This is a genomic window from Treponema sp. OMZ 840 (assembly GCF_050937815.1).
Lineage (GTDB): Bacteria > Spirochaetota > Spirochaetia > Treponematales > Treponemataceae > Treponema_C.
The window spans coordinates 1-57016 of record NZ_JACDIJ010000003.1; the positions used below are offsets into that span (position 1 = coordinate 1).

A 57016-nucleotide genomic window follows, 5' to 3' on the forward strand; every position below is an offset into this window, starting at 1 on the left:
GCGAAGCTTTTCCAACACGTTTTGCGCAAATTCGGCTTCTTCTCCGGAAGAAAAATCAGCCCTTTTCCCTTGAGCGCACGAAGCGCACAACAACAATACCGCACAGAAAATTTGTATAAAGCGCCGTGTATGCATGTAACAACCTCCTTACCGGCTTAATTCAGCATCCGTTTATACCGGGGCAAAAAAAGCCTTTTTAACCATTGCCTCCAATTCTTCCACACTATTTGAAATTCTCACAATAATACATTTTCCCGTTTTTTCGGTCAATTAACACGTCTTTACCTTCACATATGCCTTCAACAAAATAATAAGCAGGATTGGCATCTTCGAGTATAAAATCGGTAATAAAGGTACCGTCATTTTTCATAAGTGCATATTTATCATTTTTATTACAAACTATACTTACACCCTTATAAAACGGCGATATATATGCTGCTTCAATGCCGCTTTTTATTATCTTACCTTCCGTATTTATTAGACACCAGTTTTTTGATACATAACGTTGATGGTAAAATACAGCGTATAAACTTCCGTCTATGAGTAAAGCCGGTGCAATACCATCTTCAAAGTGATAATTATCGTAGTCCTTTGTGCCGGGTAATACTTTTAGGGGTATTTTTAATTCACCGTAGGTATCAAAAAATCCCAAAGCCTTATCTTTTTGCCTCAAACCGAAAGAAAGGCCGCTGTAAAAAGAAGTTAAACTGTCAAAAATATAATTTTCCCTTATTTCGCCGTCTTTAGTTAATATTCGAAAATCTCCTCTCCACTTTTCGGAAGATATATAGGTCGCTTCTTCATTTTCATTAAAATAACCGCAAACGGAACGATATATATTCGGAAATGACGGTTCTCCTTTTATATTCACATAGGTTTTCCGAAACAGGTGCGGGCTGTTAGGATCCGTAATAACCGCATTGATAAAATCAATCGTACTTGAGGTAAAAAGCTGTACATACCGTAAAAGTTTTTTTTCATCACTGTACAAATGGTATACCATAGTCCCGCCTTTAGGTATTCTCAAATTTAAGATAGGATTACTGCAGGAACTTTGACTGGCATGGATATAATACAGATCATTCGGCAAAAACCCGAAATCGTAAAATATATCGATTTGGCGACACTTACCGTGTGAATCTATAAGAAATTTCCCCCATGTATTCTTTTTTTCTTTTTGAACCAAAGCAAATTCTCCCGAAAGCTCTAGCAAGCGGCTAAATTCCGCAGGGTAAACCAATTTCATATGTTGATCTATAAAACCGACTTTTTCATTCAAGGTAAAGGGAATAAGCAAACGCCTTTCCGTTTGAGCACAAGCATTAAAAAAAACTAATGCAAAAAGTACAATAGATATAATTTTTCTCATACGGTAGTCTCCTTACTTTAGTTTATCCTAATATAATAAAAATCTTTATAATTGTAGTCTGCTTGGAATGCTTGCAAATTCGAATATATTTGTGTTATAACTCCGCCTGTAGTCATTGTCCCGTCTGTTTGCTTCCATGTGTTATTTCCGCAATTGTCTCTGAATTCACTTTGGCCACCTTCTTGAAAAAGCAATCCCGCATGAGCATTGAATCCTTTTTCAGAATTATTCATAAATACTATATAAACTCCATCCGTAAGATCAGCAGGATTTTGCCGCTCGGATTGTATGGCGATTCCTTTTTCTTTTGCATTTAAGATATGCTCTTCGACATTCTTTTCTGTAGCAGCTCCTGCAAAATATTTTAAAGGATCGCGGCCGCTGTCTTTAACGACAGCTTCCACATAGTTATCACAACGGAATTCATTTTTTCCTACTATATAGCGCTTATGATTGTAATGTTCGGCATATTTTCTGATTTTACTGTTTGAAAGTTTTACCCCGACTTGATTGGAAATTGCGGCAACATCCATTGCATAAACAGCACCGCCTACAATCCCTTGTCCTATGCTGTCCAGCTTCCGTTTTCCCCAATCCTTTAATCCCGTAAAAAGACCTTTTTTTTCTTCCGGCTCCGCCGCTGCGGGCATTTGAGGAACGGGATTTTGTGCACTTGCCGCCTGTTGTGTAATGCCCGATTCGTTTTGTGCGGGAGGAACGGATGCAACTCCGCCCGTACCCGGCAAAGACGGACCTTGTACAGGCGCCGAATTTTCGTTTCCCGACTGTCCTACAGTGTCAGCTGTTCCGGAAACGCTTCCTGCCTGTGTGCCGCCCGGCGAAAGACCGATGTTAGCGCCTCCCTGTTGAACAGGCGGCGTTCCTGCACCGCCTTCTGCTGCGGGCTTTTCAAAAAAAATAAGCTGTCCGACTTCTATACGATCGATATCGCTTATGCCGTTGTATTCGGCAAGTTCATATATTTTTTGTACTCGTTCTTCCGCGCTTGCGTCGGGATACCGGCGGCGAACAATATCGCTCAATGTATCTTTTTCTTGTACCGTATAAGACGAACCGGTAATAACAGACGAACCGCCCGTACTGCCGGAACCGTGCGAATCGCCGCTGTCCGACGAGCTTTCATCCGACGACGAACTTGAACCGCCCGGAGAATGGCCGCCGTTGGCTATAGTATCCGAAACATTATCCGTTCTCGGATCGTCTATAACGTGACGTCCCCCGTTTACCGCAAGCAATTCTTCAAAGCTTAATGCACGGATTCCCCAATCCTTGAGTTCTTCGTTCGACGGCACGGCCTGTGCCGTGTGAATCTGTTTTTTTCTTGACATACTGTCCTCCCGTGAGAGCGGGAAAAATTGCCGATTGACGGTGGATTTAATCGGCGTTCCCGTAATACTCTCTACAGGTATTATTCGTTTTGTTTTTAAAAAAAACAGACTTTTTAAGAAAAAAAATGCATTTTTTTTCTTAAAAATGGTGTACCGTATTATCATAAGCCCTGAATTCGGTTTTTGTAAAGAGGAAAAATCGAATTTTACACCTATTTTAAAGTTATTTTTTTATAACTGCTTTCCGCACCTGTTTACGGCTTTCGGTCGAGTATTTTTTTACCCTTGGCAATACGGTAAAAGCCGTTGACACACACTGCCGTTTTGGTATAAAATGGTCGCACTGTATGGAGCGGTGTCCGAGTGGTTTAAGGAGGCGGTCTTGAAAACCGTTGTGCCGCAAGGTACCGGGGGTTCGAATCCCCCCTGCTCCGCTCTTGCAGATGTGTTTGGAGCGGTGACCGAGAGGCCGAAGGTGGCTCCCTGCTAAGGAGTTATACCCCTAAAGGGTATCGGGGGTTCGAATCCCCCCTGCTCCGTATCCGGACAAAACCGTACGGTTTTTTTCGGCGGATTATTAAATGAGACTATAGCTCAGCTGGATAGAGCGTCAGATTGCGGATCTGAAGGCCGGAGGTTCGAACCCTCTTAGTCTCGTAACAAAACGTACCTATGGAGAGATGCGAGAGCGGTCGAATCGGGCGGTCTCGAAAACCGTTGTACCGCAAGGTACCGGGGGTTCGAATCCCCCTCTCTCCGCTCTTTTGTAAACGGAGTAATGGAAAATGCGGGTTGTCAAAAAAGCGGTCGGCTTTTGCGGCAACCCTTTTATGTGTACGGATTTGTTTTGGAGAGATGTCCGAGCGGTCGATGGTGCAGTCTTGGAAAGGCTGTGTACTGAAAGGTACCGGGGGTTCGAATCCCCCTCTCTCCGTTCTTTTATAAAAGCCTGAAGGCTCTTTCAGTGAGTCCGGGTCCTATGCAAGAAATGTTTTCTAACCCCGTCAGATCCGGAAGGAAGCAGCGGTAAGAAACCCCTTTCTGTGCCGTAGCAAACCCGGACTCTTTGGAAGAGCTTTTTGTTTATTACACTTTGCCGCTATAAACGCAAACGGTTTTAATCGTCGGCCGGTTTTAGTTTTCAGCCGCCTAAAAATGCCGTTTTAACCCTTGCGCGATTCGTAAATAACCGAGCCGCCGATAAAATATTTGGACAAGGTAAAAAAGATAACAAACATCGGAATACTTGCAATAACGGCGGCAGCCATCATTGCCCCCTCATCGGTACTGCGCTCCGCTGTAAACGATGTAATGTACTGCGGTATGGTTTTCATTTTGTCCGTCTGTGAAATCAACAAGGGCCACAAAAGATTATCCCACTGCGTTCTAAACGAAAGAATACCGAGCGTTGCAATAACCGGAGCGCAGTTCGGAAGCACAATGTGGGTATAAATCGCAACTTCACTCATACCGTCCACACGCGCAGCATCCAAAAACTCGTTCGGAAAGGTAATCAAATACTGCCTCATCATAAAAATTCCGAACGCACTGACCATAAAGGGTAAAATCAAACCGATATAGGTATTTTGAATACGCAGCTTTGTCGCAATCATATAAAGCGGAATCATAATCGCTTCAAAAGGAATCATCATCGTCGCCATAATCATCATAAAGATAAGCGTACGGCCTTTAAAACGGAATTTTGCCAAACCGTAACCGGTAATCGAGGCCAGCAAAACCGTCGTAAGCGCAACGGAAGCCGCTACGATAAACGAGTTTATAATATTGCGCACATAAATATAGTTGTTATCGTTTCCCCGTATTGCGGTTATAAAATTCTCATAATGGAAAGAATCGGGAATCCACTTATAGGGCATTTGCAGAATTTCTTTTCCCGTCATAAGCGATGCGGTAAGCATAAAAACCAAAGGCATAACGGTAAAACAAAACAAAAGCAGCAATAAAATTACCTTTATCAGCGTACTTGCATCCACCAACGTTTTTTTCGATGTATTCACCCTATTCTCCTCAATAGCTGGTTTCATCCGCTTTTGAACCGCGGAATTGCAGCCATGTTAAAAAAAGCATAATTAAAAACAACACAATACTCATGGCGCTTGCCCGTCCTATGCGCTGTAATTTAATACCCGTTTGATAAATATTCAGCGTTACGACATTGATGGGCGCTAAAGATGCCCCGTTTTGGGTAAACAAATACTGTGTGCTGAATGTTTTTAAACATTGGAGCATGGACATAATCGAAACCAATACAACCGTCGGCTTCAACAGGGGCAGGGTAATGCGCCAAAATATTTGAAAGCGGTTTGCGCCGTCGATAAGGGCGGCTTCATATACGACAGGGGGAATACTTAAAAGTCCGGTAATAAACAAAATAATAAAATAGCCTATATACTTCCAAAAATACACAATCATTGTTGAGATTTGCGTCATCGTACTGTCCATAAGCCACTTATAATCGACGCCCGGAGTTCTCAACAGCGTATTAAGCCAATAATTTCCCAAACCGCGCGGATCGAATATTAAAAGCCAAATAGCCGCCGCAACTACCGAGGATAAAACGGCAGGCGTATAAAACGCAATTTGAAAAATCTTTTTATAAACGGCTTTACGCAGCGATGTTACCAAAACCGCAAAAAGCAAACTGCATACCAAAAGCGGAATAAATGTTCCGAGGGTAAATACAAAGGTTGCCCGAAGCGAATTTAAAAACGACATAGGATTGCCGTAACGGCTTACATCGAAAATATATGTATAATTTTGAAAACCGACGAATTTCGGCGGCGCATTGCTGAGCACACGTTTGTCGAAAAAACTTTCGATTAAAGCATTTATAATAGGATAAAAACTGAACACCGAAAAAAATAAAACCGCCGGCGTAACGAATATAAGTCCCCAGCGCGATTGTTTTTTTTCAATACCCGCGCTTTTTTTACGCTTTTCCATAAATGATACCGATTCCTTCTAAGAAAAAATTCGGCGCATTTCGAGCGCGCTCCGCCCCCTAAAGCGCCGAATTAAATCATACAAAGGGGGCCGGTTTTATTTCAAAACGGCTTTGAATCCTCTGCCGGCTCCCTACTTGCTCAAACCTTTTCAGTTGTTTTCTTCGTCAAGAATTTCCTGTGCCGTTGTTTTTAAAGTCGCCAATGCTTTTTCGGGGCTTACACCCGAAAGCATAACGGATTCAACGGCCGAGCGGATTGCCGTTTGCAATTCGGCACTGTTTGCTCCGTAATATACCATATGAGCCTTATTCATATCGTTGATAAACACATCGGAATACGGCATATCTTTTAAAGTTTTGGATTCCAACAAAGCTTTTGTAGGCTGAATGATGTTTCCGCCTTCGCGAAGATAATCTTCACCGTGTTTAAGCAAAAATCCGATAAGTTTCCATGCGGCTTCCTGCTTTTCTTTGGAAATATCGTTGTTTACCATTAAAAAATGTCCATAGTAACAGGCTGCTACATCTTTTACCGCTGCTTCAAATTTGGGGAAGGGAACGACCATCCATTCGTTGCTTTCAAAAAATTCCGGATTGTCTTTTCTGATACGGCCCTGCTGATATAAACCCGTCGTCGCCATAGCGACATCGTTATTGTCTTTATTAAAGAGGTTGCGGGCGTTTTTATAAGTCGGAGAACCCAGATTTTTTCCCGCAGGCCCCCACTGCTGCATAAAGGTTAAAAACTGTATCCATGCTTCATCGCCGATAATGGCGGTTTTGCCGTCGTCGCTGATAAGTTTTCCGCCCAGCTGTTCGACCATCGGAACAAAAGCAACCAGATAATACGGATAGCGGAAGTCAAAACCGCGGCGCACCAAAATATCGCCTTCGCGGATAACCAGTTTTTCGGACACGCGCACCATATCTTCCCATGTTTTAGGATAATCTTTTTCCGGATCCAACCCGGCACTGCGGAATATTTTTTTATTTATATAAATACACCAGTTGGTGATTTCAAGCGGAAGTCCGTATACCTTTCCGTCTTTTGTAACCGCATTTAAGATTTCGGGCAAATAACTGTTGTAAATACTTTGTTCGTCCTTATAGCCTGCCGCCTTTGCATTAACCGGGGCAACACGGCCGTTTGCAATATATGAATATTCGTCTTCGATTGACAAATTAAAAATATCCGGCCCCTGATTTGCGGCAAACGCCGTTTGCACCAATTCAATCAGTTTGGCAGCTCCCTGTGTTGTGCGTACGACTTTAATGTTCGGATTTTCTTTTTCGAACTCGGCAATCAGCTTTGTTTCGAGTTCCGTGCGCGCAGGATCTTCATGCGTCCAATAATTGAGCGTAATAGGTCCTTTTTCTTTCGGCTGCGTACATCCGATAAAAAAAGCCGCAATGCATACGGATACTGCAATAAAAACAAACTTTTTCATATAAACCTCCTGCGAAAAAAATCGCTCTTCTTCATAGTATATATTGTCGCACAGTATAGGGCTGCGGTCAACAATAATTTACGGTTATTTGCATATTTATACGATTTATAGAGTATTTGCGTGCGGTATCGGCAAGCAAATACCCATTGACCGCCGTCCCGCTTGCAAGTAGAATGGAAGAATGGATCCGACAAATATTATTATCACCGTTTCGGGAACCGACCAAACGGGCATTATCGCAAAAGTCAGTTCGGCGCTTTTTTCATACAATATAAATATTGCCGACATAAGCCAAACGGTTTTATCCGGTAATTTTATTATGATGATGGTAGCGGATGTGTCTTCTTCTTCCATTCAAATAGCCGAGTTACGCGAAAAAATGAACATATTGGGCGAAGATTTGGGCGTTGACATACATATTATGCATGAACGGGTTTTCAACGCAATGCACCGCATTTAAAATCCGTATAAAAACGCTTTTTTGCAGCCTGCATTTTTTACTTTAAAAACCGTGTACGACCGGAGGAACTATGCTGTTTTCAAAATCGGAAATTCAAGAAACTGTAAATATGTTTATGCGTTACAAGCTTGATGTACGCGCAATCACTATGGGAGTATCGCTGCGCGATTGCTGCAGCACATCGGGAAAAGAAAGCCGCCGGCGCATTTATGACAAACTGATGAAATACTGCGGCCGTTTGGCGCGTGTAGGCGAAGATATAGAAACCGAATTCGGCGTTCCGATTATCAATAAGCGCATTGCGGTAACCCCGATTGCCCTTGTAGCCGAAACTTCCGACGAAGAAGACTATACCGAATGGGCAAAAACCCTCGACAAGGCGGCAAAAGAGTTGAATATCGACTTTATAGGCGGTTTTTCGGCGCTGGTACACAAGGGCTTTACCAAAGGCGACCGCAATTTACTGCGCTCGATTCCCGAAGCCCTCGCTACTACCGACAGGGTATGCTCTTCCGTCAATTTGGGAACCACCAAAAGCGGCATCAATATGGACGCCGTAAAAGAAATGGGCGAAATTATCCTCAAAACCGCCTCTCTCAGCGCCGATAAAAGCGGTTTGGGCTGCGCAAAACTTGTGGTTTTTTGCAACGCCCCCGAAGACAACCCCTTTATGGCCGGCGCCTTCCACGGGCCGGGAGAAGGAGAAGCGGTTTTGTCCGTAGGCGTTTCGGGTCCCGGTGCCGTCGATGCGGCTTGTAAAGAATACGAAGGCAAGCCGCTGGACGAATTGGCCGACGGCATAAAAAAAACCGCCTTTAAAATAACCCGTATGGGGCAGCTTGTGGGTACGGAAGCGGCAAAACGGCTCGGCGTACAATTCGGCATTCTGGACCTCTCCCTTGCCCCGACTCCCGCCGTAGGAGATTCGGTTGCCCGCATTTTGGAGCATATGGGCTTGGAAGCTGCAGGTGCTCCCGGCACCACCGCGGCGCTTGCAATGCTTACCGATATGGTAAAAAAAGGCGGCGTTATGGCAAGCACAAACGTGGGCGGCCTTTCGGGCGCCTTTATACCCGTTTCCGAAGACGAGGGCATGATAGCCGCCGTAAAAAACGGAGCGATGAGCTTGGAAAAACTTGAAGCTATGACCTGCGTATGCTCGGTCGGTTTGGATATGATTGCCGTTCCCGGCGATACAAGCGCTTCGACTTTAAGCGGCATTATAGCCGACGAAATGGCTATCGGAATGGTAAACAATAAAACAACGGCCGTGCGCATTATTCCCGTTCCCGGTAAAAAGGTCGGCGACCGGGTAGAGTTCGGCGGCCTTTTGGGAGAAGCCCCCGTTATGGCGGTCAATACCTTTTCCTGTGCCGGCTTTATAAACCGCGGCGGCCGTATTCCCGCACCGATACACAGCTTTAGAAATTAAACGGTAACTTTCTCACAGTCGCTTTTTATCGGCCGTGATATATTATATAACAAAGATATCTTATAAAGATACCGATTTATATGCTCAGGAGGATAATTATGTCAGCAATTACATTAACGAAAGATAATTTTGAAAAAGAAGTTTTACAGTCCGATAAGCCCGTGTTGGTGGATTTTTGGGCCTCATGGTGCGGCCCCTGCCGTATGGTTTCTCCCATTGTCGATGAAGTCGCTGATGAAATAAGTCATGCAAAAGTCGGCAAAGTAAACGTTGACGAGCAAAGCGAATTGGCCGCGCAGTACGGCGTTATGAGCATTCCCACCCTGATTGTTTTTAAAGACGGAAAAATTGCACAGCAAGCGGTGGGTGCGCGCGATAAAAGCGGCATCTTGGCTATGCTTTCATAATAACCGAACACACCCGGTTATAACCGCCGTTACTTGATTTGCGGCGGTTTTTTTTCTTTAAAGCGGTTTTCCAAAAGATTTTTATTTGTTATACGGATACAGCCCCTGTTTAATTCAACGGCCCCTTCGTTTTGCAAGTATTGCAACAGCCGTGTAATTACTTCGCGGGCACTTCCCAAATGGCGGGCAATTTGTTCATGCGTTATGTGCAAATTGTCCGTGTTTTCCAAATCGCTTTCGTTCAACAAAAACGCGGCAAGCCGTTCGTCCATGCTTTTAAAAATTATCTGCTCCATAAGCCACATAACTTCGGTAAAATGCGAAGCCATGAGGCTGTTGGTGTAATTCGCCAAACCGACGGACATTTTCATAACGCTGCGGTATATTTCAGCGGGAATAAGCCATAAAACCGTATCTTTTTCCGCTTCAACGGTTATTTCAAATTGAATATCCGCAAGCATACAAGATGCCGATAACAAACACATATCGCGTTTAAATAAGCGGAAAAGAGATACTTCTTTGCCTTCGGCCGATGTCATATAAGCGCGCAGCTGTCCTTCAAAAATCAATAAGACGCCTATGCAATCCGCATTACCGTTATGCAGAATTCTTTTTTTGGGAACACCTATAAGCACCGCCGCTTCTTTTAATTGCTGCCTGTGTTCATCGGCAAGCTCTTTCCAAGGAGGAAAAAAATCTTCAAATCGGGGATGATCCATAGATTTATTATAACGGCAAAAAAAAATTTCGGCAATCTAAATAAACGGAATTTGACTTAGAAGATTGAAAATGCTACACTGGGCGGAAATAAAACAAGGTTTCCGAATTATCAACGATATTCCGGAAACCTTATGTCCGTATCAGCGGACATCGGAGAGAGTTTATCAGCTTATTTGCAAGCCTGTTTAAATGATAACACGGGTTTTTTCGGCTGTCAAGTTTTTTCGGCCGTCAAGCCGCTGCGGAACCGGGCTTCAAAGCAGTGTCGAAAACAAACTGTATAAAAGGCGGAAAAAAGTGCGAAAAATGACATTAAAACCGATCGACTATATTATAGGCTTTCTTTTTTTATGCACGGCGGTTTTTTCGTTTATCTATGCCGTCCGTCATAAAGGCGGAAAACCGCGGCTCATCGTTACGGTAAACGAAAAAGAATGGGTGTATCCCTTGGATGTCGATAGGGAAATAGAAGCGCATGGAGCTTTGGGAATCAGCCGAATCAAAATTGAAAACGGACAAGCGCGGTTTCTTGACTCGCCCTGTTCAAACCGTACCTGCGTGCAAAGTTTTCCGCTGCGCACAGAAGGAGATTGGTCGGCATGTTTGCCGAATCAAGTCTTTATTCATGTGGAAGGGCATACGAGCGAACAAAGCGAATTGGATGCGGTGGGATTTTAAACGATTTCCGTTTATTTTTCTATTTATCTTTTCGTCTTTATAAGATATACTTAATTATAGAGTTTTGGAATGTATACACGAAACATAGAAAAGGCTCCCCGCTCCGTCGTTTGTTCCGGCAAACCGACATTCGGCGATTTTAGGGGCATTCCGGATTATTTTGATATACGCAAGCTCAAGCAGCCGTTCAGTTTGATGAAACTGCCGTCTTTTATTACCGATTCGCGTATCCGCACAAACCTTTCTTTCAGTTTTTTAACCGATGACTATTTGGGCGTTGCCGAAATTATAGACGCACATTATTTCGGTTTTGCGGAAATTACAATATGGGAAAAAGAATCGGCGCGGAAGTTGTCGTACCGCTCTTTTATTGTATTCCGAAAGCGTTTGATTCCGTACAAACTGAAAAGCGGTATGTGTAAGTCTTTACGGACAAAGCGGCGCTTTACAATACGCTGGAATTATGACACCGGTAATTTTTCCGCAGTATGCCGCTTAAAAGGCGACAGCGTCCGCCCGAATACGTATTTTTCTTTTTCGGCCGACCTGCACGACAAAACATGCGCAGTTCATACATCGGTGATTCCGGCTCCGCTTATGCGCCGCTGTGCAGCCGTCCATCATTGCGCCCCCGTTTTAAAAGGAACTTTAACCGGTAATTTTTTTGTAAAAAACGGAAAAGAACTCGCGGCAAATGTACATTCATTGGGGTTTTTTACCATCCGCCGTTCTTATTACCGGCTTAGACTGCATTCGTATGCACTAACCGTGTTGGGAACCGCAGACAATAAAAATATTCGCTTTAATTTATATACGTCAAATCAGGATCCGGTAGATTCCGACTTATATAATGAAAACGTACTTTTTACGGACGGCGAAAGTACACCGCTGCCGCCGGTAACGATAACGCACCCTTACGGTCTTTTAGACCGATGGATAATTCAAGACACGGAAAATATGATAGATCTTTCTTTTACACCGCTGTCGGATACTGTCCGTAAAGAAAGTATATTGATTTTAAGAACGGAGTATCATACAATCTACGGCAAGTGTGAGGGCAGTATACGAGATAAAAACGGTGAATTGTTTACCGTAAAGGACCTTTGCGCTATCGCAAAGAAGAAATATTTACGATTATAATAGTATGGATATAACTTTTAAAAAACCGCAAGCAAAATATGAACCCGGCGAACTCCAAAAAACCCGTAAAAATATCGGCGATATAGAAAAAGAAGAAGCCGAAGTTATGATAAAGCGCTTGGGCGGAGAAATCGGTGTCGAAAAGGCGGATATTATCGATGATGAGGTTTTAAAAAAAGTTCGATCCGTGCGGGCGCGAAACATGTCGCAAAAGGACGGCAAAAAAAAACGGGAAAACATGCGTACGCGCACAAAGCGCGGCAGCGAATCCGTTTTTTCCGATTCGGCCGGTGCCGCAAAATCTTCCGCCGTTATATCGGGTTTGCCGAGTAAAAAATACCGATTACCCGTACTTAATAACCGACAAAGGCAATTATTCGACAAACTTATGATTTCCCAAGAATACCGTATTCGGCCGGCACCGGGCTTTTTTGCCATGTTGTTTTCGTTCGGACGCGGCGGTCCGGAGCGCGTATCGGATTCTTTTATAAAAAACGATTTAACCGCCCATCTTCAGCATATCGACTCTTTTATTGAAAGTATTCAAAGCTTGGTTTTGGCACTGCCGAACACATATAAAAACAAAATCAATAAGGACGACGACTTTATATTTAGGGCTTTGCGCATCATTTACAACTGGGATACCCTGCCCGTAAAGCAGGAATTGTCCGCCGTAAAGAAAAAAACATCATGGATTCTTATAGAAGATATGGTTCCCTTTGTCAAAGAGTTGTACCGGCCCCTTATACAATTGTATTTTCTCGGTGAAATGCAAATGACACGTATTATAAAAAAACTGTACGGCTGGACACTGGAAACACAAAGCGCAAAAAATGAAAACATCCAACATTTAAATGCCGCACGACAAGCGGCTTCCGAGTGGCTGTATATTTTCGGACAAATAATAAAAGGCGTATATCCTTTACTTATGCGCATGTGTGTAAACGAATTTGAATCCTATCCCGAATTTTACACAAAACGGATTTCGGAAATTATGCGTTTTTTGGAAATAACAAAATACGATATTATTTTGCCGAAAAAAGATACGGATTCGAAAAAAGAGCGCCGCTCGGAAACCGATGAAAAAAAAGAGGAACAAACAAAAGATACCGTGCATAAAGAACATGCACAAGAAGGAAAACAAAGTTTAATACTGCAAAGTTTGGGCGTATTGGAAAAGCTTTTTCCCGAAGCAGGATGGCTGCACTTGGCCGACTATCCGGATATGTATCCGTATTTTCAGCCTCTGTACTCGTTTCCCGACGGCTTTAATTTACTTGCACCGACAAATCCGCTTCAAGTTACGATAGTATTGCTCAGAATTATAGAAGATTTTTTTCAAGGATGCCGCAACATTCCTTTGGGACAGGCGGATGTGGGCGACAATCCCTTTGAGCAGGATAATTTGCAAAAAGTTTTTGCGGACTGGACACAGTACCGTGAAGTTTTGTTCGACAAAATAATGGTTCCCAACCTCAAAGAATATGTAAATCAAGCGTACACACAGGGTGATTTTCATACGTCAAGATACGGCAAACGGGAATTGTCAAACTGGCTGTGGCAAACAAAATATTATTTTCATCCTCACTTGGTTTTTGAAATTTCATTTATAGAACGGCCGCGCATAGACAATACTTATATTCCGCTTCCCGAACGCATACGGGCGCTCGTACATCTTTTTTCGGACATGATTCGTCAAGCGGACGCAGCCGAAATTTCATTGCCTTTAAATTTGAGCGCAGCCTATAGTTTTGATGTGGAAAACAGTATTTCGTATCGTCTTAATTTACTTCTCGGCGGAAGCAAGTCGAAGGAACGCACAAATCTGAATCTTATGAAATATACGCTTTGCGCTTTACGGGTTTTGGATTGGTGGATAAATGACCGGGAAAGTTTAGCATATGCGCGGGAAATATCGATTCCGTACAGAACCTCCGACGGAAGTACGCAGCCGCTCTTATCCGTTCCGCTCAGAACCGATCAGCGCGATGTTTTTTTGCGCAACTTACGGCTTATGCAAGCCGCACAAAAAACAGACGCCCTTAATGCCGTTCCGAAAGAAAAAGAACTGCCGGGCGAAAATCAAATCAACAACGCTGCACAAGAACAATCGTAAAAATCGTAAGGGGCAAATGCATAAAAAACGCAAGCCGGCGCACATAAAAAGCTTACAGCTGCTTTCCGCTCGCCAGTTTTTCGTTAAAGCGTTCGAGTTTTTTTCCGCTTAAAGAGCCTTCTTTACCGCTTAAGCGGCAGCGCAGTTCTTCCATTTCTTCGCCGGAAAAACGCACACCCTTGTGCAAATGATTCTCAAAGGATAAAACGGCCAGAGGGGCGACGGCGCGGCATATTTCCAAAAGAACGGCGGCATAATCGCGTATTTCTTTTTGCGCGTGCGCATCCAATCGCAGCCGCAAAAAATGAAAAAGATTATGTAAATCCATTTGCCAATACATTTCCGTATACAAGGATAGGGGCAAATTGACGCGGGCAAGCTCGCGGGCGGCACCCTCGTCTATAAGCTTAGTGTAATCGGCGTAAGAATCTTTTTGTCCTTTTTTTAATGAAGATATAAGCATATCCGTAAAAGAAGAAGATACCGCTTCTTCGGAACGTCCCTGTTTATTGTCGCAACTTTGCTTTGCAACATCGTTTTCCGCAGGGATATAAAATTCGTCGCTCATAACCGAATATCGCCCGGATATTTCATTTACACGCGCGGTACGATGGCGTATCCATTGGCGGGCAACAAAGATAGGCATTTTTATATGAAAAGTCAATACCACTTGCTCAAAAGGGGACGTATGATCATGGCGCAAAAGATAATCTATTAAAGCGGCATCTTCACGCACGGTTTTCGTTCCCGCCCCGTAGGATACGCGCGCAGACTGCACAATGCGCGAGTCCGAACCCATATAGTCGACAAGACGGACAAAGCCGTGGTTGTGTACTTTGAATTCTTTATCCAGAATTTTTTCAGCTTCCGCAGTTACGCAATGCGCCATTATTGAACTCCCTTATTATACGTTTTCCGTATTATGCCCTAAAAATCAATCATTGTACATAGCCTTTTCCTGTTCGTTTGCATAAAACCGCCGAGAACGCGGCAGGATAAGCGCCGGCGTTTTTTGCCCTTTGCGAATCCTTACACCTCTAAAAGAATGCTGAGCATCCCACAATTTTTTATATATCCCGTTTTTTTTAATTAAATCGCCGTGTGTGCCCGATTCCGCCACCGTACCGGCTTCAAACACAAAAATCATATCGCAGTTTACAATTGCGGCAAGCTTATGCGCAATAACAATCGCTGTCGTACCGGCACCGAGATTATAAACGGTTTGCATAACGGCGCATTCGGTAAGCGCATCAAGGCCGGCCGTCGCTTCGTCAAGAATAAGCACGGAGGGATTACGGAGCAAAACACGCGCCAAAGCGATACGCTGGCGTTCTCCGCCCGAAAGAGTCGCCCCGCGTTCTCCGACAAAGGTATCGTAGCGGTCGGGCAGTTTTGAAATAAACTCGTCTGCCATAGCGGCTCTCGCTGCCGCATATACCGCTTCGTCAGGCAAATGCACAAGATCAAAACGTATATTATCTTTTATCGTACCTGAAAAAAGTAAAATATCCTGCGGAACATAGCCTATTGTTTTGCGGTAAGCACGAGTATCAAAATCCTTTATATTTATTCCGTCTACCGTAATTTCACCGGAATCGCAGCCGTAAAATTTCATCAACAGTTTTGCCGCCGTCGTTTTACCGGAGCCGGAGGTACCGACAAAGGCGACCTTTTGTCCCGCCTTTATAGACACGTTGAGGTTTTGCAGTGTATTTCCCCGTGTTCCGTATGCAAAATGAAGCGCTTTTATCCGTATATCTCCTTTTAACTTTTCTTTTTGTATTCCTCCGGAATTGACGCTTTCTTCAGGTATATCGAGAATCTCCGCCAAACGCACAGCTGCAACAAAGGCTTCTTGCAGTGAAGGCTGTAAAGTTAAAAGACGTGCCAGCGGCCCCAAAAAATAACCCGAAAGAATTACAAACGAAATAAGCTGTCCTAAACTCATAGTACCGGTTAAAATCGAGATACTGCCTATCCAATAAACGGCAAGCGTTCCGCATTGATGTAAAAAAGCATGTAAAGTATTTTCGATATTGGCCATAGTACCGAGCTTAATCCCTTTTTGTATCGATTCTACAATCTTTATTTCCGTGCGTTCAAAGGCGAGTTTTTCGCTGGAAAGCGCTTTTAACGTTGCAATGCCGTTAATATTTTCCACCATAACGGATTGCTTGTCCGCATCCGTAACCGCCTTTGCCTTAAGGGCGTTTTTATACGGCCCGAAAAACAACCATGCCGACAATGCCGAAAAAAACACGGGTATGACGGCGGCGATAAGGAGTTTTCCGCCGAAGACAAATAAAAAAACAGCGCCTATAACAAGCATAAGCGAGTCAAGAATAACGGACAATGAAGTCGAGGATATCGCATAGCGGATTGTAGCAGTATCGTTAATCCGCGATAAAATTTCACCTGTTTTTCGCGCAGTAAAAAAATCCATAGGCAATCTTAATATATGCCTAAAATATTCAAGCATAAGCGCCGCATCTATTTTATTTCCCATATACATCATAAGCTGGCTGCGCGAAAAGAGTAACAACGATTGAAACACAATACACAAGGCATACGCAAGCGAAAAAAGGGTTAACGTCATTTTAGCCCCTGTGTATAAAACTTCGTCGATTAAGAATCTAAAATAAAATGCGCCGGCTATTCCCAAAAAACTTAAAAGAATGCTTGCGGTCAGTACTTCGGCAAAAATCTTTTTATATCCGGCTAAAACGCTGATAAACCGTGTCAGTTTTGTATCCGTATCCTTGTTTTTTTCAAACTTTTCGAGCGGAAAAATAATAAAAAAAATACCGGTCCATATCGGTGTAAACGTACTGGCTTTTATTTTTTTAAAACCGCACGCAGGATCCCCTATATACAGTATGCCGCTTTTGTATTTATACACGACAACGTAGTGATCGAGGTTGTTGTGCCGCGTATGGGCGATAAAAGGATATATCATGTCGGGGGGCAAGATTTTATTCGGACTTATACTGCCCTTACAGGAAAACCCCAACTCTTCGGCTCCCCGGATAATCCCGTAGCCGGAAGTGCCGTCTTTATCCGTACCCGCAAACCGCCTGATTATCGTCAGCGGAATTCTTTTCCCGTAATATTTGCATAAAGACGCTAAACATGCCGGCGCACAGTCCGATTCATCATGCTGCATTACTACAACACAGCGGCGTAACAATCCGTTTAACATAGTTCCTCCATATACAAATTTGCATTTTGCAAACTTGAGTAAATAAACACCGAACACCATTTGTGTGAGGTGTTTCAACCCTCCTCTCACAAAAAGTCATGAAGAAAGTGTCAACTTTCGAATGACTTTTTACGCACGTTCGCAACGCAGTGAGAACGTGCATACAATACTATGACGTTTTGCGCGGTGTTTCGTCGCAAAACTCATGTTGAAACACCGAACACCATTTGTGTGAGGTGTTTCAACCCTCCTCCCATAAAAAATCAAACCGAAAAAGCATCCTGCCGCATACGGACTTTTTTGCAAGTTTTAATAACCGTTTAAAAGTGCGGAAATGCGGTTTAAGCGGACCTCCTTATACATATTCGCCGCCAGACGGGCATTCAGCTTTTGATATTCAAAACCCGTTTCGCTAAGGTATCCTTGCGCACACAAGGTCCGTGCGGTAAGGGTTTTATTATCCGAATCGATTTTATCCTTCAACGCTTTTTCGGATAAATTTTTCAGCAAACAAAGATTTGTTTGATAGTGTTTTTCTTGCAATTCCCTGTTTTTAAAAAGCTGTTCCTCCGATAATTTGTAAAACCTCCATGCATGTACCGAAAAAGCGTTTTGTCTATATTCTGCGGCAAAGGGATAAAGCGGAAGACGCAAAGCAAGAGAAAAATTCCAATTCCACCGGCCGGCATTTTTCCAATACTTTCCGATAAAATCCGGGAAAAAAGACGCTCCGTCCGATAGGGCAGGTACGCCTGTAGGTTCGGCAGATGCGGAAAAACGCAGCAGAGGCAATGAAGAAAGCTGCCGTTCGGTTTCGGTATAAAACGCCCTTTCCAGCCTTTTTGCTTCAAGCACATAGGAAAGAGCGTTTTGCACACTGTTTTTTTCCGTATATGTTTCCCAGCAGTCAATCCATACATCAATATCAAAGGGAAGCGGTTTTGTTTCCAAACCGAAAACATATAAACTTTGTATAAGATTTTCATATTGCCGCTTCATTTGCAAAAAGGCGACATAGGATTCAAAACGATCAGTATTGCGTTGTGCCAATTCAAAGGACGAAAGCCGTCCCAGCCGCCACAATTGCTCGTCCGCATACGAGTCTTTTTTTTGAAGTTCTTGCCGCTCTTGTTCCAATAAAATGCGTTCGTGCAATAAAAGACAGCGTCCGACGCTAAAAACCGCATCGGCAATGATGCGTTTTTCCGCTATTTTTAATTGGAGTTCCGCCATATCTTTTTCCAAGTTATAAGCTTTCGATTGTCCTTCCAAAACAAAACTGAGCATTTCCGGAGCCGCAGCATAAACGGGAACATGTACGGCGGCAAAAACGGAAAACTCATAGGGCCGGGCGGCGCCGCTTTTTTTATTGAGTGCAAAAAACTGATCGGCTTGTACTTGTACGCCGATTCCGCCGGGTATCTCTTGCAGCAGCACAAATGCTGTTTTAAGGGCATGACTTTGTGCCGATACCGTCTTATCCGTATCCAAAAAACCTCCGTAGCTCATATCAATGGCCGGACGGGGAAGCCAGCGATACTTATACGGCTGCAATACGAAAACGGCATTATTGTACTCCAAAAGCGCGCTTTGATATGCGGGACTGGTACGCAGCACCGTATCGATAAAGCCGACACACAAATCGGCGCCGTTTTGGGGAAAAAGCGGAAAAAAACAAAATAAAACCGGCAAAAGTGTCGATATTTTTTTTACCATACCGAATCGAAGCGTTTTAATATATACCATAAGACTGTTTGCTCTTTAAGAATAATTCTTGCGTCCGTTTCCAAACCGCTTTTTATCGGATAGCGGTGCTTTTTTTTATCTTCCAAAAACGGAGCGTCCATATCGGTTAGAACGGTAAAATATAAAAATCCCCGTGCATCGGCCGATACGTCCGGATCGATCGATATGATTTTCCCCTCAAGCCCTCCGAATTCGTAAAAGGGAAAAGCGGGGAAGCGGAACTTTACCCTCATGTTTTCTTTTAATCTTCCGCTCATTTTTGCCGGAATTCTCAATTCGACCCTATATGCATCGGTGTCGGCAGGAATTATATTAAGTATGTTTTGATCGGCAAAAAGGTAATCGTTTTTGTTAAGTGAAGATACTTCCTGTACTGTCCCCGTTATCGGCGCGTATACGGAAGCGTTTTTTATATCCATACGGACTTGTTCGAGCCGACTTTTTAAACCTTCAAGTTCGACAATGCTTTGTATGTATTCGTCACTTATTTGTTTTATAAAAGAAGCTTTATAGGTTTCCAAATTAAAAAAACGAAGATTTTTTTCATATTCCAATTCATGCAGTTTTACCGGCGTTACGGCTTCGGCAGGCATACTCAAAGCATCCTGCCACGTTTTTTCGGCAAGCACATACTGCTTTTCAAGCACTTCTTTTTGATACCGATACGCATTAAACCGCATCAAAGCGCTGGTATTCGTTTTGTCAATGCACACCCTGCCGCTGTAAAAACTTTTTTCCGTTTGCCGAAGCCCCTCTGTTTTTATACGGAGTTTTTCAAAACTCGTTTTTAAAGCGGTTTCTTTTGCCGAAAACGCCCGCGAATCGATTTGCAATAATAACGCGCCTTTTTCAACCTTACAGCCGGGACTGTAGTATAGGCCGGTAATTTCCCCGGAAACCGCATTTTTTACGTGCGAAATATTGGAACAGGGGCGCACTATTCCGTTTGCCGGAACGACTTCTTCCATTTTGCCGAATACAATCCAGCATACGACACAAAGGCACAGGGTCGCAATAATCCACACCGTTACCGACAATTCTTTCGGTTCTTTATACCGCAAAATTTCATAGCTGTAATCCAGCCGATTTATCGGTATAAGCAACAGAGGCTCTTTCATCTTCCTCCCATAAAAAGTCATGAAGAAAGTGTCAACTTTCGAATGACTTTTTACGCACGTTCGCAACACAGTGAGAACGTGCATACAATATACTTATAGGGGTTCAAATGAAAAAAAACAGAGTTTTTTACAAAATTTAAATCTCTTTTTTGCGGAATACGCTACCCTTCTTGACACTCTTATGTTTTATACTATAATAACATTATGAGTGAAATAAGCTTGTCCACTGCCAAAATACAAAAAGCCGTTCAAGCCGGTGTTCCTCTGTCCATAACTACCTATACCCTTCCGCATCAAATGGAATTATATATGGCTGAAGTCCTCACCGCATTTCTTAAAGAACTCAATCAAGAAGGAATGATTGAGTACATGGTTTACTGCCTGGGTGAGTTGACCACAAATGCAAAAAAAGCCAACACAAAGAGGGTGTATTTTAAGGAAAAAGGTTTAAACATAAACGATCCCCACGATTATGAAACCGGAATGGAAAATTTTAAAAACGACACCTTGGATAATATACGCTATTATTTGCAGTTACAAAAAAATGCCGGTTTATATGTAAAGCTGATTTTACAATACGCCGCGGATAAAATAAAGATAGAGGTCCGCAATAATGCGGATTTAACGGCAACCGAATATAAGCGTATACATGATAAAATAACGCGGGCACAGCAATATTCGTCGGTAGAAGAAGCCTTTTCCGCCGCCGTTGACGCAACGGAAGGGGCGGGACTGGGACTTATTATCATGGTATTGATGCTTGCCAAAATAGGAGCTACGGGCGACAGTATCCGAGTGTTTTCAGAAAACGGAGAAACGATAAGCAGAATTATCGTTCCCATAAACAAAGAACACAAGGAAAAAATATCCATGCTTTCGAAGGAATTGGTCGATATTATAGATACCCTGCCCCAATTTCCCGAAAACATTGCCCGCATAAACACCTTATTAAACGATCCCAATTTAAAGCTTTCCGATATTGCGGCTCAAATCAGTAATGACGTTGCCTTAACGGCCGACTTATTAAAACTGGTTAATTCGGCTGCGTTTTCCTTAACAAACCCCTGCCATAATATTACCGATGCGGTAAAATTGGTGGGTATCAACGGTATAAAAAACCTTTTATATTCGTTAGGTTCCATAAAAAGTTTGGGAAACTCCACAAAGGCGCAGCGTTTACTATGGAATCATTCGTACCGCGTCGCTTTTTATTCCTATAATCTCAGCAGGAATTTTTATGCATCGGAGCGGGCGGTTGTAGACGATTCTTATGTATGCGGTTTGCTGCACGATATGGGTAAAGTGGTTTTCGATTCGGCACACCCGAAACTGATTGAAAAATTCAAAAAGCTGTGCGAAGCAAAAGCATTGTCATCCTCGGTTTTCGAACGCTTGGCGGCCGGAACAAACCATTCCGAAATAGGTTCTCTTATCGCTGAAAAATGGAATTTTCCGAAGGTAATAACCGAGTCGATCCGCTATCATCACGCTCCGACATCCGCTTCAAACGATACTAAAAAACTCGTACACATTGTATATTTTGCAAATATGATTTCGCATTATCAGGAAAACGAAATAGAATTTTATCAATTCGATCCGGAAATCCTCAAGGAATTCCGCATTGAAAACGAAGAGCAGCTGCAAAACATATCGACACGGCTGCAAAAAGCATTTAAAGAAGAAACATAAAACGCTTATACGGACTCCCGGTTCGAGTCCGTATCGGCAGCGCAGCGGGTCGCCGCCCATGCTTGCATAAGAATACCGAAGGCGACTCCTACATTAAGAGAAGCTTTTATTCCGCTTACCGGAATCGTTACGGTTCCGTAGGCGGCTTTTTTTAAGGTTTCCGGATTTATGCCCAATTCTTCCGAACCTATAACAACGATGCCCTTTTTCGGAAACACAAAACTGTTCAACGCCGTACCGCCGGTTTCCAACGCAAAAACGGGAATACCGGGCATACGGGCTAAAATATCGTCCAGCGGAAGCCGTTCATGGGGCAATAAACCGATACAGCCCATTGCCGAACGCAGGGCGCGAGGATGGGCGGGATCCGTACAAAAAGGCGATAAAAATAATTTTTCCGCCCCGAACGCTTCGGCGGTACGGAAAATCGAGCCAAGATTAAACGGAGAACGAATATCTTCCGCATACACAAATAAGCCGCTGTGAAAGGGACGGGCGCACACGCTTGTACCGGCTCGATTTTCAGGCGAAGCCGCATAGGGCGCATTGTGTGCCGCAGAAGGTACAGTATGTGCGCATTGTGCATTCTGTGCCGTATCGCGCGTTTGATTGTGCAGCGCTTCAGCGCCGTAACCCGGATGCGGAGCAATAATAAGATCCCATTCGGCACTCGGCGTTCCGGCAATGGCCAGTAAAAAGTTCCGTGCCGTATTGCAGATTCTGCGCTCGTCAAAAGGGAAGGCATTCAACATTTGTTTTAACTGCGCTTGTGCCTCCGGCGGCAGTTTTGGGTCTTCAATAATAATGCGTATGATTTGTTTTATATAGTCTTGCCGGCTTAAAAAACGAAACGCCGATTGGGATTTTTGTAAAGTCGTATCGGGAATGCCGATTATATCGCGTTCCAAAGCGCCGAGGGTAAGAATAAGTTTTCTTCGGCGAAATCCGCCGTGCATTCGATTCAGCTTTACAGGATCAATCATGCTTCATTTAAAAAGCGCGTTTTATGATATCAAACAAATCGTCTTCGGCCAAGGAGCGGTGAAAATCAATCGCCGCTCCGAGTTTTCCCAAATCGTCTACACAAAGCGCAAGCTGTTCTATCGAAACGGATAAATCCTTTAGTCTGGCAGGCAAATTAAAGAGGGCTATTTTATTCCGTACCGCTTCCACAAATAAAGCAACGGCATTATCGTTAGAAGATGTGTCGGGCGCCATTTTAAGAATTTTTGCAAGCTTTGCCAATCGTTCCGCTTTGAATTTCGCCGCATCTTCGATAATATGAGGCAATAAAATAGTTGAAACCAGCGACGGAGAAATCTTATACCGGGCGCTGACGGCATGAGAAAGAAAGGTTCCGACTCCGTTTGAGCTGGATGCAGCTCCCAACGACGCCATACACCCGCCTTCCACTGCAAACTGCTCTTTCGGAGCTGCCGTTAAAAGAGCGGAACTGCCCGAAAGCGCATAACCGAGCAATTCTACAGCTTTTTCTATAATAGTGTCCGAAAAAAAATTCGCTTTTTGAGAAATATAGGCTTCGACGGCAATACATACGGTTTGCAGCGTCATCGATATAAATTGATTTTCCGTCAGCGAAACGACAAGATTGGGATCAAAGACGGCAAGACGGCACAAGCCCGGCTGCAATTTTATAATTTTAAGCTGTCCGGTCCTTGCATCTATAATAGGAGCTTTATCGACAAAAAGAAAACCGTTCGATGCTGTTGTCGGGATACATATGTAGGGCAAAGCTTCTTCGGCGGGAAGGGCGCCTTCGGTAAAATCATAGATGTTTTTTTCTTCATCAAACAGAGCACAAACCGTTTTACCTATATTGGCAATTTTCATTCCGCCGATTGTTATTAATCCGTGAACCCGTGCATCTCTGGCTAATTTTAAAGCTTGTTCGACAAGGGCGGTGTCGGGGGTGGATGAAATTTCATCGAAGACAATAAAATCTATATTTCGGTCTTTTAAGGATTGATCTATTTTTTCAATTATTCCGAATTCATGGAGAACCGGATCGACAATGAGCAAAAAGCGATGTCCCCAGTCGCGTATAAACTGGCCGACCCTGCTTGAAGAATAAGAACCTAATACTATATTCGGAGAGATTCTAAAAATAAAATCAGCCATAACGACTCCGATTTATAAACCGAAGCTCCTCATAATCTTATCTGCGGTCGATGAAATAGTGTCGGCGTTTAAGTATGCAGGATTTTGAATTTTTTCACGCACTTCGGCTATCCGATCGGCACGGACATCCGGAGTTTCTGCAGCGATTTCCGACAAGTAATAAGCTTCCGCCATTTCCCGTGCTTCATCGGAAATGCTTATACTGTCATAACCCGACTTAAGGGAGTGTTTTACCGGGGTTTTTTGGTTGTTTTGAATGTCTTTTAGAGGGTCTATTCCTCCGAGTCTGTCAATAGTCATTTTAGTTTGCCTCTCTTTTTATGTCGGATTCTCCTTTACAAAATTTGAGCTTTTTTTCCTGCAACAAACAGGGTAAATTCACCCAGAATCTTCGTTCGCCCGGCAAATTCATCCCGCAGTTCGGCTGCAGTCCCCTCTATAATTTCCTCGTGCAGTTTGGTAAGCTCACGGCCTATAACAACACGACGCTCATATTCAATATCGGCAATATCCGTCAAAAGCTTAACAATTCTAAACGGAGATTCGTATAAAACGAATGCCCAGCCGGTTTCCAACAATTCTTTTACGCGGCTTTTTCGCTTACCCGGTTTTTGAGGCAAAAACCCCTCAAATATAACCGTTTTCCCCCCGCTGCCGGCCACGCTGGTTAATGCGGTAAAAGCCGAAACACCCGGAACGGGAATAAGCGGATGCCCCGCACGGCGCACCGTATCCGCCAAAACGGCACCCGGATCGCTTATACCCGGCGTTCCGGCATCACTTGCAAAGGCAACCGTTTTACCTTCGTCCAAAAGCCGCACAATCCGTTCCGCCGCTTCTTTTTCGTTTTGCGCACGGCAGGAAATCAGCGGCTTTTTTATGCCGAAATGCGTAAGCAGCTGCAGCGTATGCCGGGTATCTTCGGCGGCGATTATATCTACGGAACGAAAGATTTCAAGCGCCCTGTATGTAATATCGCCTAAATTACCTATGGGCGTTCCGACTATATATAAACCGGACACAATATCAGTATAGCGCGAAATATTTCTTAAGACAAGACTCTTTATGGCAAAAAAAGAAAAAAAATGCTATGATATGTGTATGGATATCTTGCATTTTGCCGGTGCCGTTGCAGCCGTTTCGGCAGCTTTGCTTATTTTTTACTTTTTTTGGAAATTTTTCGGAAAATATTTTCTTTTTGCCGAACCGGCTAAAAAAAAGCACAAAGGTTCCCATGAAAAAACGCCCTGCCCCCTTTGCGGTTCAAAGCTGTTTGCAGGCGAAAACCTTGTTTCCCGCGTGTATAAAACGGGAACGCTGACCGATTTACCCTGTTCCATACACGGCTGCCCTCACTGCTACCCGCAGCCGGAAGCGGGCATCAAGCGGGTATGTCCGGTCTGTCATAAAGAAGTTCCCTTGTCGGGACACTTGGACGCCCACCTTTTTACGCGGAAAACCGGAAAAAAACATGTACATATTACCGGCTGTACCGAATGTCACAAAAAAAAGCCGGTTTTATAAAAGCGGGGCGGCCTTTTTATAAGGCGGTACGCCCGCGGAAACTTCGGGCAAGGGTCAGTTTGTCGGCATATTCCAAATCGCCTCCGACAGGCAAGCCGGATGCCAAGCGGGTTACCTTTATGCCGATGGGCGCCAATAACTTATTGATGTATAAGGCGGTCGTATCCCCTTCTATTGTCGGCGGCGTTGCGATAATCACTTCTTCTACGGTTCCCTTATGTATGCGTTCCATTAAATCCGCAATATGCAGTTGTTCCGGCCCTACTCCGTCCAGGGGCGCTATAAGGCCGCCCAAAACGTGAAAAAGCCCCCTGTATTCGCGGGAAGCTTCGATAATGTCTATATCCTGCGGCTGTTCGACCACGCATAAAAGGCTTTTGTCGCGCATAAGATCGGTACAAATCGGACAGGGGTCTTTTTCCGTGCATGCGCCGCACACGGAGCAATAGGTAATTCGGCTGTGCAAACTTGACAATTGATAGGCAAAGCGCTCTAAAAAAGCCTGATCGGCTTTAAGTAAATGATGCACAAGTCGCGTTGCCGTTTTTTTTCCTATACCCGGAAGCCTTGAAAAGCTGTCGGCAAGTTCATCTATAACCGTCATTGCATACCTAAAAGTCCGGACAAATTCAATCCGGGAATGTTCAAATTGTGCATCATCGGCCCCATTTTTTCTTTTATAGCCTGCTGTACACGTTCCTGTGCATCGTGTGCGGCGGCAACTATAAGATCTTGCAGCATGGGAACATCGCGCGGATCTACTGCAACCGGGTCAAGCAAAACGGCGGTAATTTGAAACGAACCGTTCATAGAAACTTTTACAATGCCGCCGCCCGAGCTGCCCGTTTCCGAAACGGTTTTAAGTTCATCTTGAATTTTCGCCAACTCACCCTGTATGTTTTGGGCATTTTTTAATAAATCAAAGGGGTTCATTTTCTTTATCTCTCCCTATTCGTCCCTTATTTCGATATCGGGTTGTTTTATTTCCGCTTTTTTTATTTCTCCCTGAAAAACATCGCATATCATTTGCACTTGTTCGGGGATTTCTTCTTGACCGGATTGATTTTCCGGGGGTATGGCAATTTCAACGCAACATTGCAGTGTTTGTGACCAAAATCCGGATACAGTCTGTGCAAGAAATTGCAGTTCGTTTTGTATTTGTATTTGTTCAAAAGCGGTTTGAACAGGTATATGCAGCATATGTTCTTTTACGAGCCATTCGCCCGTACGCGAAAGCGCTGCCGAAAGTGCAACCTTTGAAACGGCGACGGCCTTTATCGTTTTTTCTTTTAACTCGGATGCATTTTGCGCTTTTCCGGATTCGTTTTGTACAGGTTCGCTTCGCACAGGCTCTCCGGACGCCCCTTGTTGAAAACGGTTTTCGCTGCGGGGCACATCGGGAATTGCCGTTTTTTTATATGCACCCTCTGCCGAATCGGCATCGCAAAAGGATTCTTTATCCGCTCGGCCGCCGACTGGAGCGTTTTCAGCCAGTGTGCCGGAAACGGTGTGCGGCGGCGCGGTTTGCGAAAATTGTATTTTGGGGAATTGTACCGGAGCATTCGGGGCTTCGGCATTTTGCCGTTCATGCGGAAAACCGTTTGTTTGTACGCCGCCTTGCAAAGCAACGGAGCTTTGAATTCCCTGTACGCCGTTTTTTTGCGGGTATGCGCCGCCGCTTAAAAGATGGGCAGCCATATCTACCGCCTGCTTTATTTCGGCACGGGAAATCCGTGAAGAAAGAGTGCATAAACGTTCTACCGCCAATTCCAATTCATAGCGCGGATTTAAAGAATAACGTATATCGCGGTACAACTGTAAAAAGAGGGCAATGGCCTTTTCCAACTGTGCCGAAGACCATGCGTCGACTACTTGTTTTTCGTAACGGTCGGCCGCTTGACCGAGAAGAGCTTCTTTTGTTATACCTGTTTTTATAAACAAAAGCGAACGAAGATAATCGCTTATATTCGACACGCACTGTTCGATGGAGGTTCCGCTTTGTAAAAGTTCGTCTACAAAAAGCAGAGCTTCTCCCGTGTTTTGCGCCGCACAAAAGGCGCACAGCTTATTTAAGCGGTCTATACCGACAAGACCGAGTTTGTCCCGGATTTTTTCGTAGGTTATGTTCCCTTCGCTGAATGCCGCCACTTGGTCGAAAAGGGTATATGCATCGCGGAAACTGCCCGTCGATTCGCGCGCTATCCAATACAAGGCTTCGTCGTCGGCTTGAATACCCGCTTCTCGTGCGGCGTCCGCCAACAGGGTTTTTATTTGCTCGACCGAACCGAGCCTGAAATGAAATTGCTGGCAGCGGCTTTTAATCGTCGCCGGCACCTTGTGCAATTCCGTCGTTGCAAAAATAAAGATAACGTAGGGCGGCGGTTCTTCAATCGTCTTTAGAAGGGCGTTAAAGGCGCTCGTTGAAAGCATGTGCACTTCGTCGATAATGTATATTTTGTATTTTAACGAGTTGGGCGGAAAAAGAACCTCGTCCTTAATTTGACGCACATCGTTTACGCTCGTATTTGATGCACCGTCTATTTCGATTACATCCATCGAAGCGCCCTTTGCAATTTCGACACAGGCGGAACACTCACCGCAGGGTGCATTCCCCTTTTCGGCACCGCAGTTCAGCATTTTTGCCAAAATACGTGCCGCCGAGGTTTTTCCGCAGCCGCGCGGGCCTGAAAAAAGATATGCGTGAGCGGTTTGTCCGCTTTCTATAGCGTTTTTAAGGGTTGCCGTAACAAAGTCCTGCCCTACCAACTCTTCAAACCGGCGGGGCCTTCTTCGTGCGGCAGTCACTTCGTAAGAGGTATTTGCTTCGTAAGCCATATCGAACAGCATACCCTAAAAAGCTTACTTTCGCAATCCCCGTTTCAGCTGTAAAAAACCGATCGGTAATGGATAATAGGGAATGAGTAATGAGGGCGTTGCGAATCTTTATTTATCCCATAAATCATAATACATATCGAAGGCGCTGATACACGTATCGCGGTATTTTGTGCCAAGGTACACTTCTTTGATTGTAAGCTTTACGTGAACGGTTTCTTTGGGAAGCGTTACGCTTGTAAATTCAACCGTATCATTAAACGATATTTCTGCGGTAAAACCGCCGTCCGTTTCAAGCAAGGCTTTTTTCAGCCTGTTATTTTCGTAAAACAAGTGCGGTTTAAGCGGGTCTACATAGCCGTTTAAAATCCGCAAATCTATTCCGACAACGGCCCTCCAATCGGTCGGAACGATATCAAATTCGATAAACTCGCCGATTCCGTCGTCTTTTTTGCCCTCTGCCCACGGAATATTATTTTTTACCCAAAAGCCCGGATCTTCGCTCGGATTAAATACCTTCATAGTCCCTTCGGGAGCGTATTCATAAAAGGCATCCTTTAACACCGACGATGCTTTTACGTTTTTAAAATATCCGCCGTTAATGTTTTTATATCCCCCGAAATATATAATCGGCGTCCATGTATCGGGGTAGGCCTTAAAAACCTTTTTAACGGCTTCGGCATCATTTTTTAAAGAAGGGCCGCGGTATCTAAACGCAATGTTTTGCCTTTTTCCGTCAATAACTACAAATTTTTCATCGCCGACATGAACCTGTTTATAACCGTATTCGTCAACAAAGGTTTTGTATTTAAAAGAATAGAGGTCATATTTGAGCGTTTTATCCCACTCGGACCCCTGTGTAACGATAACCCTATCGCCGCCGATAATAAGTTTACTCTTGTTTTCTCCGAACCTGTATATGTTGTGATAAAATTCCGCCTTTGCATCGTTCTTTTTTTCTTTTTCATCTTCTTCAACTGTAAAAACGGCATCGTACAAATATTTTTCCGTATTAACATCCGCCACACCTGTAAAAAATAATCTATTTTTAAAAAACTCCACATGGGCGGTTTTTCCGCGTGCCGATGATGTGCCGGTGAGCGTCAACACTTCTTCCTGTTTGCTTCCGTCCTGCTCAAACACCGCGAATACAAAATCGCCCCCTCTTTTTGAAACGGAAAATGTTTTTGTACTGTCCTTGTCCTCATCGTAATACACTCCGATTATCCGTTCGAATTTTGCAACCGTTTTTAATTTCATATAATCGACAAGTTCTTTTTCGGAAGTGTATGGAACAGGAATATAGGTTCCGTCCGGAAAATCATCGAAAGAAAGAATTTTATTCCCCCGAATTTCAAATCGTGCCCGTGTTTCGTAAAATGTACCCTCATTATAAAAAACGTTCGATTGAGATTGGACGTTCATTTTCATCACACCGGTTTCAAAATTAACAGAAAAACCGGTTAACGTAAGCATATTATCGTGCGACATCGATAAGTACGCCAGCTTATTGTTTTTTTCGCAATAATAGTAACCGGTATTTTTTTCGATAAGATTTTTAAAATCTTCTTTTTCATCGGCATATACAATTCCCGCGATCGACAGCAATAAAAGCGTTATACGCAAAATCCGTTTCATGTTTGCTCTCCTTTTATCCGGGCGCCTTATTTATTTTTTATATTTTCCAAATTTTCCAATCCGTATTGGCGTGCTTCGGGATTGTCAGGACTTTCTTTTTCCCAATCGGCTAAGATGGTTTGAACGGTTTTATAATCTTTTTTACCGATTTATATTTGAACTCTAAGATATTTTCAACGAACGGTACCGTATTGTCAAGGTATTTTATATGAGATTGCAAAACCTTATGCGCGGGCTGTATTCTTTTGCACTATTACATTTTTTTGTCGAATTTAAAAACGCAGACAATTATCTGGTCTTTTTTAGATTTTTATGCTATACTGTGTTTATGAAAAGTGTAAATTCTTTTTTTAACAAAGCCGCTTTTTGTGCAGTACTTGCGGTTTTTGTTTTTGCTCTGTCGTGCAAAAGTTCTCCTAAAAACGCCGCCGAAAATACCGGTGAAAAAGCCGAAAAACAAATTTCGGGGCAGTGGAATGAAAATGAAATGTCCGAAGCGGTACAGCTCGGATATTTTTACACAGGGGATGAACTTAAGGAAATTTCGTCTGCCGAGGTTGAGTTTAAAAAAGAAAGCGGATATGAAAAAAGCGCTTTCGGTCTTGTTTTCGGCTACGTCGCCGACGATAAGGGCAAGCTTTCATCTTATGTCCGTTTTGAAATTACCGTAGACGGCGAATATGCGCTTTACAGTGTAAACGGTTCTTCTTATACGGATTTGGTTGAGCCTAACGGACAAAATACCGCCTATTTGTATGAAACGGCAAACGTCAAAAAGGGTTACGGAAGTGCAAACACTTTGAAAATCAAGCTTAACCAAGACGGAACCTACGCTTGTTACATCAACGGAGCTAAAGCGGCAGACGGTATTCCGCCCGTAAAAAACGGTGTAAACAATCTTATGCCTTTTTTTTCCGTCGGCAAACAAAATCAGGAAAAATTCCCCGATACGCCGGTACGGGTCAGTTACCGTATTGTAAATGCCGAATAAAACCGCGGCAGAACGCCCGTTTTTTTGCTTTACACACGCTTAAAAAATTTGATTTCCGCCCCGACGGGAGTCAATATGCATAGCCGAAGCAAAACCGGCGGCATTTAATTCTCCGCTTATAAGTTTTTTGAAATTTTCCTGTATCTTTGCGTGAATTTGAGGACTCTTTTCCATACCCACAGCCCAATCAAGGCGGTTTGTCGTATTGTTAACGATTACGTTCGCTTCGGCAAGCTGCGCCGGCCAAGGGGTATTGTTTCCTGCAGGAATACCGATACTTTCGTCGGCCAAAACGGCATCCCAATCCCCTGTTGTAAGCCAGACGATAAAGCGAAAAGCAGCTTCAGGATGTTTGCTGTTTTTATTCACGGCAAAGCTTTGACTGCCGTAATTATTGGCTTCAATACCGTCGCCTTTGGGCGACATTGCAGGCCAAGCAAAGGCTCCCCATTTGAAATGCGGCGCCCGGTTTTTTATTTCGTTCGGCAGCCAAGTTCCATTTAAATACATGGCAACTTTTCCGGCAGCCATTTCATTTTGTCCGGCCGGCCATACATTTGAAGCGGCATCCGCACTTATATAGCCCTTTTTAGCCATATTTTCCCAAATTTTTCCGAATTCAAGCACTTGCCAGCCGCTGAAATCTTTATTTTGTATCATATTCAGTGTCGCCCGCTCTCCGACTAAACGATCCATATTGTATCCGAACAAACAAGCCATATACAGATCGTCAACGGTAATAGCCGGAACACCGATCGCCTTAAGCCGTTCGCATACGCGAAGAAATTCGCTCCACGTTTTCGGCGGTTTTTCAATACCGGCTTGAGCAAACAGGTCTTTATTGTACATTACGACGAAGGCCGACGGTTGATAGGGAATATTTTTCACGGTTCCTCCGCCGAGTTCTTTGGCTAAATTATAAAGTTGTTTATTTAAAACCGTGCTGTACGGTTTTCCCTCGGTTGTCGGATACGCTTTTGCCGTGTATTCATCAAGCGGCAAAAGATAGTCTTTCCATTCGGAGCTGACCCGTTCTATATCTTCGTCAAAAACATCTATCGGCTCTCCGGCATTAAGGGCGGGAAGTAAGGCGGAACGTATGTTTCGCCCGTTAAAAACTATATCGACGATAATGTCGGTTTCTCTTGTAAATGCTTTTGCCGCATCGAGTATTACCTGTGCCTGAGGTTCTTCTTTTCGCCACATTGACCAATATACAATCTTGGTTTTTTCCGTTTTTTCGTTACAGCCGGCTAAAAGACAGCACAAAAGCTGCATGGATACTATCAAAACACCAAGATTCTTTTTCATACAGCCTCCAAAGACGCATAAATATGATTTTAACTGTCACTCTTAAAACAGTGTAACTCGATTTTAAAGAGAGAGTCAACAGAGTTTTACTTGCCGCATTACAAGGATCGGATATAAAATTGACGATAAGCGAATAAAGGAGTATGTTATATATATGAACACACACAATCAACAACACGCACATAAAAGTGCAAACGAAGGATGCCCGCAGTCGTCGAGTTGCTCCGGCTGTGCTTCGGCCGGAAATTGTTCGCAAAAAACCGAACATACGGCACCGGCACAAAACGATTTAAGCGCACCGCTTCATCCGCAAAGCAGGGTAAAAAAAGTTATCGGCGTTGTAAGCGGAAAAGGCGGCGTCGGTAAATCTCTGGTAACGTCTCTTTTAGCCTGTGCGGCGCAAAAAAAGGGCTTAAAGGCTGCGGTGCTTGACGCCGACGTAACCGGCCCTTCAATTCCGAAAGTGTTCGGCTTGCACACAAAGGCACTCGGAGATGAAAACGGCATATATCCGGTTACAACCGACGGCGGCATTCAAGTTATGTCAATCAATTTTTTGCTCGAACATGAAACCGACCCCGTACTCTGGCGCGGACCGATTATTGCCGGAGCGGTAAAGCAGTTTTGGACGGACGTTATTTGGCAGGATGTCGACCTTATGTTTGTAGATATGCCGCCGGGAACGGGAGATGTTCCTTTGACGGTGTTTCAATCGCTGTGCGTGGACGGAATAGTCGTTGTTGCAAGTCCTCAGGAATTAGTCGGCATGATTGTCGAAAAAGCGGTGAAAATGGCCGATATGATGCATATTCCCGTTTTAGCTCTTGTAGAAAACATGAGTTATATTTCCTGCCCGGACTGCGGAAAACAAATCAAGCTGTTCGGCGAAAGCAAGGCCGAAGCGCTTGCGGAAAAACACAATATTCCGGTTACAATAAAATTACCCGTAGAACCGCACATAGCTTCCGCCTGCGATGCGGGTACGATAGAAAAACTCAATAAAACCGAATTCGATAGTTTTATAGAAGGTTTAAAGTGAGCGTCTAAAATGGCGCCGCTCACTTTAATTTGAGTTTTGCCTTTTGAGAAAAGGGACGGGCGGCAAAACTCCCGCTATTTACGGTGCTTTCTCACCTGCGTTACGAAAGCACGAATAAAACAGCTTCCAAAGTTGACACTTTGTTCAGCTGTTTTATTTTAAGGAAGGTTTATTTTAAGCGTCTGGGCATACGGACAAACGGTACTGCGCCGCTTATCCGTATTTTCCAACAAGACAGTGTGTTTTGCCTTCGTTTTGCCGCCTTTTTACGCATTCGGCGCTTTTAAAGCCGCCATCGTGATGTAGTTATAGGGCTGGTTAAAATGCGGTAAAAAGAAAATATCCAGCAGTTTTAATTTATCGATGGTAACGCGCTCTTGAATGGCAAGGGAGAACATATGGATACCCATCGAAACGTCGAGGCGCGACACAAGCTGGGCACCGATAATGCGGCGGCTTTTCTTTTCAAATACGATGCGGATTTTAACCTTTTCATTTGTGCGCATAAATAAGGCGCGCTGAAAATCTTCGTAGTCGGTGCAATCGGCATCGATACCGGCCGCCTTTGCTTTGTTTAAAGTCAAACCGGTGGAAATCATATTCAAGCCGAAAATTGAAATGGCGTTTGACCCCTGCACGCCGACCGACTCTATAGCGGTTCCGCATGCATTGTGGGCGGCAATAATGCCCGAACGAACAGCGTTTGTCGCCAAAGCGATATAGTTTACAGCGCCCAAGGCGTTGTCATACACCGTTGCGCAGTCGCCGATGGCATATACGTCTTTAACGCTTGTTTCCTGTTTTAAGTTTACAAGATAGGCGCCGTTTTTAAAGCATTCGAGCTTGTCTTTAGCAAGGGCCGTATTCGGCCTAAAGCCTACCGCCCAAATAACCATATCGGCGTCCACGCTTCCCTTTGAGGTGAGCACCCTTTGCACTTTTTCATCGCCTTCAAAACCTTCGACACAGGCGCCGAATTTAAGTTCTACGCCGTTATCTTCCATATTTTTTTTCATCAATTCGGTAAATTCGCCGTCGTAATAAACCGGAAGGCAGGTTTCGGCAACATCGATGAGGGTTGTTTTTTTGTTGTGCCGTTTAAACGCTTCGGCCAATTCGACGCCGATGTAGCCCGCACCGATAACGGCGACACTGCGGATGTCTTCCATCTTTAACTTATCGATAACGGACTGCGCATCCTGAAAAAGTTTTACCTGTTGAATATTTTTAAGCTTGCTTCCGGGAAGATCGGGAATAATCGGGTTCGAACCGGTTGCTAAAATCAATTTGTCGTAGTTTTCGGTGATTGTCTGCCCTTGAGCGTTTTTTGCCGTTACGACTTTTTTATCGAAATCGATATTCGTAACCTCGGTTTGCATATGAACGACCGCCCCCTTGGCTTCCATCTTTTGTTTATCGGAATAAAAAAGGCCGTCCGAACCGTCTATTTGATTTCCTATCCACAATGCCATACCGCAGCCCAAAAAGCTGACGTTTGTGTTGCGTTCAAAAACGACAACCTGGTTGCCTTTGTAATTATCCAGCATTGTGTTAATTGCGGCGGTTCCCGCATGGTTTCCGCCTACAACGATGATTTTACTCATTCTATAACCCCTTTAATGTTATATGGTACAATTTTACCCTATTGAAAAGAAAAGTCAAGGTTTAAAACGGGCGTCTAAAATCGCGCCGCCCGTTTTAATTTGAGTTTTGCCTCTTGAGAAAAGGAACGGGCGGCAAAACTCCCGCTATTTACGGTGCTTTCTCTCCTGCGTTACGAAAGCACGAATAAAACAGCTTCCAAAGTTGACACTTTGTTCCGCTGTTTTATTTTAAGGAAGGTTTAAAACGGGCGTCTAACATAGCGCCACCCGTATTGACTTTTTTGCAAACCGAAGTACAATCGATTTATGCCCAAGTTCGAACGCAAAACAAAGGAAGAACGCCGCCGCGAAATACGGGAAGCCGCAAAAAAGGTCTTTTTAAAAAAAGGCTACCGCAATGCGACTATGGAAGATATTGTTGCGGCGACAAGTCTTTCCAAAGGAGGCGTGTATCAATATTATAAAAGCACCAAGGCCATTATGTTCGACATTATGCAGGGCGGTAATTTTTTTAGGCATTCGCGCTCGCAGGAAATTATAAAAGAAGGCCTGGAAGCTCAAGCCGATGTTTTTGAAATTATCACGCGGGTTTGGGAGGCAAAGCTCTTTGAAAAGGTGCGCGAAAAAAAACTGTATCTTATGTTTTTGGCCGAAATACCTTACGATAAAGAAACCGAAGCCCTGCACCGCAAACTGGAAAAGCAATCGTTTGAACTTGCTTTGAATGCCCTTGAAGAAAATGCGGCGGTTTTTCCGGAACTGCGGCACATGGCAAAAAAAATGTTGTACTCCGATATATTGCTTTATTCGCGTATGTCTATCGGTATTATGATGTCTTACGAATTGTTCAGCGATAAAAAAATCTTCGATTCCAAGCGCGATGAAATCCATTCTATAATTTATGCCTTTATAAAAAAAATGTTTGAATAAAAACTGCACACGGATGTGCAAAAAACGCTATCGCGAGATTTACAGACACTATTGACAATAAAATTAGTTTTATATAACATATAACCGACGCTTGCGTCGGTTATATGTTACGCTGCGTCTTGCTTATATTTGGAGGTATGTTATGACGGATAAAAGGGAAGCGCTTATCGGCGGCAATATGTTTTCGCTTATGTTAAAGCTGAGCGTTCCGGGCATTATCGGTATGCTTGTTATCAGCTTATACAGCTTTGTGGACGGCATCTTTGTCGGACGCTTTGTCGGAGAAGCGGCGTTGGGAGCAATCAGTATCGCCTATCCTTTTACGCTTTTAAACAACGGTATTGCCGTTTTGGTCGGTATAGGTTCGGCTTCGGTATTGTCGCGCGCGGTCGGCCGCCAAGACAAAAAGACAATCGATGCGGTTATGGGAAACGTGCTTATCCTTACCCTGATGTTTTCATCGGCGGTGATGATTTTAGGTTATATCTTTGCACCGCAGCTTTTAAAACTTATCGGCGCGGAAGGAAAGATGTTCGATTTTGCCGTGCGCTATTTGCGCATTGTCTATTTCGGCTCGATTTTTGTAAACTTCGGTCAAGCGTCGAATATGGTAATCCGCGGCGAAGGCAGGATGGGTCTTGCAATGCTTCTTATGGGCATAAGCGCCGTACTGAACATTATTTTGGATGCCGTTTTTATTATACCGCTTAATATGGGAATCGAAGGCGCCGCGATTGCAACCGTTATTTCGCAGATTGTTCTTGCGGTTTTAAACTTTTTATATTTTACCGTATTCAGTAAAAACGTGCGGCTTACACGGTTCAGATTGGAAAAGAGCATTGTAAAAGGTACCCTTTCGGTCGGCGTTTCGGCAATGTTTATGCAAGTATTTTCTTTGATTCAACAAGCGCTTATCTATTCGACTTTAAAACGCTACGGAGGAGAAGATCAGGTTGTGCTCATGGGCGCTTTTTTCAGATACATAATGCTCGCCTTTATTCCGCTGTGGGGAATAAGCCAGGGCTTCCAGCCCTTTGCCGGAACCAATTTCGGCGCCAACCGGTTTGACCGCGTAAAAAAAGGCACCCTGTTGTTTTACGGTTTCGGCTTTACCCTTGCCCTGCTTTTTTGGCTCGGCTTTTTACTTTCACCTCAAGGGATTTTGGGCTTGTTTATCAAAGACAATCCGGCCCTTGTCGCAGCCGGCACAACGAACGCCCTGGTGGCAATTATCCTTTTTCCGCTTTCGGCATTGATGATTATCAATATTACCCTGTTTCAAGCCGTCGGACAGGCAAAATACGCCGGAATCTTCGTTATGGCGCGCCAGCTTATTTTATACGTCCCCGCCGTATTGATTTTACCCCTCTTTTTCGGTGTGCGCGGCGTATGGATTACGGGAACCGTTGTCGATACCCTTGTAACCCTTGCCTCGATAATTGTCGTACTCAAATTGTTTAAAACGGAGTTGGCGGAAAACAAAGAAAAATAAAGGAATAAATTACCGCCGCCGCACCTTACGGGGACGGCGGTTTCTTTTTTTTTACTTCCGCGGTATAATTTACTGCGGAGGCTGTTATGAACGCAAAAACAAAGATACAAGAACTTGCTTTAAATATTAAAACGGCGGCGCTGACTTCACCGGGTGCCTTTGTGCTTATCGCTTTGCTCGGACTGAATCAGCTTTTCTATGCGCATATTCCCTGTGCAATTGATTTGAACATTGTATTTGCTTTTTCGATTGTGTTTACCGCTTCGGATTTTGTAAAGAATGCCGGTAAAAAACAAAAGATCATCATCTACAGCCTTCTTACCCTGTGTATCGCCGCCTTTTATACCCTTGAACTTTTTACATACAGCGAAAAACTGTTCCGTGCAAATTCCTCGCTTATGATTTTGTATTGTTGGATTGCCGCGATTGTCTTTTTTTCGCCGAAACAAAATTATATTATTGAATTTAAACTGCGCTTTATTCATATCTTGGTTTCTTTTTTGTTTTTTGCCGCCCTCTATGCGGCGGTTTTTATAAGCGTGTTTTTTGTCAATGCGATTTTTAACCTTGATTTGGACTTTGTAGACAGTGTTATATTCAGAATTGCCAATTCGTCCGCATCGGTTACGGCCGGCATTGTTTTTATGTCGTACAAAACCAAAACCGAACGCCTTCACTCCAAACTGTTTACCCTGATGTTCCGCGATATTTTATCGCTTTTGCTTCCGGTTCTCTGCGTCCTGGGTCTTATATATGTGGCAAAGTTTATTATATTTCCTGAAAGCGGTGATGATGAAGGCTTGGGCGGATGGTATTATGTTATTTTTGCCGCCCTTATTTTGTGTGTTTTAATGATGCACAATTTCGACAGTACACGGCTTAGGGCGCGCCTTATATCCTGTGCCCTCGCCCTTGCGCCTCTTTTATTTATAGCGGCTGCACTGCGGGTACGGCAAGCGGATATCGATACCAATCGGTGGTTTTCTCCCGGCTTTACTAAAAAGGATCAAAGCTTTGTTCACGAAATCATTGTGAATGCGGTTTTATCTCTTTTTTTTATATATACGGTGTTTCGGGACAAAAAAATCACGATAAAATTGAACGCCGCCATCGCAGCTATAGCCCTTGTGCTGTTTTTTCCCGTTATCGGCTATGATAATTACAATGCCTATAAAAACCTTGAACCGGGATTTCTTATAAAAACACGGAATGAGTTGGAGTATTTCTTGTATGCAAAACGCGCATCTCCTTCACCTCGAAAAATCAGCCTATATCAGACATATACAAGCTCTTTTTCACCCTTTGAAAATGTAGACTATATTATAGATACAACAGGCTATACCGATATCTTACTCGGTGTTACATTGCGTGCGGAGTTGAACTCAAAGCCGCAGGAACCGACTAAGCCGCAAAAAACGCCTTTTGAAATTACGTACAAAGACTACAGTTTCCGTATCGGAGATGACGGAAAAGTTTTGTATATTTTGAACGCGGCAACGGGCGAGCAAAGCGCAATCGATGTATACGAGAGGGCAAAGGCAGACGACGACAGGGAAAGGGCGGAGGAGAATCTTGACGAGGATAAAAAAACGCCGGCGGATTCCGTCTTTGTATTTGAAAATGCCGATATAAAGATGTATATCATCCGCTATACTTACTATGAAGACGATTATGCAAGAATAGAGTTCAACGCTTATATAAAAAACGCAATTTAGCGTAAAACGTTCCGCCGCACTCGGTCCCGGCCCGGATTGGAGCGGGGCGAAGCCGCCGGCGTGCGAGTGCGCACGCCGGCCGGCCGTGAGGGCAAGCCGCGCAAAGCCGGTTTGCTTTATGTTTATGCCGCTAAAAACGGTGTAAGCTTGGAGGGGCAAACATACGTTAAATCAAGCAGCGCATGTAAACAATTTTTTATTTTATGTTATCGATTTCTTCCGCTGTGGATTTTTTCCAAAATTGGCTTCGTCCGATGCCCATACCGATTTCGCCGCGCATTTCAAGGGTGTCTTCTTTATATTTTTTGCCGTCTGCTTTGCGGAATGTGATTTTACATTTGTATATTTTTCCGTCGGCAGGATCGATGATGTTTCCGCCCGCCCATTGACCCGGAGTTTTAGACGTAAGGCCCCAAATCCAAGGAGTGCCGACTAGGGGCATTTTGTTTACAACTCCGGCAACGGGAAAATCTTTGTAGGATTCTTTTACGGCCGTTGCAATTTTGTCGCGGGGTTCGTCGGCAGCGGCAAGAATCTCGCCGTATAAAACGCCGTCTTTTTGATAAATATGCCAACCGGCGGTCAGCTTTCCTTCTTCGTTAATACTGACCCAATAGCCCTCAACGGGATCGGCTGCAAAGGCGATGGCGGCGGCACAGAGCACAAGCAAAGCCGCAAAAATCGGTTTTTTCATGTATAAAACTCCTCATGTAATATAAAGTGTATTACAGTATGAAACGAAAGGATTTGTTTGTCAAGATTGGTGCCGGCGGGGCTTTTTTATTTCCGTTTTTGCTGAAAGGTCGATGTATTGCGCTCCCAAAAAACACCGTCCGCGTATCCCTGTATCGTTTTGTCGGTTTCGGCGCTTTTTAAGCGTTTTTCCGCCCAGCAGCAATATTCTTCGTTCATTTCTATACCGATAAAATTACGCCCCAGTTTTTTTGCCGTAACCGAAGTCGTTCCGGAACCGAGAAAGGGATCGAAAACAAGGCCGTCTTCGGGGCAGCTTGCAAGAATCAATTTGGCAATTAATTTTTCCGGCTTTTGTGTGGGATGATCGGTATTTTCACTCATCGACCAATAGGGAACGGAAATATCGTCCCAAAAATTGCCGGCGCTCGTTAAGCGGAAATTCCCGTTTTCGGTTTCCTGCCAATCTTTAGGCGCTCCGTTTTCGCGGTAGGGGGCAAGAACGCGCCGCTTTTGCTTTACTGCATCGGCGTCGAAATAGTAATCGTCGCCGATTGTACCGAACCAAATATCTTCGCAGGCATTTTTCCAATTTGCCCGTGCGCCCCGTCCCTTTTCGCGCTGCCAGGTAATACGGCTGCGGACAACCGTGTGCTTTTTCATAATCTCATAAAGACAAAAGCTGCTTTTCCAGTCGCCGCATATATATACGGAGCCGTTCGGTTTTAATACTCGTAAAAGACGCGGAAACCACGAATATACGTATTCCGAATACGCTTCGTCGCCGCTTTTGGAAAATTTAAATCCGTGGAAATTTTTATCGAGGTTGTACGGAGGGTCTATAATAAGCAAGTCGGCACAAAAAGGAGGCAAAGCATCAAGGACGCCGAATAAATCCGCACACAGCGTTTTATTTTTGAGCGTTTCTAAAGACAGCGTTTGGGAGCCGGCATACACAAGCTTGCTTTTATACAAAACCCGTTCTTCTTCGCTTAAACGAAGCGTTTTATTTTTGGGAGAACGCTGCTTTATATCCGAGTTGCTCATTGACGAGTCTGTGTAAAACTGGTTTATTTGAATTTTACGGCGGTTCCGTATGCAATTACTTCCGCCGCATTTTGCATAACCGCAGCGGACGAATAACGGACATTGACAATACCGTCGGCACCGAGTTTTTCGGCTTCTTCGCACATGCGTTTTGTCGCCAAAGCGCGCGCGGTATTCATCATTTCGGTGTAGCCCTTCAGTTCACCGCCGATTACCGTTTTAAAGCTTTGCATAATATCCTGACCGATATGCTTTGATTGTATTGTGCTTCCCTTTACCAATCCGAGCGTTTCCAAATCTTTACCGGATATAAAATCAGTATTTACCAAGATCATCTTCTTCTCCTCCTTTGATTTCTTTTATGCGCTCTATAAGCAGCCATATAAAAGCAGCTGCGATTACAAACAGAATAACAAATACCGCAACTTTAAAAATAGGGGGAGTATTGTTTTTGTACGCAAAAAGATTGAATAGCGAGTATACCAAAACACAAAAAACGATTAAAATCGGAGCTATCATTTTTTTTGTATGTATGTGCATAAAAATTATATACCATATAAGCGAAGAACATGCAAGCGCCTTTTATGCAACCTTTTTTATTTGATTTTGTCTAAATAGTTCGGAGAATACTATGTTTTATGAAGATTATCTTGTCTGCGACGAGAGCGGCGGCTGGCAAAAAACGCATGACTCTTTTTCGCTGAATATACCGGAGCGCTTTAACTTTGCCTATGACGTTATAGACCGCTTTGCAAAGGATGCGCCGGATACGGAAGCGTTGGTGTGGTGCGATGACACCGAAGAACGCATTTTTTCTTTCGCAGAATTGGCAAAAGAAATAAATAAAGCCGCCAATTTTTTTACGGCAATGGGTATAGGCCGCGGCGATACGGTATTGCTGTTTTTACGCCGGCGCTATGAGTTTTGGTTTATTTTGCCCGCCTTGCATAAAATCGGTGCGATTGCGGTTCCTGCGACGGTTCAGCTTGCTTGTCACGATATAGAATACCGCATACAGTCGGCACAAATTAAAATGGTTGTCGCGGTACAGGAAAAAAATCTTCAACAGGAGATTCAAAGGGCCGCCGAAGCGGTATATAAAAAGCCGATGCTGGTATGGGTTCACGATGAAATGGACGGCTGGATTTCTTTTGAAAAACTGTCAAAAAACATGAGCTGCGAATTTAAAGCGCCCGAAGGTAAAGACTACCCCTGCGGCGAAGACACGGCTTTAATGTACTTTACGTCGGGAACATCGGGGAATCCGAAAATGGTTGCCCACAATTATCTGTATCCTTTGGGACATATAGCGACGGCGAAGTTTTGGCAAAGGGTAAAAAAAGGCGGCCGGCATTTAAGCGTTGCCGAAACCGGCTGGGCAAAGGCGATGTGGGGAAAAATCTACGGACAGTGGCTGTGCGGCTGTGCGGTTTTTGTGTACGATATGGAAGTTTTTATTCCGCGTAAATTGCTTGAAAAGCTGGAACAATACCGCATTACTTCCTTTTGTGCGCCGCCGACCGTCTACCGCTATCTTATACGCGAACATATCGAATCTTATGATTTATCGGCTCTCGAAGAATGTACAACCGCCGGTGAAGCTTTGGATATGCATATATTTGAAACCTTTAAAGAAAAAACCGGCTTGTCGCTGCGGGAAGGTTACGGTCAAACCGAATTGACTTTGGTAACGGGAACCTTTCCGGGCATGCCGATAAAACCCGGTTCCATGGGAAAACCCGCCCCCGGTTATGATATCGATATCGTGCGGCCGGACGGTTCAAGCTGCGATACCGGCGAGGTCGGTGAAATTATTTTACGCTTGGATAAACGCAAGCCCTTCGGTATGTTCGGCGGTTATTATAAAAACCCCGAAAAAACGGCGGAAGTGTTCCGCGACGGCGTATATCATACCGGCGATGCGGCAAGCCGCGACGAGGACGGTTATTTTTGGTTTAATTCGCGCACGGACGATTTGATAAAAAGTTCGGGGTTCCGTATCAGTCCCTTTGAAGTGGAATCGGTTTTGCTGCAGCATCCGGCCGTTTTTGAATGTGCGGTAACCGGTGTTCCCGACCCCAAGCGCGGTCAAGCGGTAAAAGCCTTTGTGGTTTTAAACCGCGGCTATACGGCAAGCACGGCTTTGGAAAAGGAATTGATGTTTTTTGCCAAAAAAAATGCCGCCCTGTACAAGGCGCCGCGCTCTTTGGAATTTGTGGACGCTCTGCCTAAAACGCATAACGGTAAAATAAGCCGGGCTGCAATACGTGCCCGACAGGAATAAATCGGGACGGATTGTATCGGGGGCGATCGGGCAGCGCTAAAAATTGCGCCGTTTTTTCTAAATTCCTCTTTGTGCGCCCTATGTCCTGCCGATAAGCCGGAACACCCTATGTTTACAAACGTCTTTTTTTTAGAGATTCCCCGAATCGGCGGCACCCGGAAGGCCTATATCGGTTCGATAAAACATATTTTCAAACCGTATGGTTTTAAGAGCTTCATAGGCTTTTGAGCGGGCTTCGTCGAGGGTCGGTGCAAAAGCGGAAACTGCCAAAACGCGGCCGCCGGAAGTTTGCGGCGGATTGCGGCGGGTAGAATCGGCGTATTCCGCACCGGCAAAAAATATCTTTACATCCTGTGTATTCTGCGCTGTCGGCGGCACGTTTTGCATTATCGGAAAGCCCGTGCGGTATTTTTCCGGATAGCCGCCGGACACGGCGACGGGGGCGCACACAAAGCCTTTTTTCCAGCGAATGTCGAATTCTTTTAACGTGCCTTCATTCTTTACATCGAGGATTGCCTTGCACAAGTGCGCAAAATCGCAGTCTAAAAGGGGCAGCACCGCCTGTGTTTCAGGGTCGCCCAGACGGACATTGTATTCAAGCAGTTTCGGCCCCGAATCGGTGAGCATAAGACCGAAAAAAATAAAACCGCGGTATTCGATACGCTCGGCAATAAATCCTTTTAAAGTCGGCTCAAGTATTGTACGGGCAAAGGCTTCGCTTACATCGGCGCTCAATCCGGGCACCGGAGCAACGGCACCCATACCGCCCGTATTTGCTCCGCGCGCACCGTCGAGCAGGCGTTTGTGGTCGCGGGCGGCGACAAAGGGAACAATCGCCGCTTTTCCTTTCCGGGCAAGTTCCGGAGAAACCGAAACTGCCGCCAAAACGGATATTTCGCTTCCCTGTAAATATTCTTCCAAAACAAGTTTTTTGCCCGCTTGTCCGAGTGTTCCGGCTTTCATAAAATCGTTAACCGCTTTTAAAGCTACTTCCCTTGTTGCGGCGACGACAACCCCCTTGCCTGCAGCCAAACCGTCGGCCTTTATAACAATCGGAGCACCCTTTGTTTTTATATATGATTCCGCTTGTGCCGCTTCGGTTACGGTAATGCTGTCGGCACAAGCAATGCCGTATTTTTTCATAAAGTTTTTTGCAAAATCTTTACTGCCTTCAAGTTCGGCGGCATCTTTTTTCGGTCCGACAACGGGAATTCCTTTTTCCCATAAAGCGTCGGCAAGCCCCGCACACAGGGGAGCTTCCGGGCCGACAAGCACAAAATCGATTTTGTGTTCGCCGGCGGTTTTAACAAAAAAATCGATACTGCCGGGTTCCGGCGAAATGCCCGACGGCAGCTTGACATTTACAGTTTTCGCTTCCGCAGCCGTTCCGGCATTGCCCGGAACGCATACGATTTTTGCGGTTTTATCGCTTTTTGCAAGTGCCCAGCACAGCGCATGCTCGCGGCCGCCGGAACCTATAAGCATAACATTCATTTTATTTCTCCCGATTATTTTTTTCCGAATATAGCTATTTTATAAGTATGCAATCAGTTTTTCAAGCGTAATGCGCGCACCGAGGGCGCGGCACAAATCCTCGTAGGAGCCGTCCTGCCGTACATTCGGACTGGAGCTTTTGGTGCGGCGGACCGCGCGTATAAGAAGATTTTTTGCCGTGTGTTCCGTGTCGATGAATTCGCAAATATCAACGGCATAGCCTCTCTTTTTTACCAATTCGGCGCGCATAACATCGGTTGCAAGGGCGGAAAAACGTTCTTTTATAATGCCGTAGTGCATAAGAGCTGTGAACGGCCGGCCGGTTTCGCCCAAGTCGATATGTGCGTTCAATTCGTGCTGACAGCAGGGAGCACAGAGGATAATGCGGGCGCCGTGTGTAAGGGCGAATGCAAGGGCATAATCGGTGGCGGTATCGCATGCATGTAAGGAAATAACCATATCGACGGGTTTTTCGTCGGAAACTTTGTACGTGCGGACGTCCTGCACTTTAAAGTCCAAGCCGCACAAGCCCAATGTTTCGGCCAAGGTGCGGCAGTCTTCGATAACGCCGGCCTTTAAATCCAAGCCGATAATATGTGCCTGCAAGCCCTTTATTGCGGTTAAAAAATGATAGACGGCAAAGGTAAGGTATGACTTTCCGCAGCCGAAGTCAGTGATATTAAGCGGGCGCTCCGTTCCCGCCCCGTCCGCCGTCAAATCGGAAAGGACGTCGTCAATATATTCCAAAAAACGGTTGATTTGGCGGAATTTTGCATATTTTTTTGCAAGCACTTTACCGTCGGCATTCATAATGCCCAAAGCCGTTAAAAAAGGTACGGGGCGGTTTTCGGCGATAATGTAATTTTTTTGCCGATTAAAACCGAATGCATTTTCTCCGTTATCCGGCTTTAATTTTGTCAGCACGGTACTTTTGCCCCTTTTGTTCGTCAGCACCCTGATTTCTTTTTTATCGCTTATAATCAGGCATTGGCGCCATAACGTATCGTCGGTATGGGGAAGGGTTTGTGCAAAAAGACGGAAGTCTTCGGTTTTGAAAGTTCGGTGAAAAACCTGCGTTTGAGTAAAAAACTCGGCAAAAAAACGTTCGCCGGGTATTTTGCGTATGCGCACTTTTATACAATCGGCAATACCCGCGCAGTTTCCCTTTTTTAAAGGGTTCGATAAAACAAGAGCGGTACAGCCGTTCAGTATGTCCGATATATCCGTAATCATCACTATGCAAACATCATAAGCTTACAAATAGCAGCGCATGCTTCATAAAGAGGCAGCGCGGTTGCCAAAAGCGGAATGCCGCAGTCTTCGGCAAGCTCTTTCATTTTCAGCGACGGAAGCTTATCGTTTGCCAAAAGCACCGCCGCAGCCCCGGAAACGTCTGCCGTTCTGATTGCCTGTTCGGTTGCAAGCCCCGTAACGAGCAAGTATTGATCTTTTTGCGACACTAAAATATCGCTCATCAAATCCCCGGCAATTACTTCAGTAAATTCGATTTTATGTGCTTCGGGCGGAAGGTATACAATATTTGCCGGCAAATTTTCAATCAGAGTTTGCAGGGTCATCGTTTATCCTCTTCCCGTTTTTTTTCTTCACGGGCATGAGTGACATAATTTTCGCAGTTTTTTTTCATCGCTTCGATTTCTTCGGGGCGCAAATCGCGGACAGCCTTTGCAGGAGAGCCTATAATCAAGCTCCCTGCCGGAAACGATTTTCCCGGCGTTACCAAAGCACCCGCGCCGACCATCGAATTTTTTCCGATATGGGCTTCGTTTAAAATAATCGCACCCATGCCGACCGTACAGCCGTTTTCTACGGTGCATGAATGAAGGATTGCACCGTGCCCGACCGTTACGTTTTCGCCGATAATGCAGGGAATATGTTCATCCACATGGACAACCGCATTGTCTTGAATATTGCTGTTTTTGCCGATTTTTATTGCAGCCATATCGGCGCGGACCGTTGCGGAAAACCATACCGATGTATTTTCCGCCAATTCGACATTTCCGCTTACATGCGCGTTCCATGCGATAAAGGACGTTTCGTGTATATGGCCGCCTTTTAGACGGAGGTCTTTCAGATAGTGTTCCTGCATAAATTCTCCTTGTATTATCCTCATACTAATATATACTTTTTATTAAAAAAATGATATACTATAGATATGGCAAAGGTCTATGTTTTTGTAAACCAAAAAGGCGGCGTCGGGAAAACCACGTCGGCTATTAATATCGGTGCATATATGGCGGCTGCCGGTAAAAAAGTTCTTTTAGTTGATTTTGACTCACAGGGAAACATGTCTTCGGGTGTAGGTATTTCGAAAGAAAAGCCCACGATATACGAATTGATGGCGGGTTTATCGACCTACGAACAAACCGTCCGTCATACCGAAGTTATTAACCTGGATGCCGTTGCGGCTTCAATCGATTTGTCGGGTGCGGCGATAGAACTTGTCGATCAAGCCGAGCGCGAATTTTTTTTGAAAAAAGCTTTAACGCCGCTTTTACCTCTCTATGATTATATTTTGATAGACTGCCCGCCCTCGTTGGGACTTTTAACTCTAAACGGTCTTGCTGCGGCCGATTCCGTACTTATTCCCATGCAGTGCGAATATTTCGCCTTGGAAGGAATATCCCTTTTGCTGCAAACGGTAAAAAAAGTGCAAAAATCCATCAATCCGAATTTGGAAATCGGCGGTATATTTTTTACAATGTACGATTCACGCACCCGTCTTGCAAACGATGTAGTTACGCAGGTAAAAGCGTATTTTAAGGATTCGGTATTTGCAACGATTATTCCGCGTAATGTACGGCTTTCCGAAGCGCCTTCGCACGGTAAGCCGATTTGTCTTTATGACCCGTCCTGTATCGGCGCCCGCAGCTATGAAAAACTTGCCGAAGAGGTGGTGAGTCGTGGCTAAGGGCGGTTTGGGCAAGGGCCTTGACGCCCTTTTGCCGCAGGCGGAATCGGAAGCCGGCGAATCTTTTGCAAGCGGCGGCACATCCGCATCTTTACAAAAAAACGGACAAAAGAACGAACAAAAAAATAATGTTTTCGCCGATCAAAAAACGGGCGGCTTAAAATCCGCCGATATTTTTATTCCCGTCGACTTATTACAGCCGAACCCGCATCAGCCCCGCCGCGAATTCGATGAAGAAGCCCTAAAAGATTTGGCCGCTTCCGTAAAAGAGCACGGCATTATTCAGCCCATCCTCGTCGAGCAAGCCGAAGGCGGTTTTTATTATATTATTGCAGGCGAGCGGCGCACACGGGCGGCCCGTATGGCGGGGCTTAAAGAAGTTCCCGTGCGTATTCAAAAATTTTCGGATACCAAAAAACTTGAAGTCGCCCTCATCGAAAACATTCAGCGCGAAGATTTAAACCCGCTCGAAGAAGCAAAAGCCTACTATAAACTTATGGAGCTGGGCAACTTAAACCAGGAAGAAACGGCCCGCCGCGTCGGTAAAAACCGCTCGACCGTTGCAAACGCCCTTCGCCTTTTAAAGCTTCCCGAACACATGCAGGACGCCCTTTCGGCGGGTACCCTTTCTGCAGGACACGCCCGTGCGGTTTTATCGGTCAACGACATCTCCTCGCGCGACAAACTGTTTAAGCGTATCATCGAGGACGGCATATCCGTCCGTGAAGCCGAAGAGCTTGCCGCTGAAATGAATGAGGGTAAAAAAGCTTCGGCAAAAAAAACGGCAAAACCCGCCGACAAGCGCGATGCCGACTACGTTTTTCTTGAGCAAAACTTAATAGAAAAGCTCGGTACAAAGGTTTCGCTTAAAGGAAATTTCGAGCGCGGAAGCATCACCATCGACTATTTTTCTCGCGAAGATTTGGACCGCCTTTACAATATATTTTTTGCAGAGTAAGGGGAAAAGACGACATACTTACCTTATTCATAATCTCTTTTAAGGCATGACAAATAATCCTGCATAGCGGAAACGTGCAATAGCGGCATTTGTCCGTCTGCAGAAAAAGTTTCCCGGAGAATACTTTTTCTATAGTCGATATCAAGTAACTTTTCAATTAAGAATTTTTTTGTTTTTTTTCCTTTTATCAGGCTGTCGTCCATTTTTTCTATAAGAAATAACATTCTTATAAGAATATCATCAAGCCGAACATTGCTTAATTCAAGACATTTGTTATGTATAGCCGATTGCGTATTTTCCGTAAGTTTTGTTTTTGTCTTTATTACATATCCGTCATAGTATTCCACATCGTTATTTGAAATATCATACAATATTATCCGGCCTATTGTTTTTTTGTTTTTTATTTTTTCACTCTCAAAGTATTCACATACGATATATCCGTCGTTTTTTATCTCGATTGAAGTAAAGGCGGCGGGAAGCGGTTCGGCAGGAAGATAGTATATAGTGTCAGCACATTTAATGACCAACTTAAAATCCGTATTCCAAAGAATATTACCGCAGCGCGTATAATAGTCATTCCCTTCGGAATCCAAAACTTTAAAAAAACCGCTTCCTTGAATTGCGATGTCGGTTTTATTTCCCGTTACGGTAAGAGAGCCTTGTGCAAAATTTATTTTTCCGTTTGATTTCATAATGCGTTCGTCAAACGTTTTTTTATACCCATACGTGTAAAAATTCATCAAATCGGTATAGAGATAATCATATTCGTTTTCGGGCGAAAGGGCATACATTCCGCTGACCGCATAAAGCACAATTAAAAAAAATAAAACCTTATTTTTCATTTATCAGCTCTTTTTCCGGCTTTCCGATTGCAAGGCCGGACTATGCTTAAACGGAACTTCCTGATATCATCAACAATTTCTTTTGTACTATGCACGTAAATCATTCCGGCGTTTTTTCAAAAACTAAAATAATCGTATAAATATAATTCATCGGATTTATACAATATATTATCAAGTTCTTCGGCAAAAGTAACAACGGTAAATATTTTTTTTGCTTCGGAAAAGTCGGTTTTATATTTCTCAGTCAGTTTGTACTTTTTAAATGCTTCCATCTTTCTATCTTCCAATTCGTTGTATTTAAATTCTTTTTTTTGAACGACTTGTCCGTTATGAATTTTTATTATCAGATAGTTTTCATATATAGAATCATAACCGCTGTATATTTCTTTTATACATTCTCCGGCCGGGATTATTAAAACACCGGAATAAAAATCACAAAAAAAGGATGTTTTACTATCAAATAACTTGCTATAAATTGATATATCTTTATTTTCGGGGTTCCCGATATTCTCCAAAGAAACGGTATGAACTATTATATCGTATAAATATAATAAATCATTTTTTATTTCAAAATAAGCTGTATACCCTCTCCAACATGCAGAGGAAACTGAAAAATTTTTTATCGTATTGACGACCGTAATATATTGATTGTGAAAATCTTCAAATTGAAGCAATTGATTTATAGGATTTGTAAACAACTTGTATTCAACATCATTAATCTTAATATAATCGCTTTCCTGTTCCGTTGCATACAGAATAAGGTTTATGCTTATCAATAGTAAAATAATAAGAATCTTTCCGGGCAATGTGCCGATTCCCGATGTGCCGTATTGTATAAAACGCTGTTTATCCGGTTCTGTTTTTTTGCCTAAGTTTTCTGAAATCAAATCAATTATGCCCGTTTTATTCGCCTCAATTAAGACGTAAAAAAGAAAAGTAAATGCTTACATTACAAGCAATTATTTTGGAGTATATCGGACTCGAACCGACCACCTATTGATTGCGAACCAATCGCTCTACCAGATGAGCTAATACCCCGTTTATTTTGTATAGTATATCCGATTTTGCGATTTATGACAAGTCTACGCAATTGCGGAAAAACAAAAAGGAAGCCGCAGCTTCCTTTTTTCATTCGGATGCCTATTTATATTTTTCGAAAAAAATATAAAAGGATTTTGCGGGACATATGTCCCTTGTTAACAGGTTGACTTGAAAAATTAATCAGTGTTTTAAATATACGGCTTAAAACGTAATTTGTCAAGCTGGCGCTTTGTTGCGGTAAAGCGTTTATATGCCGATATGTTCGACGGGGCAGCCGATAAGGGCGGCGGTTTTTTCGGCTTTGGACATAAGGGCGTTTCGGCCGTTTTTTTTAACGTGTTCGATGTCGAGCGGCGGTCCGCCGTTTTTTAAACGAAGGATGCATTGAGTTTCAATTGATTTTTTGCCCTGCATAACGGACACAAGACAAACCGCAGCGATTTCCTCGAAAGAAAGCATGCGTTTTTTTACAAAAAAAGCAAAGCCCGTTTTATATGTAAGCGTTTTTGTTTGCACTTCCACAATGAGGCAATCGCGGTAAACGGAGCCGATGAGGGGCAAAAACACACACACGGTTTGCATAACGACGGCGGCAGGCAAAGCACTGCCCTCGCCGGTGCGAGGAAAGATATAGGCGGCGGCACCGGTTAAAACGAAGATGCATATCATCGACATTCTAAAAACGGGGTTTATTGTCCAAATACCGCGGCCTTTTTTATCCGTGTAAAAAATCATTGAAAAAAACACCCTTATACCTGCACTCCCGTTTTTTTTGCGGCGGATGCGGAATCCGCCGCTTGTAATTTTTTTAGCAAAGCTGGAAGTTCGTGTACGGATTTCAATCGAGCAAAGGGAGCTTCCTCGACAAGGGGCATATGCGCAAAACGGCCGGTTTCGTCGATGAGGACGGCTTTCCCGCCCAAAGCGCTGTAGCCTTTTATGTATTTGGGCAGGTCGTCTATAAACAGGGTGTTTTCGACGGTAAATCCCTTGTCGGTTACGGCATTAAGATAGGCTTGGGGCGCCGGTTTTCCTTGAAATTTGTTTTCTTCGATACCGTATATACCGTCGAATAAGTCGTATACATTTAAATGTTTTAGAATCTTTTCAAAGTGAATTGCCGGAGAATTGGTTAAAAGGCTTAAATGATAAGTTTTATTCAAGCTTTCCAGCAGGGGGCGCAAACCGGGATCGAATTCGATTTCGTTTACTTCTTCGTCCGGATGTATAAAACGAAAATAAGAGTCGATGTCGGAAAAGCCGTGTTCGCGCACTATCCACTCTAAGGTCGTGCTGTAAAAACGCACTCTGCGGCTGCGTTCTTCCATAACTTCTTCTTCGCTTTTATTTAAAAAGCGCGCAATAAAACGTATCATCCGCTTACGAGTATTCGGTCCGATACTGCTGGATGAACAATAGAGGGTGTCGTCTAAATCGAATAAAAGGTTTTTTATCATAGTCTTTAGTATACCTGTAGCGTTTTTTATTGTAAAGATATATGATAGACTTTATGAATTATATGTTCCGCCCGTACAGAGGCTGCGATAAAAAAAGCTGTGAACGCATTATTGCACCGACATGGCGCTTTGATAAGTATTTTCCCGATGCGAAAAATATAAGCTTTTTTAACGGTTTTGTAATCGATTGGTTTCGTTTGCACAGCGATTATACGGATACGGCGATTGTAAAAACGGGCGCTCAAAAAGGAAAGTGTACGGCTTTTTTATTTGCCGAAATAAAATGCAGCGGTTTGCAATCTGTGCCGAATGCGATGAAAAAAAAAGTACGGTTGACGTTTTTTTTTGTAAAAATCTTTATGTTGTGGCTTTTGGGTTGTTACGGAAAACGCAGTACTGCCCGTAAAGCTTTTAGAGATTACAAAGCTGTGCAAAAAAAATTATTTAACGATATAGATTACGATTCCGAAATCTTATGTTTATTTGTGGATAAAGCTGCTCAAGGACAAGGACTTGCAAAGCATTTGTTAAAGCGTTTTTTTGAATGGGCAGCCGAGCGGGATTTAACAAGCTTTGTGCTTGCAACCGACACGGACTGCGATTATCGATTTTATGACAAGGGCGGCTTTACCCGTATAAAGGAAATAAGGGGCTGTTTGGGAGTACCCCAAAGCAGCAGTGTTAATTCGCGTATTTTTTTATACGGAATCTGCTTGAAAGGTACTGTTTAACCCGGCCTTTAGGCCTTCAGTTGTGCCGTTATTGCAGGACGGCTTTTTTAGGATGACTGTATGAAAGCTTCGGTATTTCACAAACGGGAGATTTTAGGTTCTCCCTCTTTTTATAAAAAGGCTCTTGCTTTGTCACTGCCGGTTATGGCGCAAAGCTTAATTCAAAGCATGGTTTCTCTTATCGATAATTTTATGGTTGCCGGTTTGGGCGACATAAAAATGTCGGGCGTGAATATTGCCGGGCAAATAAACTTTGTATTTTTAATATTTTTAAGCTCATTGTGCATATCCGGCGGGATTTTTATGTCCCAGTATAACGGCGCAAAAGACTCCGAAGGGATGAAACAGTCGTTTCGTTTTAAAATCGTCGTTACGGTTTTCTTTTCCGCTCTATATACGATTTTTTGCTATGTAAATCCCCGTCCCGTTTTATCTTTTATGGTACACGGAAACACTCAAAGTGCCGAAATCGTTGCCGAAGCGGCGGTTTATATGCGTATTGCCGCCTTTACATGGATTCCGATGGCATTGTCCATGTCCGCCGGAACTTCTTTGCGCGAAATCGGCAAGGTGCGCCAGCCCCTTGTGTTTTCTGTTATAGCAACCCTGATTAATACCTTTTTTAACTGGATTTTTATTTACGGTAATTTGGGCGCTCCCCGATTGGAAGCCGCCGGTGCGGCTTATGCGACGATAATTGCGCGCTCGTGTGAAGCCCTCCTTTTTATCCTGTATTTACGTACAAAACAACCGCCTTTTTATTCACGGTTATGCCGTATATTTAAAATCCGTCTTTCGCTTTTTTTATCGATTTTATCGAAGTCGGGAATGATTTTGGCTTCCGATATGAGCTGGATATTGACCGAATCGGTGGTTACCGCCTTGTACAACAGCCGCGGAGGTGCAGAAATCGTGTCCGGAATGTCGGCCGGTTTTACGATTGCAAATCTTTTTTTTATTTGTTTCGGCGGCATACACACGTCGGTAACCGTAATTATGGGAAGTACGCTTGGTTCGGGAGATTTGAAAAAAGCGCGTATGCAAAAAAACTGGCTTTTAAGCGGCTCTTTTGTTTTCGGGCTTTTTATGGGTATTACCGGCAGTTTTACAACTTTTTTGATACCCCTTGTATTTGCAAACCTCAGTGCCGAAGCCCAAATCGTTACGCGCAGCATGGTTTTAATGAACGCCGCTTATATGCCTCTGTGGGCTTATTTAAACGGCCAATTTGCCGTATCGCGCACGGGAGGAGATGCGCTTATGGGCGTTATTACCGACGTAACGACAAACCTTTTTTTGGTTCTTCCTGGTATGTATGTACTGACCTATTATACGGCACTCGGACCGGTTGCAATGTACGGTCTTATTAAAACAACCGATTGGATAAAAACAACCATTGCCGCTTTATGGTTAAAAAAAGAATATTGGCTTAAAAACCTTGCACAGTCCGGAACCGCTTAAAACAAACTATGTTAAAAATAAAACAGAGGAAAAAGCATGGAAAACAATGAAACTGTTGAACGCTGTACACATATCGAAATAAAATTGGCGTACTTGGAAGACTTTATAAAAGGCATGCAAAAAGTTACGCTCGAGCATGAAAAAAGATTGGACGCTTTAAGCGCCGAAAACAAAGCGCTGAGGCAAAAAGTCGCCGAACTTGCCGAAAATCAAGAAGGCGCACTGCCCCATATAAGGCCGCCCCATTATTGAGCGCCGGCAATACACGGCTATGCATGCTTTACGTATTCAAATGCGGCACCGGCTTTTTTCATCGCTTCGATAAAACCGGGAAACGAAACGGCACAGCATTCGGCCTGCTTTACCGTTAAAACTTCGCCGTACGGAAGCCCCAAGCCCAAACATGCAAGGGACATTGCGACGCGGTGGTCGGCACCCGTTTCGGCCGTGCCGCCGTGAAGCTTAAAATCGGGATTGGGAGAGCCGTCTTTGTTGAGCGGAGAGCGGCCGCGTATAAGTAAAAAGTCCCGTCCTTCTTCGATGTCGGCGCCCAAAGCCTTTAATTCGCGGCACATAAGGGCTATGCGGTCGGTTTCTTTACTGCGGCACACGCCTATATCTTCAAGAATAACCGTACCCTCGGTAAAACATGCAATAACCGCAAGGGCACACACCGCATCGGGAAATGCGGAGCAGTTTATGCCGAGCGTGTGCTCATCTTCGCGGCGTAAAAACGCGGCCGCATCTTCGCTTCCCGCATAAAGGGCAAAGTCCGCCGCTTTTATACTGCAAGAATGAACCGCCAAACGTCTGCCGCCGCACACAGTCAGCCTGCCGCTCGATTTATCAAGGCGGATATCGGCGCCGAATGACTTTAAAATCGGCACAATAATTCCGTCGCATTGCGAGCCGGAAAGGTCTATATTTTCGATACACAAAGTACCTGCGCTTATAAGAGCGGCGATAAGCGGAAAAGCTGCGGCTTCCCAATCCGAGGGAATCAGAGTTTTAAAACCCCGCCATTTTTTCGGGCCGGTTACCGAAACATGTTTAAAATCACGGCTCATATTCACTTGAACGCCGAGTTTTTCAAGCCACGTTTTAGTCATAGTCAAATAGGGCGTTTCTTTCGGATCCGACAATTCGATTTCGGTTGTGCCCGTCAAAAGGGAGGCGGCCATCATAAAACCGCTTATGTATTGAGAAAGCCGTCCGTCGGTGTAAATGTGCGAAGCTTTTATAGGCCCGCGTATAAAAAGCGGCGGTGTTGTGCCGCCGGTTTTTTCGGTGTGGGCGTGTGCGCCTGCTTGAATAAGGGCGTCCGCCAAATGATGTACGGGACGGCTTCGAATCGATTCGTCTCCGGTAAAAATCGAAAGGCCCGTGCGGGTTGCCGCAATCGGGCTTAAAAAATACAATACGGAACCGGAGTTTCCCACGTCTATTTCCCCGTCCGGAAGCGAAAAGGCGGCGCCGGCACCCCGTATTTTCCACAAACCGCCGCAGCGCTCCGTTTGTGCGCCGATACGCTCAACCGCCCTAAGCGCGGAAAGACCGTCTTGTCCTTCAAGAGGGTTTGCTATTTCGGAATCGCCTTCGGCAAGGGCTGCAAGTATAACCGCCCTTACGGTGTGGCTTTTTGAACCGGGAATTGCCATCCTTCCCTTTAACGTTGACTTTTGCACACTGATATCCATAGGAATTTTATTATAACCGAAAATATCGGACTTAGGAAGAGGCAGGCAAAACGTCTCGGCAAAAAACGAATTCGGTATTCCGTTCCGGCGGTTGACAGCTCTCGGATGCAATGTTATGATTGCCGATATGCACAACTCCATAGCGGCGAAAATAATCGCCCTCGATCTTGACGACACTCTTTTAAAAGACGATTTAACTATTTCCGATTATACCGTATCGGTTTTGCAAAAAGCCGTGCAAAGAGGCATCTACATTACCCTTTGTTCCGGCAGAACGGATAATTCCATTTTAAACTATGTACGCAGGCTCGACATTGCCGGTACGCAGGGCGGACGCTATATAATTGCGCAAAACGGAACGTCAATCAGCGACTTACATGAACGCAAAGCGATTTACAGCCGCATGCTTGACGGCGATATTTTAGTCCACGTGTATCGCCGTGCTTTGGAACGTTCTTTAGCCTGCGAAGTATACGATGCAAGTACTATCTATATTCCGTATACGAATAAATGGACCGAATTGGACATGAAGCTCAGCGGCTTAAAACAAAAAATTATTCCTCTGTTTGAAGAATTTCTTTTGCAGGGACATCCCAAAACGGTTATTCCCGGCGAACCGGCCGAACTTGCCGCATTGCAAGCCGAATTGCAAAAAGAGATAGGAGATCGCTGCGTTATATTTACAAGCAAGCCCTATTTCCTTGAAGTAATGCCTAAAAATACCGGAAAGGGAGAAGCTCTTTTGTGGCTTGCCGAGCATTTGGGAATTGCTCAAAGCGAAACGATGGCGTTCGGGGATGCTATGAACGATGAATCAATGATACGCCGTGCAGGTACGAGCGTCGCAATGAAAAACGGTATTCAGGCGATAAAAGACGCCGCAACCTGTATCAGCGAGTACACAAATGACGAAGACGGCGTTGCCCGCTTTATAGAAAAGTATGTATTAAACAATTAAACCTTGTTTTTTTTTACATCCGCATTTATACTTACCGTATGCAAGCAATACCTTTAAATACAGACTCTTCTCCGGAAGCCGTCATTGAGCTTTTATTCAAACTGAAAATAAAAGATGTTATGACAACCGATGTAGTTACCGCTTCACCCGAAACGACTATGCGCGAAATTCAACTGCTTATGAAGCAAAAACGCATTACGGGGCTTCCCGTTGTGGCGGCGACGGGGCTTGCGGGCATTGTGTCTATGGACGATATCGTAAACGCCTTTGACAAGGGCACTATCGATGAAGCTTGCGAAAAACATATGACGACAAACACGATTGTACTGCAGGAAAACATGCCCATATCTTTTGCGGTTTCGTATTTTAATAA

54 protein-coding genes, 6 tRNA genes and 1 other RNA gene (1 of these 61 cut by a window edge) are annotated in these 57016 nt (G+C 44.2%); 27 read left to right on the top strand and 34 right to left on the bottom strand.

All coding sequences use genetic code 11. The features are described 5' to 3' along the window. Positions 1-223: 223 nt before the first annotated feature. Both H0R92_RS05675 and H0R92_RS05680 read right to left on the bottom strand, forming a co-directional pair. Positions 224-1369: a WG repeat-containing protein gene (locus tag H0R92_RS05675; RefSeq protein ID WP_432961991.1), complete on the bottom strand. Its 1146-nt coding sequence runs from the start codon at positions 1367-1369 to the stop codon at positions 224-226. A gap of 17 nt (positions 1370-1386) precedes the next feature. Continuing rightward, positions 1387-2718, bottom strand: coding sequence for a LysM peptidoglycan-binding domain-containing protein (locus H0R92_RS05680; RefSeq protein WP_432961993.1), 1332 nt, complete (start codon positions 2716-2718; stop codon positions 1387-1389). Positions 2719-3067: 349 nt separating this feature from the next. Between H0R92_RS05680 and H0R92_RS05685 the strand changes: the two genes are divergently transcribed. From H0R92_RS05685 to ffs, 6 genes are all read left to right on the top strand, one after another. Then, positions 3068-3152, top strand: a tRNA-Ser gene (locus H0R92_RS05685). Between the two features lie 17 nt (positions 3153-3169). Next, positions 3170-3257: transfer RNA gene (locus H0R92_RS05690), tRNA-Ser, on the top strand. A 44-nt stretch (positions 3258-3301) separates the two neighbouring features. Further along, positions 3302-3375, top strand: a tRNA-Arg gene (locus H0R92_RS05695). Between the two features lie 17 nt (positions 3376-3392). Then, positions 3393-3477: transfer RNA gene (locus tag H0R92_RS05700), tRNA-Ser, on the top strand. Positions 3478-3567: 90 nt separating this feature from the next. Beyond that, positions 3568-3652, top strand: a tRNA-Ser gene (locus H0R92_RS05705). 34 nt (positions 3653-3686) lie between these two features. Then, positions 3687-3784: signal recognition particle sRNA small type (gene ffs, locus H0R92_RS05710), an RNA gene on the top strand. Positions 3785-3881: 97 nt separating this feature from the next. Here the strand turns inward: ffs and H0R92_RS05715 are convergent. The 3 genes from H0R92_RS05715 to H0R92_RS05725 form a co-directional block, all read right to left on the bottom strand. Further along, positions 3882-4736: a carbohydrate ABC transporter permease gene (locus H0R92_RS05715; RefSeq protein WP_432961995.1), complete on the bottom strand. Its 855-nt coding sequence runs from the start codon at positions 4734-4736 to the stop codon at positions 3882-3884. Positions 4737-4746: 10 nt separating this feature from the next. Next, the gene (locus H0R92_RS05720) at positions 4747-5682 is read right to left on the bottom strand and encodes a carbohydrate ABC transporter permease (protein WP_432961997.1); all 936 of its coding nucleotides are present in this window, start codon (positions 5680-5682) and stop codon (positions 4747-4749) included. Between the two features lie 150 nt (positions 5683-5832). Next, entirely contained in the window at positions 5833-7131 is a 1299-nt protein-coding gene (locus H0R92_RS05725; protein WP_432961999.1) for an ABC transporter substrate-binding protein, read from the bottom strand. 181 nt (positions 7132-7312) lie between these two features. Here H0R92_RS05725 and H0R92_RS05730 point away from each other — a divergent pair, with 181 nt between their 5' ends. The 3 genes from H0R92_RS05730 to trxA all read left to right on the top strand — a co-directional run bounded on the left by H0R92_RS05730 (position 7313) and on the right by trxA (position 9430). Then, on the top strand, positions 7313-7591 hold the full coding sequence (locus tag H0R92_RS05730; protein ID WP_432962002.1) for an ACT domain-containing protein: 279 nt from the start codon (positions 7313-7315) through the stop codon (positions 7589-7591). Positions 7592-7661: 70 nt separating this feature from the next. After that, positions 7662-9023: a PFL family protein gene (locus H0R92_RS05735; protein ID WP_432962005.1), complete on the top strand. Its 1362-nt coding sequence runs from the start codon at positions 7662-7664 to the stop codon at positions 9021-9023. Positions 9024-9121: 98 nt separating this feature from the next. After that, positions 9122-9430, top strand: coding sequence for a thioredoxin (gene trxA / locus H0R92_RS05740; RefSeq protein WP_432962008.1), 309 nt, complete (start codon positions 9122-9124; stop codon positions 9428-9430). Positions 9431-9459: 29 nt separating this feature from the next. Here the strand turns inward: trxA and H0R92_RS05745 are convergent, their stop codons facing one another. Further along, the gene (locus tag H0R92_RS05745) at positions 9460-10149 is read right to left on the bottom strand and encodes a Crp/Fnr family transcriptional regulator (protein WP_432962010.1); all 690 of its coding nucleotides are present in this window, start codon (positions 10147-10149) and stop codon (positions 9460-9462) included. 307 nt (positions 10150-10456) lie between these two features. Here H0R92_RS05745 and H0R92_RS05750 point away from each other — a divergent pair, with 307 nt between their 5' ends. The 3 genes from H0R92_RS05750 to H0R92_RS05760 all read left to right on the top strand — a co-directional run bounded on the left by H0R92_RS05750 (position 10457) and on the right by H0R92_RS05760 (position 14084). Beyond that, entirely contained in the window at positions 10457-10828 is a 372-nt protein-coding gene (locus H0R92_RS05750) for a NusG domain II-containing protein (RefSeq protein WP_432962557.1), read from the top strand. 69 nt (positions 10829-10897) lie between these two features. Further along, positions 10898-11968: a hypothetical protein gene (locus H0R92_RS05755; protein WP_432962013.1), complete on the top strand. Its 1071-nt coding sequence runs from the start codon at positions 10898-10900 to the stop codon at positions 11966-11968. A gap of 4 nt (positions 11969-11972) precedes the next feature. Then, positions 11973-14084, top strand: coding sequence for a hypothetical protein (locus H0R92_RS05760; protein ID WP_432962016.1), 2112 nt, complete (start codon positions 11973-11975; stop codon positions 14082-14084). Between the two features lie 52 nt (positions 14085-14136). Here H0R92_RS05760 and thyX read toward each other — a convergent pair whose 3' ends face one another. The 4 genes from thyX to H0R92_RS05780 all read right to left on the bottom strand — a co-directional run bounded on the left by thyX (position 14137) and on the right by H0R92_RS05780 (position 20147). Then, the gene (gene thyX, locus H0R92_RS05765; protein ID WP_432962018.1) at positions 14137-14973 is read right to left on the bottom strand and encodes an FAD-dependent thymidylate synthase; all 837 of its coding nucleotides are present in this window, start codon (positions 14971-14973) and stop codon (positions 14137-14139) included. A 45-nt stretch (positions 14974-15018) separates the two neighbouring features. Further along, on the bottom strand, positions 15019-17283 hold the full coding sequence (locus H0R92_RS05770; protein WP_432962021.1) for a peptidase domain-containing ABC transporter: 2265 nt from the start codon (positions 17281-17283) through the stop codon (positions 15019-15021). Between the two features lie 309 nt (positions 17284-17592). Continuing rightward, on the bottom strand, positions 17593-19029 hold the full coding sequence (locus tag H0R92_RS05775; RefSeq protein ID WP_432962023.1) for a hypothetical protein: 1437 nt from the start codon (positions 19027-19029) through the stop codon (positions 17593-17595). Then, positions 18993-20147 (bottom strand): HlyD family secretion protein, encoded by a 1155-nt coding sequence (locus tag H0R92_RS05780; RefSeq protein ID WP_432962026.1) that lies wholly within the window; start codon positions 20145-20147, stop codon positions 18993-18995. The genes H0R92_RS05775 and H0R92_RS05780 overlap by 37 nt, the downstream gene beginning before the upstream one ends. A gap of 204 nt (positions 20148-20351) precedes the next feature. On the opposite strand from H0R92_RS05780, the gene H0R92_RS05785 reads away from it, so the two are divergent. Further along, positions 20352-21836, top strand: coding sequence for an HDOD domain-containing protein (locus tag H0R92_RS05785; protein ID WP_432962028.1), 1485 nt, complete (start codon positions 20352-20354; stop codon positions 21834-21836). Between the two features lie 5 nt (positions 21837-21841). Here the strand turns inward: H0R92_RS05785 and H0R92_RS05790 are convergent, their stop codons facing one another. Genes H0R92_RS05790 through rsmI form a run of 4 tightly spaced genes read right to left on the bottom strand, consistent with a single transcriptional unit; the run spans position 21842 to position 24997 of the window. Beyond that, a complete protein-coding gene (locus H0R92_RS05790; RefSeq protein WP_432962031.1) occupies positions 21842-22792 on the bottom strand; it encodes a TrmH family RNA methyltransferase in 951 nt (316 codons plus the stop codon). Between the two features lie 34 nt (positions 22793-22826). Next, complete coding sequence (locus tag H0R92_RS05795; protein WP_432962034.1) at positions 22827-23975, bottom strand: iron-containing alcohol dehydrogenase; 1149 nt, start codon at positions 23973-23975, stop codon at positions 22827-22829. 12 nt (positions 23976-23987) lie between these two features. Next, on the bottom strand, positions 23988-24275 hold the full coding sequence (locus tag H0R92_RS05800; RefSeq protein ID WP_432962036.1) for a flagellar biosynthesis anti-sigma factor FlgM: 288 nt from the start codon (positions 24273-24275) through the stop codon (positions 23988-23990). A gap of 35 nt (positions 24276-24310) precedes the next feature. Next, complete coding sequence (rsmI, locus tag H0R92_RS05805; RefSeq protein WP_432962039.1) at positions 24311-24997, bottom strand: 16S rRNA (cytidine(1402)-2'-O)-methyltransferase; 687 nt, start codon at positions 24995-24997, stop codon at positions 24311-24313. A gap of 79 nt (positions 24998-25076) precedes the next feature. Here rsmI and H0R92_RS05810 point away from each other — a divergent pair, with 79 nt between their 5' ends. Further along, positions 25077-25499: a hypothetical protein gene (locus H0R92_RS05810; RefSeq protein WP_432962042.1), complete on the top strand. Its 423-nt coding sequence runs from the start codon at positions 25077-25079 to the stop codon at positions 25497-25499. A 16-nt stretch (positions 25500-25515) separates the two neighbouring features. Here H0R92_RS05810 and recR read toward each other — a convergent pair whose 3' ends face one another. The 4 genes from recR to H0R92_RS05830 form a co-directional block, all read right to left on the bottom strand. Further along, positions 25516-26103 carry a recombination mediator RecR gene (recR, locus tag H0R92_RS05815; protein ID WP_432962045.1) on the bottom strand — a complete coding sequence of 196 codons (588 nt, stop codon included), beginning with the start codon at positions 26101-26103 and terminating at the stop codon, positions 25516-25518. Next, complete coding sequence (locus H0R92_RS05820; RefSeq protein WP_432962048.1) at positions 26100-26432, bottom strand: YbaB/EbfC family nucleoid-associated protein; 333 nt, start codon at positions 26430-26432, stop codon at positions 26100-26102. The genes recR and H0R92_RS05820 overlap by 4 nt, the downstream gene beginning before the upstream one ends. 15 nt (positions 26433-26447) lie before the next feature. Continuing rightward, on the bottom strand, positions 26448-28334 hold the full coding sequence (gene dnaX / locus H0R92_RS05825) for a DNA polymerase III subunit gamma/tau (RefSeq protein WP_432962050.1): 1887 nt from the start codon (positions 28332-28334) through the stop codon (positions 26448-26450). Between the two features lie 108 nt (positions 28335-28442). After that, complete coding sequence (locus tag H0R92_RS05830; protein WP_432962053.1) at positions 28443-29969, bottom strand: NADase-type glycan-binding domain-containing protein; 1527 nt, start codon at positions 29967-29969, stop codon at positions 28443-28445. 328 nt (positions 29970-30297) lie between these two features. Between H0R92_RS05830 and H0R92_RS05835 the strand changes: the two genes are divergently transcribed. Continuing rightward, positions 30298-30960, top strand: a complete 663-nt coding sequence (locus tag H0R92_RS05835) for a hypothetical protein (protein ID WP_432962055.1) — start codon at positions 30298-30300, stop codon at positions 30958-30960. A 39-nt stretch (positions 30961-30999) separates the two neighbouring features. Here H0R92_RS05835 and H0R92_RS05840 read toward each other — a convergent pair whose 3' ends face one another. Next, complete coding sequence (locus H0R92_RS05840; protein ID WP_432962057.1) at positions 31000-32271, bottom strand: ABC transporter substrate-binding protein; 1272 nt, start codon at positions 32269-32271, stop codon at positions 31000-31002. Positions 32272-32425: 154 nt separating this feature from the next. Here H0R92_RS05840 and H0R92_RS05845 point away from each other — a divergent pair, with 154 nt between their 5' ends. Continuing rightward, positions 32426-33310 carry a P-loop NTPase gene (locus H0R92_RS05845; RefSeq protein ID WP_432962060.1) on the top strand — a complete coding sequence of 295 codons (885 nt, stop codon included), beginning with the start codon at positions 32426-32428 and terminating at the stop codon, positions 33308-33310. A gap of 266 nt (positions 33311-33576) precedes the next feature. Here H0R92_RS05845 and nox read toward each other — a convergent pair whose 3' ends face one another. Next, complete coding sequence (gene nox / locus H0R92_RS05850) at positions 33577-34914, bottom strand: H2O-forming NADH oxidase (RefSeq protein WP_432962062.1); 1338 nt, start codon at positions 34912-34914, stop codon at positions 33577-33579. Positions 34915-35220: 306 nt separating this feature from the next. On the opposite strand from nox, the gene H0R92_RS05855 reads away from it, so the two are divergent. From H0R92_RS05855 to H0R92_RS05865, 3 genes are all read left to right on the top strand, one after another. Further along, positions 35221-35844 carry a TetR/AcrR family transcriptional regulator gene (locus H0R92_RS05855; protein WP_432962065.1) on the top strand — a complete coding sequence of 208 codons (624 nt, stop codon included), beginning with the start codon at positions 35221-35223 and terminating at the stop codon, positions 35842-35844. Between the two features lie 142 nt (positions 35845-35986). Continuing rightward, positions 35987-37336, top strand: coding sequence for an MATE family efflux transporter (locus H0R92_RS05860; protein WP_432962067.1), 1350 nt, complete (start codon positions 35987-35989; stop codon positions 37334-37336). 86 nt (positions 37337-37422) lie between these two features. Continuing rightward, positions 37423-39051, top strand: coding sequence for a hypothetical protein (locus H0R92_RS05865; protein WP_432962069.1), 1629 nt, complete (start codon positions 37423-37425; stop codon positions 39049-39051). A 196-nt stretch (positions 39052-39247) separates the two neighbouring features. On the opposite strand, the gene H0R92_RS05870 is transcribed toward H0R92_RS05865, so the two are convergent. The 4 genes from H0R92_RS05870 to H0R92_RS05885 all read right to left on the bottom strand — a co-directional run bounded on the left by H0R92_RS05870 (position 39248) and on the right by H0R92_RS05885 (position 41331). Then, positions 39248-39745 carry a DUF2147 domain-containing protein gene (locus H0R92_RS05870; protein WP_432962071.1) on the bottom strand — a complete coding sequence of 166 codons (498 nt, stop codon included), beginning with the start codon at positions 39743-39745 and terminating at the stop codon, positions 39248-39250. Between the two features lie 86 nt (positions 39746-39831). Further along, entirely contained in the window at positions 39832-40791 is a 960-nt protein-coding gene (locus tag H0R92_RS05875; RefSeq protein WP_432962073.1) for a DNA-methyltransferase, read from the bottom strand. A 23-nt stretch (positions 40792-40814) separates the two neighbouring features. After that, positions 40815-41126 (bottom strand): YbjQ family protein, encoded by a 312-nt coding sequence (locus H0R92_RS05880; RefSeq protein ID WP_432962075.1) that lies wholly within the window; start codon positions 41124-41126, stop codon positions 40815-40817. After that, the gene (locus tag H0R92_RS05885) at positions 41107-41331 is read right to left on the bottom strand and encodes a hypothetical protein (RefSeq protein WP_432962077.1); all 225 of its coding nucleotides are present in this window, start codon (positions 41329-41331) and stop codon (positions 41107-41109) included. The genes H0R92_RS05880 and H0R92_RS05885 overlap by 20 nt, the downstream gene beginning before the upstream one ends. Before the next feature lie 91 nt (positions 41332-41422). Between H0R92_RS05885 and H0R92_RS05890 the strand changes: the two genes are divergently transcribed. Then, positions 41423-43075, top strand: a complete 1653-nt coding sequence (locus H0R92_RS05890; RefSeq protein ID WP_432962079.1) for an AMP-binding protein — start codon at positions 41423-41425, stop codon at positions 43073-43075. A gap of 129 nt (positions 43076-43204) precedes the next feature. On the opposite strand, the gene purD is transcribed toward H0R92_RS05890, so the two are convergent. Genes purD through H0R92_RS05910 form a run of 4 tightly spaced genes read right to left on the bottom strand, consistent with a single transcriptional unit; the run spans position 43205 to position 46676 of the window. Next, a complete protein-coding gene (purD, locus tag H0R92_RS05895; RefSeq protein WP_432962081.1) occupies positions 43205-44569 on the bottom strand; it encodes a phosphoribosylamine--glycine ligase in 1365 nt (454 codons plus the stop codon). Between the two features lie 39 nt (positions 44570-44608). Beyond that, positions 44609-45802: a class I SAM-dependent methyltransferase gene (locus H0R92_RS05900; protein WP_432962559.1), complete on the bottom strand. Its 1194-nt coding sequence runs from the start codon at positions 45800-45802 to the stop codon at positions 44609-44611. 2 nt (positions 45803-45804) lie between these two features. Continuing rightward, positions 45805-46146: a hypothetical protein gene (locus H0R92_RS05905; protein WP_432962083.1), complete on the bottom strand. Its 342-nt coding sequence runs from the start codon at positions 46144-46146 to the stop codon at positions 45805-45807. Further along, positions 46143-46676 (bottom strand): gamma carbonic anhydrase family protein, encoded by a 534-nt coding sequence (locus H0R92_RS05910; protein ID WP_432962085.1) that lies wholly within the window; start codon positions 46674-46676, stop codon positions 46143-46145. The genes H0R92_RS05905 and H0R92_RS05910 overlap by 4 nt, the downstream gene beginning before the upstream one ends. 66 nt (positions 46677-46742) lie before the next feature. On the opposite strand from H0R92_RS05910, the gene H0R92_RS05915 reads away from it, so the two are divergent. Both H0R92_RS05915 and H0R92_RS05920 read left to right on the top strand, forming a co-directional pair. After that, positions 46743-47498 carry a ParA family protein gene (locus tag H0R92_RS05915; protein WP_432962087.1) on the top strand — a complete coding sequence of 252 codons (756 nt, stop codon included), beginning with the start codon at positions 46743-46745 and terminating at the stop codon, positions 47496-47498. Next, positions 47491-48456, top strand: a complete 966-nt coding sequence (locus tag H0R92_RS05920; protein ID WP_432962089.1) for a ParB/RepB/Spo0J family partition protein — start codon at positions 47491-47493, stop codon at positions 48454-48456. Before H0R92_RS05915 ends, H0R92_RS05920 begins: the two co-directional genes overlap by 8 nt. A gap of 23 nt (positions 48457-48479) precedes the next feature. On the opposite strand, the gene H0R92_RS05925 is transcribed toward H0R92_RS05920, so the two are convergent. From H0R92_RS05925 to H0R92_RS05945, 5 genes are all read right to left on the bottom strand, one after another. Further along, positions 48480-49298, bottom strand: a complete 819-nt coding sequence (locus tag H0R92_RS05925; protein ID WP_432962091.1) for a hypothetical protein — start codon at positions 49296-49298, stop codon at positions 48480-48482. A gap of 116 nt (positions 49299-49414) precedes the next feature. Continuing rightward, complete coding sequence (locus H0R92_RS05930) at positions 49415-50185, bottom strand: hypothetical protein (protein ID WP_432962094.1); 771 nt, start codon at positions 50183-50185, stop codon at positions 49415-49417. Positions 50186-50263: 78 nt separating this feature from the next. Then, a tRNA-Ala gene (locus tag H0R92_RS05935) sits at positions 50264-50336 on the bottom strand. Positions 50337-50585: 249 nt separating this feature from the next. Next, positions 50586-51074, bottom strand: a complete 489-nt coding sequence (locus tag H0R92_RS05940) for a hypothetical protein (protein WP_432962096.1) — start codon at positions 51072-51074, stop codon at positions 50586-50588. Positions 51075-51088: 14 nt separating this feature from the next. Next, positions 51089-51796 (bottom strand): HAD-IA family hydrolase, encoded by a 708-nt coding sequence (locus H0R92_RS05945; protein WP_432962098.1) that lies wholly within the window; start codon positions 51794-51796, stop codon positions 51089-51091. A gap of 41 nt (positions 51797-51837) precedes the next feature. On the opposite strand from H0R92_RS05945, the gene H0R92_RS05950 reads away from it, so the two are divergent. From H0R92_RS05950 to H0R92_RS05960, 3 genes are read left to right on the top strand one after another with little or no spacing between them, the layout of a single operon-like run. Then, positions 51838-52527 carry a GNAT family N-acetyltransferase gene (locus H0R92_RS05950; RefSeq protein ID WP_432962100.1) on the top strand — a complete coding sequence of 230 codons (690 nt, stop codon included), beginning with the start codon at positions 51838-51840 and terminating at the stop codon, positions 52525-52527. 60 nt (positions 52528-52587) lie between these two features. Next, positions 52588-53988: an MATE family efflux transporter gene (locus tag H0R92_RS05955; protein ID WP_432962102.1), complete on the top strand. Its 1401-nt coding sequence runs from the start codon at positions 52588-52590 to the stop codon at positions 53986-53988. A 36-nt stretch (positions 53989-54024) separates the two neighbouring features. Beyond that, positions 54025-54240, top strand: a complete 216-nt coding sequence (locus tag H0R92_RS05960; RefSeq protein WP_432962105.1) for a SlyX family protein — start codon at positions 54025-54027, stop codon at positions 54238-54240. A gap of 17 nt (positions 54241-54257) precedes the next feature. On the opposite strand, the gene aroA is transcribed toward H0R92_RS05960, so the two are convergent. After that, a complete protein-coding gene (gene aroA, locus H0R92_RS05965) occupies positions 54258-55685 on the bottom strand; it encodes a 3-phosphoshikimate 1-carboxyvinyltransferase (RefSeq protein WP_432962107.1) in 1428 nt (475 codons plus the stop codon). A 115-nt stretch (positions 55686-55800) separates the two neighbouring features. On the opposite strand from aroA, the gene H0R92_RS05970 reads away from it, so the two are divergent. Both H0R92_RS05970 and H0R92_RS05975 read left to right on the top strand, forming a co-directional pair. Then, on the top strand, positions 55801-56643 hold the full coding sequence (locus H0R92_RS05970; RefSeq protein ID WP_432962110.1) for a Cof-type HAD-IIB family hydrolase: 843 nt from the start codon (positions 55801-55803) through the stop codon (positions 56641-56643). 38 nt (positions 56644-56681) lie between these two features. Continuing rightward, positions 56682-57016 carry the 5' end (the start) of a CBS domain-containing protein gene (locus H0R92_RS05975; protein ID WP_432962113.1) on the top strand. The gene runs 589 nt beyond the window's last position, so the window shows 335 of its 924 coding nt (coding positions 1-335); the start codon lies at positions 56682-56684; the stop codon falls past the right edge of the window.

Excerpts from the sequence above, each read along its gene's own strand:
- H0R92_RS05675 (WP_432961991.1), bottom strand. The coding sequence starts at position 1,369 with ATGAGAAAAATTATATCTATTGTACTTTTTGCATTAGTTTTTTTTAAT.
- H0R92_RS05680 (WP_432961993.1), bottom strand. The coding sequence starts at position 2,718 with ATGTCAAGAAAAAAACAGATTCACACGGCACAGGCCGTGCCGTCGAAC.
- H0R92_RS05720 (WP_432961997.1), bottom strand. The coding sequence starts at position 5,682 with ATGGAAAAGCGTAAAAAAAGCGCGGGTATTGAAAAAAAACAATCGCGC.
- H0R92_RS05725 (WP_432961999.1), bottom strand. The coding sequence starts at position 7,131 with ATGAAAAAGTTTGTTTTTATTGCAGTATCCGTATGCATTGCGGCTTTT.
- H0R92_RS05730 (WP_432962002.1), top strand. The coding sequence starts at position 7,313 with ATGGATCCGACAAATATTATTATCACCGTTTCGGGAACCGACCAAACG.
- H0R92_RS05735 (WP_432962005.1), top strand. The coding sequence starts at position 7,662 with ATGCTGTTTTCAAAATCGGAAATTCAAGAAACTGTAAATATGTTTATG.
- trxA (WP_432962008.1), top strand. The coding sequence starts at position 9,122 with ATGTCAGCAATTACATTAACGAAAGATAATTTTGAAAAAGAAGTTTTA.
- H0R92_RS05745 (WP_432962010.1), bottom strand. The coding sequence starts at position 10,149 with ATGGATCATCCCCGATTTGAAGATTTTTTTCCTCCTTGGAAAGAGCTT.
- H0R92_RS05750 (WP_432962557.1), top strand. The coding sequence starts at position 10,457 with ATGACATTAAAACCGATCGACTATATTATAGGCTTTCTTTTTTTATGC.
- H0R92_RS05755 (WP_432962013.1), top strand. The coding sequence starts at position 10,898 with ATGTATACACGAAACATAGAAAAGGCTCCCCGCTCCGTCGTTTGTTCC.
- H0R92_RS05760 (WP_432962016.1), top strand. The coding sequence starts at position 11,973 with ATGGATATAACTTTTAAAAAACCGCAAGCAAAATATGAACCCGGCGAA.
- thyX (WP_432962018.1), bottom strand. The coding sequence starts at position 14,973 with ATGGCGCATTGCGTAACTGCGGAAGCTGAAAAAATTCTGGATAAAGAA.
- H0R92_RS05770 (WP_432962021.1), bottom strand. The coding sequence starts at position 17,283 with ATGTTAAACGGATTGTTACGCCGCTGTGTTGTAGTAATGCAGCATGAT.
- H0R92_RS05775 (WP_432962023.1), bottom strand. The coding sequence starts at position 19,029 with ATGGTATATATTAAAACGCTTCGATTCGGTATGGTAAAAAAAATATCG.
- H0R92_RS05780 (WP_432962026.1), bottom strand. The coding sequence starts at position 20,147 with ATGAAAGAGCCTCTGTTGCTTATACCGATAAATCGGCTGGATTACAGC.
- H0R92_RS05785 (WP_432962028.1), top strand. The coding sequence starts at position 20,352 with ATGAGTGAAATAAGCTTGTCCACTGCCAAAATACAAAAAGCCGTTCAA.
- H0R92_RS05790 (WP_432962031.1), bottom strand. The coding sequence starts at position 22,792 with ATGCACGGCGGATTTCGCCGAAGAAAACTTATTCTTACCCTCGGCGCT.
- H0R92_RS05795 (WP_432962034.1), bottom strand. The coding sequence starts at position 23,975 with ATGGCTGATTTTATTTTTAGAATCTCTCCGAATATAGTATTAGGTTCT.
- H0R92_RS05800 (WP_432962036.1), bottom strand. The coding sequence starts at position 24,275 with ATGACTATTGACAGACTCGGAGGAATAGACCCTCTAAAAGACATTCAA.
- H0R92_RS05810 (WP_432962042.1), top strand. The coding sequence starts at position 25,077 with ATGGATATCTTGCATTTTGCCGGTGCCGTTGCAGCCGTTTCGGCAGCT.
- recR (WP_432962045.1), bottom strand. The coding sequence starts at position 26,103 with ATGACGGTTATAGATGAACTTGCCGACAGCTTTTCAAGGCTTCCGGGT.
- H0R92_RS05820 (WP_432962048.1), bottom strand. The coding sequence starts at position 26,432 with ATGAACCCCTTTGATTTATTAAAAAATGCCCAAAACATACAGGGTGAG.
- dnaX (WP_432962050.1), bottom strand. The coding sequence starts at position 28,334 with ATGGCTTACGAAGCAAATACCTCTTACGAAGTGACTGCCGCACGAAGA.
- H0R92_RS05830 (WP_432962053.1), bottom strand. The coding sequence starts at position 29,969 with ATGAAACGGATTTTGCGTATAACGCTTTTATTGCTGTCGATCGCGGGA.
- H0R92_RS05835 (WP_432962055.1), top strand. The coding sequence starts at position 30,298 with ATGAAAAGTGTAAATTCTTTTTTTAACAAAGCCGCTTTTTGTGCAGTA.
- H0R92_RS05840 (WP_432962057.1), bottom strand. The coding sequence starts at position 32,271 with ATGAAAAAGAATCTTGGTGTTTTGATAGTATCCATGCAGCTTTTGTGC.
- H0R92_RS05845 (WP_432962060.1), top strand. The coding sequence starts at position 32,426 with ATGAACACACACAATCAACAACACGCACATAAAAGTGCAAACGAAGGA.
- nox (WP_432962062.1), bottom strand. The coding sequence starts at position 34,914 with ATGAGTAAAATCATCGTTGTAGGCGGAAACCATGCGGGAACCGCCGCA.
- H0R92_RS05855 (WP_432962065.1), top strand. The coding sequence starts at position 35,221 with ATGCCCAAGTTCGAACGCAAAACAAAGGAAGAACGCCGCCGCGAAATA.
- H0R92_RS05860 (WP_432962067.1), top strand. The coding sequence starts at position 35,987 with ATGACGGATAAAAGGGAAGCGCTTATCGGCGGCAATATGTTTTCGCTT.
- H0R92_RS05865 (WP_432962069.1), top strand. The coding sequence starts at position 37,423 with ATGAACGCAAAAACAAAGATACAAGAACTTGCTTTAAATATTAAAACG.
- H0R92_RS05870 (WP_432962071.1), bottom strand. The coding sequence starts at position 39,745 with ATGAAAAAACCGATTTTTGCGGCTTTGCTTGTGCTCTGTGCCGCCGCC.
- H0R92_RS05875 (WP_432962073.1), bottom strand. The coding sequence starts at position 40,791 with ATGAGCAACTCGGATATAAAGCAGCGTTCTCCCAAAAATAAAACGCTT.
- H0R92_RS05880 (WP_432962075.1), bottom strand. The coding sequence starts at position 41,126 with ATGATCTTGGTAAATACTGATTTTATATCCGGTAAAGATTTGGAAACG.
- H0R92_RS05885 (WP_432962077.1), bottom strand. The coding sequence starts at position 41,331 with ATGCACATACATACAAAAAAAATGATAGCTCCGATTTTAATCGTTTTT.
- H0R92_RS05890 (WP_432962079.1), top strand. The coding sequence starts at position 41,423 with ATGTTTTATGAAGATTATCTTGTCTGCGACGAGAGCGGCGGCTGGCAA.
- purD (WP_432962081.1), bottom strand. The coding sequence starts at position 44,569 with ATGAATGTTATGCTTATAGGTTCCGGCGGCCGCGAGCATGCGCTGTGC.
- H0R92_RS05900 (WP_432962559.1), bottom strand. The coding sequence starts at position 45,802 with ATGATTACGGATATATCGGACATACTGAACGGCTGTACCGCTCTTGTT.
- H0R92_RS05905 (WP_432962083.1), bottom strand. The coding sequence starts at position 46,146 with ATGACCCTGCAAACTCTGATTGAAAATTTGCCGGCAAATATTGTATAC.
- H0R92_RS05910 (WP_432962085.1), bottom strand. The coding sequence starts at position 46,676 with ATGCAGGAACACTATCTGAAAGACCTCCGTCTAAAAGGCGGCCATATA.
- H0R92_RS05915 (WP_432962087.1), top strand. The coding sequence starts at position 46,743 with ATGGCAAAGGTCTATGTTTTTGTAAACCAAAAAGGCGGCGTCGGGAAA.
- H0R92_RS05925 (WP_432962091.1), bottom strand. The coding sequence starts at position 49,298 with ATGAAAAATAAGGTTTTATTTTTTTTAATTGTGCTTTATGCGGTCAGC.
- H0R92_RS05940 (WP_432962096.1), bottom strand. The coding sequence starts at position 51,074 with ATGATTTTTTACACGGATAAAAAAGGCCGCGGTATTTGGACAATAAAC.
- H0R92_RS05945 (WP_432962098.1), bottom strand. The coding sequence starts at position 51,796 with ATGATAAAAAACCTTTTATTCGATTTAGACGACACCCTCTATTGTTCA.
- H0R92_RS05950 (WP_432962100.1), top strand. The coding sequence starts at position 51,838 with ATGATAGACTTTATGAATTATATGTTCCGCCCGTACAGAGGCTGCGAT.
- H0R92_RS05955 (WP_432962102.1), top strand. The coding sequence starts at position 52,588 with ATGAAAGCTTCGGTATTTCACAAACGGGAGATTTTAGGTTCTCCCTCT.
- H0R92_RS05960 (WP_432962105.1), top strand. The coding sequence starts at position 54,025 with ATGGAAAACAATGAAACTGTTGAACGCTGTACACATATCGAAATAAAA.
- aroA (WP_432962107.1), bottom strand. The coding sequence starts at position 55,685 with ATGGATATCAGTGTGCAAAAGTCAACGTTAAAGGGAAGGATGGCAATT.
- H0R92_RS05970 (WP_432962110.1), top strand. The coding sequence starts at position 55,801 with ATGATTGCCGATATGCACAACTCCATAGCGGCGAAAATAATCGCCCTC.